Genomic DNA, 57,671 nt, shown 5'->3' with positions numbered 1-57,671 from the left:
GAAAAGAAATACGTTTCTTCATTTGCAGGATATTTTCCAGCAGATAACCCAAAGTATAGTTGCATAGTGGTTATCCATGAGCCGAGTACCAAAAAAGGATATTACGGAGCAGATGTAACTGGTCCTGTTTTTAAAAGAATCGCTCAAAAAATATTTACGGACAGTCCGCTAAGAGCGCAAGTTGCAGACATTGATGCAATCGAAACAACGACCGAGAAAGATTACAACAATTACTATAAAAAAGCACAAACTAGATTTCAAAAATTACCAGATGTACGAGGAATGGCAGGCATGGATGCGGTGTCTATTTTAGAAAATCTAGGATATAAAGTAAAACTCAACGGAAACGGAACTGTAAAATCGCAATCCATTCCCGCAGGTCAATCGTTGCAAAAAGGCGCACAAATAGAACTCAATTTATCGTGATAGTTTTAAAGGACATACTCTATAAAGTTTCCCTCAACAAAGTTGTGGGGAATACGGCTGTGGCCATTCGTGATATCAATTTTGATAGCCGAAAAGTAGGCTTGGATGATGTTTTTGTAGCTATTCGCGGCGTTCAAAGTGATGGTCATGAGTTTATAAAAATGGCTGTTGACAAAGGTGCAATTGCAATTATCTGTGAGAAAATCCCAAACGATAAAGTAAACGGAATCGTTTACGTGGAGGTTACAGATAGCCAGCAAGCCCTTGCGATGATGGCATCAAACTTCTATGATAATCCTTCGGAAAGTTTAAAATTAGTTGGGGTTACTGGAACGAATGGTAAGACAACGATTTCAACATTGCTGTATAATCTTTTTACAGAAGCTGGTTATGAGTGCGGATTACTTTCCACCGTTAAAATTTTAGTTGGAAAAAAGGAATACAAGACCCTGCACACCACGCCAGATAGTTTGACAATCAATCGCTATTTAGCCGAAATGTTACAAGCGGGAGTAGAATTCTGTTTTATGGAAGTGAGCAGTCACGGAATCCACCAAAAAAGAACTGAAGGACTATATTTTGCCGGCGGAATTTTCACAAACCTCTCACACGATCATCTGGATTATCATAAAGATTTTAAAGAATACCGTGATGTTAAAAAATCTTTTTTTGACCAATTGCCAAAACAGGCTTTTGCCTTGGTCAATAGCGACGATAAAAATGGTACTGTCATGTTGCAGAACACCGTAGCAAAACAATATACGTATGCTTTAAAGAGCTTTGCGGACTATCGGGCAAATATTTTAGAAAATCAGTTTTCAGGATTATTACTCAAAATAAACAACAATGATGTTTGGGTGAAGCTCATCGGAAATTTTAATGCCTATAATGTGTTGGCAATATATGCTACTGCCGAATTATTGGGATTAGAGTCTTTAGAGATTTTGCAATTGTTAAGTACGTTAGAAAGTGTAGACGGCAGATTTCAGTATCATATTTCAGCAACGAAAATTACTGCCATTGTTGACTACGCACACACGCCAGATGCGCTTCAAAATGTATTAGAAACCATCAACGTGATCCGTACAGGAAATGAAGAACTCATAACAGTTGTGGGTTGTGGTGGCGACCGCGACACAACAAAGCGCCCTAAAATGGGAGGCATCGCAGCGCAATTGAGTACGAAAGCAATTTTTACGAGCGATAATCCTCGGACGGAAAACCCCGAAAAAATCATCGAGCAAATTGAAGCTGGAGTTTCACCGGTTGATTATAAAAAAACACTATCAATCACAGATAGAAAACAAGCGATTAAAACGGCTTGCCAAATGGCGAATGAAGGAGATATTATTCTAATCGCTGGCAAAGGTCACGAAACATATCAAGAAGTCAACGGAGTGCGAACGGATTTCGATGACTACAAAATTGTAAACCAAACGTTAATCGCACTAAATAAATAATATGTTATACTATTTATTCGATTTTTTAGAGAAGAGTTACCAGGTTCCTGGGGCGAGTTTGTTTGAATTTATCACATTCAGGGCTGCGCTTGCAGTAATTACTTCTTTATTGATTGCTACCGTTTGGGGAAAGAAAATCATCCGCATTTTGCAGCGCAAGCAAATGGGTGAGACGATTAGAGATTTAGGATTAGAAGGGCAGGTGGAAAAAGCAGGAACACCTACAATGGGAGGTTTGATTATAATTCTTGCAACCCTAATACCCGTTCTGTTATTTGCTAAGTTGGATAATATTTATGTCATTATGTTAATCGTGACAACCTTATGGATGGGAGCGATTGGATTTTTAGATGATTATTTAAAAAAGTTTAAAAATGACAAAGCTGGATTGCCCGGAAAATTCAAAGTGGTAGCGCAAGTGGGACTGGGGATTTTTGTCGGTGCCATCATGTTTTTTCATCCTGATGTCACCGTTAAGCGAGAAAAAATTAACCCTGAAAATAATACAGAATTAATAACGCAGAATTCCCCAAGAGAATTTTATCCTGAAGAGAACACGCTGCTCACAACCATTCCTTTTGTAAAAGAAAACGAATTTAATTACGAAAGTTTGATCACTTGGGCAGGTGAAAGCTATAAAGATTATATCTGGTTGATTTTTATTCCAATCGTGATTTTTATCATCACGGCAGTTTCAAATGGAGCAAATTTAACAGACGGAATTGATGGTCTCGCTGCGGGAACTTCTGCAATTATAGCGATTACGCTTGCGCTATTTGCGTGGGTTTCGGGGAACGTTATTTTTTCAGATTATTTGAATGTGATGTACATCCCTAATACCGGAGAAGTTACCATTTTCATTATGGCATTTGTGGGAGCGCTCATTGGATTTTTATGGTATAATGCCTATCCCGCGCAAGTATTTATGGGAGATACGGGAAGTTTAACCATTGGCGGAATCATTGCTGTAATAGCAGTTATTATTCGAAAAGAATTATTAATCCCTCTTCTCTGTGGCATCTTTTTAATGGAAAATTTTTCCGTAGTACTACAAGTGGGATGGTTTAAATACACAAAGAAAAAGACAGGAGAAGGAAAGAGAATTTTCAGGATGAGCCCATTGCATCACCATTATCAAAAAGGTGGATTTCACGAAAGTAAGATTGTAACGAGGTTTTGGATTGTTGGGATTTTCTTAGCGGTGTTAACCGTTGTCACTTTGAAAATTAGATAGGGCGATTTGATGAAAAAAGTAATAGCAATATTAGGTGGAGGAGAAAGTGGTGTTGGTACAGCATTACTTGCAAAGAAGAAGGGGTATGAGGTTTTTGTTTCAGACTTCGGAAATATTAAGGAGAAGTATAAAAAAGTGCTCATTGAAAATTCGATTATCTGGGAAGAGGGTGGTCATTCAGAAGCCGAAATTTTAAAGGCAACTGTAGTAATGAAAAGCCCGGGAATTTCAGAAAAGGCGCCCATAGTAAAGTTGTTGTTGGAAAAAGGGATTCCGGTAATTTCTGAAATTGAGTTCGCATCACAATTTACAGATGCAACGATTGTGGGAGTTACGGGTAGTAACGGAAAAACAACGACAGCTTCATTGACATATTCGCTTTTAAAGCAAGATTTAAATGTAGCACTCGGAGGCAACATAGGAGATAGTTTCGCACAGCAAGTTTCCGAAGAAAAATATGAAAATTTTGTGCTTGAACTGAGCAGTTTTCAGCTCGACGGAATTAAAGATTTTGCGCCGCACATTGCAATATTGACAAACTTGAGTCCAGACCATTTGGATAGATATGATTACAAATATGAAAATTATATCGCTTCAAAATTCAGGATCACGATGAACCAAACGGAAGATGATTATTTTATTTATGATGCCGATGATGTAGCGATTAAAAAATGGTTGGACACCCACCCAATTAAAGCAAAAAAATTGCCTTTTTCATTACAGCACAAAGTGGAAGAAGGCGCATTTATAGAAAACGAGAATATACATATTAATATACATAACACCCATTTTACCATGCCAATAGCAGCACTAGGATTACAAGGACAACACAATACAAAGAACGCCATGGCGGCGTCAACGGTGGCAACATTGTTGAAAATAAGAAAAGCGACCATAAGAGAATGTCTTGAAAATTTTCAAGGGGTGGAACATCGTTTAGAAAAAGTGCTCAAGATTAATAACGTGATGTATATTAACGATAGCAAGGCTACAAATGTGAACGCTACTTTTTATGCTTTAGATAGTATGCAAACACCTACCGTTTGGATTGTTGGTGGCGTGGATAAAGGAAATGATTATACAGAGTTGTTGCGATTGGTAAATGAAAAAGTAAAAGCGATTATCTGTTTGGGTGTAGATAATGAAAAAATCAAAGCGCATTTTGGCAACATCGTAGAAACAATAGTAGAAACTGCCGGTATGGAAGAAGCGGTTAAAGTAGCGTACAAATTAGCAGACAGAAATGACACCGTTTTATTAAGTCCGGCGTGTGCGAGTTTTGATCTCTTCGAAAATTATGAAGACAGAGGAAGACAATTCAAAGAAGCTGTAAGACGTCTATAAAAAAGCATAAACGATTTCCGGTTGAGTGCCGTCGAAACCTATATTCAGAAAACAAATTTTAAATAAACAGATTGCTTAAAAAAATAGATAGCAATCATACATAAAATAAAGTGAACCAGTTTTTCAAAAACATACAAGGAGATAGAACCATTTGGGCAGTCGTTGGGCTGTTGGCACTATTCTCGTTTTTACCTGTTTACAGCGCGAGTAGCAATCTTGCGTATTTGTATGGAGATGGAAGTACGTTTCAGTTTTTGGCCAAACACTTTGCGCATTTGGTGCTTGGTTTTGCCATTTTATATGGGGTTCATAAAATCCCGTATCATTATTTCAGGGGGCTTTCCATTATAGCACTACCGGCGGTAATTATATTATTGCTGATAACGTTAGCTCAAGGAACTACCATTGGTGGGGCTAATGCAAGCAGGTGGATTCGTGTTCCATTGGTTGGGTTTACGTTTCAAACATCAACGCTTGCTGCTGTTGTTTTGATGACGTACGTGGCACGATACTTATCCAGGATTAAAGACAAGGCCATTACATTCAAAGAAACCTTATTGCCATTATGGTTGCCGGTATTTATGGTACTTGCGTTAATATTGCCAGCCAACTTTTCCACCACGGCAATCATTTTTGCAATGGTTGTTTTGTTGGTGTTTATTGGTGGGTATCCATTACGATATTTGGGAATTGTTCTCGGCGCTGGACTTTTAATGCTCACATTATTTGTACTTAGTGCAAAAGCCTTTCCGGGTGTTTTTCCCAACCGTGTGGATACATGGATTAGCAGAATTGAAAACTTCACAGACAAAGAAGATACAGAAGCAGATTATCAAATAGAAAAAGCAAAAATTGCCATCGCCTCAGGAATGGTAACGGGATTGGGCCCAGGAAAAAGTGTTCAGAAAAACTTTTTACCGCAGTCCTCTTCGGATTTTATATATGCAATTATCGTGGAAGAATGGGGGCTCGTGGGAGGACTCGTATTGATGTCCCTATATCTCCTTTTACTATTTCGGTTGGTGATTGTGGCGCATAAATCCGATTCAATGTTCGGAAAATTATTGGTCATTGGAGTAGGGTTGCCCATAGTATTTCAAGCACTCATAAATATGGCGGTTGCAGTGGAATTATTCCCCGTTACAGGCCAAACATTACCATTGATTAGTAGCGGAGGAACAAGTATTTGGATGACGTGCTTGGCTTTAGGAATGGTTTTGAGCGTAGCGGCAAAGAGAGAAATTGAGAAAAAAGACGTAGAAGCGAGTGATAATCCTTTGGATATTTTATCGCAAGCAATGTAAAAACGAAATGTATTTTCTTCGGAAATGCATTGCACCGAATAGTGTCCGGTTGAGCGCAGTCGAAACCTAAATAATTGAAATAAGTTATAAAAAACAAAAAGAGTATCAAAGAAAAGCAACCATATCGATTTATAGTTTCAGGTGGTGGGACTGGCGGACATATTTATCCGGCAATCGCGATTGCAAACGAATTAAAGTCCCGTTTTCCAGACGCGGAGTTTTTATTCGTTGGAGCAAAAGACCGAATGGAAATGGAAAAAGTACCGCAAGCAGGATACAATATCGAAGGTTTGTGGATTTCCGGATTGCAACGAAATCTATCTATTAAAAATTTAAAATTCCCGCTGAAATTAATATCGAGTTTAACACGGTCTCGACGGATCATTAAAAATTTTAAGCCTGATGTTGCTATTGGCACTGGTGGGTATGCAAGTGCGCCATTGTTAAGAGTGGCGTCTATGCGCAAAGTACCGTGTTTAATCCAAGAACAAAATGGACATGCGGGAATTACAAACAAATGGTTGAGTGGCACAGTTCAAAAAATATGTGTAGCCTATGAAGGAATGGAGAAATTTTTCCCAGCCGAAAAATTAATAAACACGGGAAATCCCGTACGCCAAGATTTAATTGATATTTCAGGAAAAAGGGAAGAGGGTTTGTCGTTTTTTAAGTTGGATGCTTCAAAAAAAACACTTTTAGTTTTGGGTGGAAGTTTGGGTGCAAGAAAAATTAATCAATTGATTTCAAATGCATTGGGTGTATTTCAGAAAGAAAACATTCAAGTGATTTGGCAATGTGGGAAGTTGTATGAAGAACAATACAAAGTAGAAAGCAAAGGAACTATTCAGGTGCATGCGTTTTTAAATAGAATGGATTTGGCGTATGCAGCGGCGGATGTTGTAGTGAGTAGGTCTGGAGCGCTTTCAGTTTCTGAGTTATGCCTTGTAGGAAAACCGGTAATATTCATTCCGTCGCCAAATGTCGCTGAGGACCATCAAACTAAAAATGCGTTGGCAATTTCAGAAAAAGACGCTGCCATATTATTGAGAGAAACCGATGCAGACACGCAATTTAATAACACACTGGTAGACTTGTTAAATGATGAAACGCTTCAGAAAACATTGTCTCAAAACATAAAAAAACTTGCAAAACCAAACGCCACAAAAGCGATTGTGGACGAAGTTGTAAAATTGATAAAAAAGTAAAAAAGCAGAATGAGCATATTGAACAATATACAGACTATCTACTTTATCGGCATTGGCGGGATAGGGATGAGTGCGCTTGCTCGTTTTGCAAAGTTAAAAGGATTAAACGTTTGTGGTTATGACAAGACCGAAACCAGCCTAACAAAAACGCTGGTTTCTGAAGGAATTACAGTTGGGTATGTGGATGAAATTTCAGCATTGCCAGAAAGTATTACTAATAAACAGAATACGCTCGTCATTTACACGCCAGCAATACCGAAGGATAATGTGATTTTTAATTGGTTTCTAGCTGAGAATTATACAATGATGAAACGTGCAAAATTACTTGGCGAAATTACCAAAGACACCCTCTGTCTCGCCGTTGCAGGTACGCACGGAAAGACAACAACTTCGGCAATTTTAGGGCATTTGTTAGCAGCATGTAATATGCCGGTAACCGCATTTCTAGGTGGCATAGCCGAAAATTACAAATCAAATTTTATTAGTCGCGGAACCGAAATTACAGTAGTGGAAGCAGACGAATTTGACCGCTCATTCCTTACGCTCAGCCCAGATATCGCCTGCGTTACCTCAATGGACGCAGACCATTTAGATATTTATGGAAGTGCCCAAGAAATAGAAAAATCATTTACAGATTTCGCTTCGTTATTACCAAAAAAAGAAAACCTATTGTACAAAAAAGGACTTCCTTTAAACGGGCAGTCTGTTGCCATTGAAGAAGATGCTGATTTTGAAGCACAGAATGTTCGCATTGAAAATGGCGCGTATATTTTCGACTTAAAAACGCCTAACCAAAAATTAACCGATTTACAATTTTTCCTTCCCGGACACCACAACCTGCACAACGCAATAACAGCTGTAGGGATGGCACTATTGGCAGATGCCCCTATAGCACTTTTGCCAAAAGCTTTGTCAAGTTTTAAAGGAGTTGAACGTAGGTTTAGTTATAAGATTAGGAGAGATAATTTGGTGCTGATTGACGACTATGCGCATCATCCAACGGAAATAAATGCACTCTTTCAGGCAGTGGCCGAAATGTACCCTGGCGATGAAAAATTGATTGTTTTCCAACCACATTTGTTTAGCCGAACTAAAGATTTTGCCGACGGCTTTGCTGAAAGTTTAGCGCAATTTGACCAAATACTATTGTTGGATATCTATCCTGCAAGAGAAAAACCCATGGAAGGCGTTTCATCGGATTGGCTATTATCTAAAATTTTCGATGTAATTAAAGCAAGTCCGGTTGAGCGGAGTAGAAACCTACATGAAATAGCAAAACTTATAAATAAAACCGAGCTCATTTCAGAAATAAAAAAATCAAAATGCCGTGTTAAATTACTCGTAGGTGCTGGAGATATAGGTGCTGAAGTTGAATTTATAACAAAAACACTGAGCGATGAAAATTAATTGGGGTCTAATAAAATTTATCGTTTTGGTAGGTTTGGTTGTGTTTTTATACAGCTTCACAAACAAGCGGAATATTGCACGAAAACTAACCAAAATTGAAATTGAATTTGTTGATGAAAACGACCCATTTATAACACTTACAACGGTTAATAAATTGTTAATACAAAATTATGACAGTGTCACGAGTGTCCTCAAAGAAAGACTAGTTTTGAAAGAAGCCGAAAATCGCTTATTAGAAAACGATATGATACGTGATGCTCAGGTTTTTATGACGGTAGATGGGGTTTTGGGAGCAAAGATTGAACAGCGCAATCCAGTGGGAAGGATTGCTGCAGCCAATGATTTTTATATTGACGCAGATAGTAAAAAAATGCCATTGTCAAAAGTGTATTCGGCAAGGGTCCCTTTAGTCACTGGAAACACAGTTACAGATTTCACTGTATTAACACCACTACTGTTGAAAATTAGAGAAGATAATTTTTTGAATCAAACCATTGTTGGGTTACATATTTCAGAAAAAGGATTTGTGACAATGAAAGTACGAAAGCATGATTTTTTGGTTCGTTTTGGGACACTCACGAATGAAGATAAAAAATTTCAAAATTTTAAAGCATTCTATCAACAGGCATTAAAAAACGGAATGTTAAAAGAGTATAAGAACGTTGATTTGCAGTTTGGAAGTCAAGTAGTGGCAACAAAAAAGTAAGGACATGGAACAAAGAAACATCGCTGTAGGATTAGACATCGGGACCACAAAAATTGTGGCGATGATTGGTGCTAAAAATGATTATGGAAAAGTAGAGATTTTAGGCATAGGAAAGTCTAAAAGTCTCGGCGTACATCGTGGTGTTGTAAATAATATTACGCAAACAATCCAGTCAATCCAGCAGGCAGTGCAGGATGCTGAAACTTCTTCGGGATTAAAGATTAAAGACGTTGTTGTAGGTATTGCAGGGCAGCACATACGTAGTTTACAGCACAGTGATTATATAACCCGAAGCAATAGTGACGAAGTAATAGATGAAGATGATATTGACCGTTTGTGCAATCAAGTGCACAAATTGGTAATGCTTCCGGGCGAAGAAATTATCCACGTATTACCACAGGATTTTAAGGTTGACGGACAAGCCGAAATTAAAGAGCCCATTGGTATGTACGGTGGAAGGTTGGAAGCAAATTTTCATGTGGTTGTTGGGCAAGTAGCTTCGATTAAAAACATAGGGCGTTGCGTAAAAAGTAGCGGTCTTGAGTTGAGTGGGATTACGCTGGAGCCTTTAGCTTCGGCAAATGCCGTGTTGAGTCAAGAAGAAAAAGAAGCTGGTGTCGCGTTGATTGATATAGGTGGCGGAACAACAGATCTTGCCATTTTTAAAGATGGAATTATTAGACATACAGCAGTTATTCCTTTCGGCGGAAATGTAATCACCGAAGACATCAAAGAAGGATGCAGCATTATAGAAAAACAAGCAGAGTTGCTTAAAATTAAGTTTGGTTCTGCGTGGCCTGGGGAAAATAAAGACAACGAGATTGTCTCTATCCCTGGTCTTCGTGGTAGGGAACCAAAAGAGATTACTCTTAAAAACCTATCAAAAATTATTCACGCGAGAGTCGTGGAGATTATTGATCAAGTATATCTCGAAATTAAGAATTATGGTCACGAGGACCAAAAGAAAAAATTAATCGCGGGGATTGTATTAACGGGCGGTGGTGCGCAATTGCAACATCTAAAACAGTTAGTAGAATACATCACGGGGATGGATACGAGAATTGGATATCCCAATGAGCATTTGGCCGGAGACAGTGATAGCGAAACAACGAGTCCGTTATACGCAACTGCGGTTGGATTGTTAATGAACAGTCTTGAGTCAAAGAAGAGAGCAAAGATACTTTCGGAGCAAGAAGAAATCGAAGAAAAACAAAACAGAATTTTAGCTGCCGAAGAAAATAAAAATGAAACAAAAATTTCCGAAGTAGAAGTAAAAGATAATAAAAGCCAAAAACAAGGAAAGCGATTTTTTGATAAATGGGCAGAAAAGTTCAAAGAGTTTTTGGATAACGCCGAATAGATTTTCGTGGATAGAAAAAAAAATTAAAATTTCAGTTGACTGAAAATAGCATAAAAATAAAAATGGAGTTGGAACTTCATTTCAAAGCATAATAAACCTCGCAAAAAGTAATATATATGAGCAGTAACACAGAATTTGAAAACATTGCGTTTGATCTGCCAAAGAATCAATCTAACGTCATAAAAGTAATTGGCGTTGGTGGTGGTGGAAGTAATGCCATTAATCACATGTTTAACCAAGGAATTAAAGGGGTTGACTTTGTCATTTGTAATACAGACGCCCAAGCCCTTGAAAATAGCAGTGTGCCTATTAAAATACAACTTGGGGTTGATTTGACGGAAGGTTTAGGAGCAGGAGCAAACCCTAAAGTGGGCGAGCAGAGTGCTGTTGAGAGCATGGCAGATATAAAAAGTATGTTGACCACAAATACCAAGATGATTTTCATCACTGCTGGTATGGGTGGAGGAACTGGAACTGGAGCTGCACCCATTATTGCAAGAATGGCAAAAGACCTTGATATTTTGACGGTGGGGATTGTAACCATTCCATTTCAATTTGAAGGAAAATTGCGTAATGAGCAAGCACTTGTAGGGGTTGAAAATTTAAGAGCCAATGTAGATTCGCTCGTTGTTATCAACAATAACAAATTGCGAGAGGTCTACGGAAATTTGGGCTTTAAAGCTGGATTTTCAAAAGCCGATGAGGTGTTAGCAACGGCAGCGCGAGGAATTGCCGAAGTAATTACACACCACTACACACAAAACATTGACCTTAGAGATGCCAAGACGGTACTATCTAATAGTGGTACTGCAATTATGGGTAGCGCAACTGCGAGTGGTGCTACAAGAGCGCACGATGCCATTACTAAAGCTTTAGATTCTCCATTATTAAATGATAATAAAATTTTTGGAGCCAAGAATGTCTTGTTGTTGATTGTTTCGGGAGCCGAAGAAATCACCATCGATGAGATTGGAGAAATCAGTGATCACATTCAAAACGAAGCTGGTCACAGTGCAAACATAATTATGGGGGTTGGTGACGATGATACTCTTGAGGGTGCCATCTCGATTACGGTGATTGCCACGGGTTTTGACGCTGAGCAACAACACGAAATTAGCAATACCGAAAGTAAAAAAATCATCCATACGCTTGAAGAAGAGCAAAAGGCAGAACAAGATTTGACGACAAACATAACTGGAAAGCCTGTAGAACTTCCTAAAAACGAAGTTCCCGAAGCGCCGGTAAAACCTGAAGCTGCACCAGTTATTCGTCATACATTGTTTGAAGAAGAAGAAATCGCTACGGTAACTCCAACGCCAAAGCCAAAGGCAGTAGTTGAGACACCGGTTACCCCTACAATTCCTTTTGAAGGATACGTAGCAACTTCAGAGTTTATAAAGAACATTGATGTGGAATCAACACCTGTGGATATTCATATACTTGCTGAGTTTGAACAATTGATTATCAATGAAATTGATGTCAACGATTTCGAAATTATCAAACCACAAGTAGCACAAGAAACGATTAAACCAAAGATAATTTCTTCGGAAATTGAACAGCCTGAAACCGTTGAGTTTACTATAAATAAAATCGAAAAGGAAATTGATAATGAGATAGAAATTTCCGAAGATAAAAAAGAGAGGGAAAGGGATAACTCCATGTTGATGTTTGACATGCCAATCAATGATGAAGTTGATGAAATTGAAGAAGAGGTTTCTGCTGAAGTAATAAAGCATGATTTGCACGTTGACGATATGGAGGTAAATGACCATATTGAAGTGGTGCCGGTAAGTGAGCAGACAAAGGATGGAATTCGTCGTTACAGTCTTGACGATTATCAAGAAAAGGAAGATGAACTTTTAAATGCAAAACCAACAGCTAAAGTTGCTGAGGAAACCATTGTCTTTGAAAAGAAAACCGTACCCGTTAAAGATGCAGATGTGGAAGAGGAGCCTACTGAAATTGACCCGATGAACTCACCAATTTCAAAATTGCTTAAAGACCGCACCGAAGATCGTAAACGGATTTTAAAGGACTTTAATTACAAGTTTAGAAACAGCGGTTCAAAAATTGAAGATATTGAAAAACAACCTGCATACAAACGAGCAGGAATTGAACTTGAAGAAAATAAGGATTTAGGAAGCAACATATCAAGAACATCAGTAAATAGTGATGATGACGATATTGATTTAAGAACGAATAATAGTTTTTTACACGATAATGTGGATTAATTATTAATCGGATTTGAATATACCTTGAAAGAGCATTCTAAGAAAGAATGCTCTTTTTTCTTTTTAGATAGTATCATTTAATATTTTAGAATCTCTTAGATGATTTTAATGTTTAAGTTATAAAAAATAGTTAAACTATTTTATATTAATAGTATTACTATTATTTTTGAAATTAGATTTTAAATTTAAATTGGCTTATGAAAAAAACGATGACGCCTTGGAGCAGGTTTGTGGGTTTACTCGAACTGGATAAGAGAGATGTTAGGCAAATTTTTTACTATGCAATTTTTGCAGGTATTGTATCATTGTCACTTCCGTTAGGGATACAAGCAATTATTAATTTGATTCAAGGAGCACAAATTTCGTCCTCTTGGATAGTGCTTGTTGTTTTAGTTACGTTAGGTGTTGCATTTCAGGGAACTTTACAGATAATGCAGATTCGAATTTTAGAAAATATTCAGCAAAAGATATTTACCCGTTCGTCATTTGAATTCGCTTTCAGATTTCCGAAGATAAAAACAAGCGAGCTCCGCAATTTTTATCCGCCAGAGTTGGCCAATCGTTTTTTTGATACGCTCACCGTACAAAAGGGATTATCAAAAATTTTAATCGATTTTCCGGCAGCAGTACTGCAGATTATATTTGGGATTACGTTGTTGTCTTTCTACCATCCATTCTTTATTATTTATGGAATACTGCTGATTATTTTGATTTATATCGTGTTTAAGTTTACAGCGAAAAGGGGATTAGAAACCAGTTTAGAAGAATCAAAAAGTAAGTATAAAGTAGCGCACTGGATTCAAGAAGTGGCTCGCTCGCTCATTAGTTTTAAGCTTTCGGGAAATACGGAGCTTGCAATGAAGCGCAATGATGCTTACACTACCAAATATCTTGATGCTCGAGAAAGTCATTTTAGGGTATTGCTTATTCAATTTATACAAATGATTGGCTTTAAGGTTTTGGTTACAGCTGGGTTATTAGTAATTGGAGGATTGTTGGTGCTCAATCAACAAATGAATATTGGACAGTTTGTAGCCGCAGAAATCATTATTCTTTTAGTTATTACATCTGTAGAGAAATTGATTACCGGTCTCGATACTTTTTATGATGTACTTACCTCCTTAGAAAAGATAGGACAAGTTGTGGACAAAGAACTTGAAGCGCAAGAGGGTATTGATCCTTTTGAAAGAGAACAACCACTTTCTATTGAAACGGATAGTGTATTCTTTACTACGGCTGATGGGTCAGAAATATTAAAGAACATTACTTTCAATATTGGTTCTAAAGATAGAGTGCTTTTAGAAGGACATTCTGGTTCTGGAAAAACTAGTTTGCTTAAGATATTGGCCGGTGTGCAATTCCCCACCAAAGGGTCTTTATATGTAAATAATACCTCAATCAAAGGAATATGGCCCAATCGCTATCGTCAAAGAGTGGGACAGGTACTTCCAGAACAGCAACCGTTTGAAGGAACTATTTTGGAAAATATAACTTTTGGGGATACTTCCATCCACGAGGAAAGAGTAAACGAAGTACTGCGAAATCTAGGTTTATTACATTTTGTAAAAAGTCAACCTAAAGGGTTGCAAACCATGCTCTATCCACAAGGACGTCAAATGCCGTATTCTATCGCAAAGCGAATAGTTCTTGCCAGAGCGATTGTGCACAATCCAGAGTTGTTATTGCTCAAAGATCCATTGGAAAATTTTGACCCAACTGAAGCAAAATTAATAATCGATTATTTGACTGATGCCAACCAACCTTGGAGCATCATTGTATCATCTGGAAATCCTTTGTGGAGGAGCTATTGCACACGAACATTTAAAATGAATCAAGGAACTTTAAACATAAATAGCAATGCTTAATATTTCACATAACCAACTCAACAAAAAAGTGACACTTGAGGGATATGCTGCTTTTAAAAAAGCATTCAAAATGCAGCATTTTGTTTTATTCAACAGATTTTTGCTCGCCTTTGGAATTATAACCATCATCATCTTGTTTCTCCCGTGGACGCAAAATGTTTCAGGAAGAGGATTTTTAACTACGTTGCAACCGGATCAGCGACCGCAGACCATTCAATCGCCTATTCCTGGGCGTATTGAAGAATGGTATGTCAATGAGGGTGACTTTGTAAAAAAAGGGGATACTATTTTATTTATTTCAGAAATTAAAAACGAATATCAAGACCCGTTGTTAGTAGAACGCACAAAAGCACAGCGCGAGGCGAAGAGTAAATCTGTAGCGTCATATAAAGGAAAGATTGACGCTTTGGGTGGTCAAATTTCGGCATTGAATAGAGAACGTTCACTTAAATTACAGCAAGCTGAAAATAAATTGTTACAAGCCGGTTTTAAAGTAAAAAGTGATAGTATTGATCTTGAAGCGGCAAATACAAATAAAAAAATTGCCCAAACACAATATGACCGTACGGTAACACTACAATCTGAAGGTTTAAAAGCAACAACAGATGTAGAAGAAAAACGCTTAAAACTGCAAGAAACAGAAGCAAAACTTATCTCACAACAAAATAAGCTCCTTGCTGCCAAAAATGAATTGCTAAACGCACAAGTAGAGATTAGCCGCATTGCAGCAGAATATGCAGATAAAATTGCCAAAGCCAGTAGCGACAGGTTTACCGCAGAGTCCAGCCAATTTGAAGCAGAAATAGAAGTAAGCAAACTCGATAATAAGTCAACAAATTATGAAATGAGAAACGCGATGATGTACATCACGGCCCCTCAAAATGGTTATATTAACAAAGCAATAAAAGCTGGAATTGGAGAAACATTTAAAGAAGGTGAAAGGCTCGTGGGCATCATGCCATCCAATTATGACCTTGCCGTGGAGACATTTGTAAACCCAATTGATTTACCGCTTATTCACCTCGATGAGCGCGTGCGCATTCAGTTTGATGGATGGCCTGCGATTATTTTTAGCGGTTGGCCGGGAGCTTCTTTTGGTACCTATTCTGGAAAGGTGGTTGCTATTGAGACATTTATTAGCCAAAATGGAAAATTTAGGGTGCTCATTGCGCCCGACGAAAATGCTGAGCCGTGGCCAGAGAACATACGTGTGGGCTCCGGAGCGTATACTTTGGCATTGTTGGAAGACGTGCCAATATGGTATGAGATATGGCGTCAGCTCAATGGATTCCCTCCCAATTATTATACACCGGCAAATTCACAAACCGAAAAATCAAACAAATAGATGAAAAATCTACTTATAGTTGTTTTCATTTTTATGGCTTCCGCGAAAATTTTAAGGGGGCAAGCAATGAGTGATTCATTAGATAACGTGCTGTCTTTTGAAGAATATCTTGGTTACGTAAAGCAGCATCATCCATTGGTAAAACAAGCCAACTTGAGATTAAATATGGGCGAAGCAACTTTGCTTAAGGCTAGAGGGGGTTTTGATCCTAAAATAGAAGTGGACTACGATAGAAAGAAATTCAAGGATACCGAATATTACGACCAACTTAATGCTACGTTTAAAATTCCCACGTGGTATGGAGTGGAATTCAAAGCCAATTTTGAAGAAAACAAGGGCGAATTTTTAAACCCTAGTAAGATCGTCCCAGATGACGGACTCTATAGTGCTGGCGTTTCGTTTTCCTTAGCACAGGGGTTGCTTACAAATGATAGAATGGCAATGTTAAAACAAGCTCGTTTTTTTATTGATCAAACCGAAGCCGAAAGAAATCTATTGGTAAATGATTTAATTTTTGAAGCGAGTATGGCCTATTTTGAATGGCTGGAGGCGAGTAACGAATTGACCATTTACGAGAGCTTTTTGGCGAATGCCGAAATTAGATATCAAGGAATACTTCGTAGTGTTGAAGAAGGAGACATAGCTGCCATTGACGCTACTGAAGCTAGAATAACATTACAAACTAGAATTTTAAATCTTGAAGCCGCACGGTTAAAAACAAGGAAGGCGTCATTGAAGGCAAGTACGTATTTATGGTTAGACGATATTCCGTTAGAAATTGAAGAAGAAATAAAACCAGTAATGCCAACTGAAACCATATTGTCAAGCTCATTACTTATGGAAGATGAAACCGAAATTCAAGAAGCACTTACTAATCACCCCAAATTGAGAAGTATTGAAGCAAAAGTTAAAGGGCTAGAAGTTGATCGTGGCTTAAAAAGAAATAAACTTTTGCCCAAATTGGATTTACAATATAATTTTCTAACTCAGGATGCAGATCAAATAAACAGCTTTAATACTGCAAATTATAAGGCATTTGTAAATTTTAGCATGCCTATTTTTTTGAGAAAAGAAAGAGGAGATGTAAGATTAGCGAATATAAAATTACAAGATGCAAATTTTGAGAGAGTTTCGACATCGCTCAATATTCAAAATAAAATCATGGCTTCAAAAGCTGAAATTTCTTCTTTAAGACAACAAAATAATTTGATTGAAGATATTGTAGCAGATTATCAAACAATGCTATCGGCTGAAGAAAGAAAATTTGAAGTAGGGGAAAGCTCTGTTTTTTTGATAAACGCTAGGGAACAAAAATTGATTGAAGCAACATTAAAAGCAAACACGGTTGGTATAAAGTATTTGAACGCAAATGCAACGTTATTTAATTCGCTCGGTTTGTTCGAGCCATTTCTTAATGAGTAATTAATATTATTCGATTTTGAATCTGATATTTGTTGGAATGACAAAAGTCATCTTTTTAAAGCATCTAGTATTATAATTTTGGGATAATTAAAATATTCATTTAAAAATCCCATAGTATGAAAAAGATAATTGTACCTGTAGATTTTTCCGAGTTTTCAGAAAATGCTTTAAAAGTAGCAGCGACAATAGCCAAAAAATATAATGCCGAAATTGTAGCAGTTCACATGATGGGGTTAAGTACAGCCGTATTGACAAAAGACAGTTCACAAAGTATGGAGGGAATGTTTTATATGAAACTAACTCAAAAACGATTTGAAGAATTTTTAGATAAGGAGTATTTAAACAATATCACAGTACATCAAACAGTGAAAAACTTTGCAGTATTTAGTGAGATTGATGATGTTGCAAAAGAGTTTGACGCACAACTCATCGTTATGGGATCACATGGAAGCAGTGGGCTAAGTGAAGTATTTGTAGGCTCAAACACCGAGAAAGTAGTGCGCTCCGCAAACACACCTGTGCTAGTAATAAAAGACGATGCTTCCTTTGATGTTAAAACTGCCGTATTCGCTTGTGATTTTAGAGATGAAAGTGTTGTTGTTTTTTCAAAGGCCAAAGCACTTTTTGAAAAGTTGAACATTGAAGTAAAACTAGCTTACATCAATCAACCTGGCGATTCATTTATGAGCACATCACAAATAGAACAACGGATTGTAAATTTTCTAGTTCAGTTAAAAGGAGCACCTATACTGCCCGAAGCTGTCACAATTTATTCAGATTTTACAGTAGAAAAGGGAATTTTTAATTTTGCTAAAAGAGTAAAAGCAGATTTGATAAGCCTTCCAACTCATGGTCGAAGAGGAATTGCGCACTTTTTCTCAGGGAGTATTGGAGAAGATGTGGTAAATCACTCCACATTACCTGTTCTAACTTTTAAAATGTAAATCTTCAAAAATGTAAAAACCTAGAAGCCTTCTATCAGTCTGTAGAGGGCTTTTTTGTCATCAAGTTTAATGCGTTTTCCATCTGTAATTATCCAACCTTCTTTCTTGAACATTGAAAGTGTGCGAATACAAGCTTCTTTTGCAGTTCCTACAACATTTGCAATATCTTCTCGAGTAAGGGTCATTGCGATATAACCATCTTCGTCAATACCAAAATTTTCATCAAGATACATAAGTATTTGGGCAACACGTTGTTTTACCGTTTTCTGTGCCATATCTACTATTACGTTGTCGGCAAATTTTAAATCACTTGCCACGTGTAATAATATTTCCTTTGTAAAGTTGGGATTATTATTTATACTATCTTGCAAATGCTGTTGTGGTATAAAACAGACCTCCATGTTATTAAGTGCAACGGCACTCAGATTAGTGCGTTCTTGAGTGATGACGGAGCGTTGTCCGAGAACGTCTCCTTTTGTAGCAATTTTAACGATAGTGTCGTTACCATTTTCACTAAGCTTAGATAGTTTTGACACACCGCCACGCACGCAAAAAACCCCATTGAGACGCTCACCTTCTTTAAATATAGTTTCTCCTTTCTTGACAGATTTCATAATCTTGCTGTCCGAAATTTTTTTCAATTCATCTTTCTTAAGCGCTTTTAGCGAATTCAACTGTCTTATAATACAGTTTTCACACCTACTTTCTGTATAATTTTCCATTGGATTTTAATGTCTGGTCAAAGATAAAATAAGAACAAGAAGTAACAAGAGTGTCTCATTGAATATTTTAAGATTCTAAATCGGGTCGGTCTTCGTAGAAGTCTTTAAAAGTTTTTTCTGTTGAATAATCATCCGTGAGTACTTTGTAGACTGTAAATACAAGTAATCCTTGTCCAAAAATTGTTAAAAAGAATACCCAAGTGAATGATATGTTTAATCCTGCAAAAATGGTAGTTGTGATTAAAACGAGGGTTGTAAAGCCCAATAATGGCATTGCTTTCATGGTTTTCTCTTAAAGTTAATTAAATATATAGTAAATGGCAAGACTGTTAACTAATCTTTAAGGGTGACAAAAGTCATCTTTTGAGAACCATATAATCTACAACTTTGCTTCAGGTATAATGAGCAAATTATAATAAACTATGGAGACGTGTTTCCATTGCGGTGATGATTGTACGACTACAATTATTGAACATCAAGACAAACATTTTTGCTGTCATGGATGTAAAACCGTTTTCGACATTTTAAATGACAACGATTTATCATATTACTACAAGTTAGAAAATGCTCCAGGCACAAGGATGTCGCGCTTTGAAGGTAAATTTGATTTCTTGGAGAATGAATCCATTGTCAATAAACTCATTGATTTTGACGAACAAGGAACCCAAGTAGTCACATTCTTAATACCTTCCATTCATTGTAGTTCTTGTATTTGGGTTCTCGAAAATTTAAACAAACTTAATCCCGCAGTGAAAACTGCACAAGTTAATTTTCCTAAGAAAACAGTAAGAATAACATACGCTTCGGAAATATTAAAACTCCATTACCTTGTGCTATTGTTATGCAAAATAGGCTACGAACCTTATATTTCGTTGGATGATGCCACAAAAAAATCTTCAAATATAGACCGAAGTTTAATTTACAAACTTGGAGTTGCTGGCTTTGCTTTTGGAAATATTATGTTTCTCTCATTCCCAGAATACTTTGAAGTTTCTGAATTTTGGTTGGATAAATTCAAGTATGTTTTTAGAGGATTGATGTTTGCATTTGCAATGCCTGTTGTGTTTTATTCTGGAAGGGATTATTTGATTTCAGCCTATAAAAGTTTACGCTCAAAAATGCTAAACATTGATGTGCCTATTGCTATTGGTATTCTGGTTCTTTTTATACGTTCTACGGTTGAGGTGGCAATGGATTGGGGAACTGGGTTTTTTGATAGCTTAGCTGGGCTTGTATTTTTCTTATTGCTGGGTAAGTTTTTTCAGCAAAAAACCTATTCCTTTTTATCTTTTGAAAGAGACTACAAATCATACTTCCCCATTGCGGTAACACGAGTATTGAATTATAATGGAAAGAGTAGTCACGGATCTAATATTTCTGAAGAACAAGCACAGATTTATGATTTAATCAAAGGTGACCGAATAATTATTAGAAATGGTGAATTGATTCCAGTAGATGGTATTCTCATCAAAGGAAATGCGTTGATTGATTATAGTTTTGTAACTGGTGAGGCTGTTCCTGTGACAAAAGAATCTGGCGATATCCTTTTTGCGGGAGGCCGTCAACGAGCTGGTGTAATTGAACTAGAGGTAGTAAAGCAGGTTGAGCAAAGTTATTTGACACAACTGTGGTCAAATGAGATCTTTAATAAAAATGGGGCGAGTGTTTTTCAATCTATTACTGATCAAATTAGTAAACGTTTCACGGTTGCTATTTTAAGTATTGCAATTATTGCTACTGTATTTTGGACTTTCTATCAGCCTTCATTGGCTCTCAATGTATTTACGGCAGTGCTCATTGTTGCGTGCCCTTGTGCGATTGCACTTGCAGCTCCATTTACATTGGGAAACTTATTAAGAATCTTTGGAAGACGTAATTTCTATATAAAAAATAGTAGTGTTATTGAGCAACTTGCCACAATTGATACTGTAGTTTTTGATAAAACCGGAACACTTACTACAAATGCTAAAAACGTAATTATGTATGAGGGTATTTTGCTCACAAGCGAAGAAAAGTCTTTGCTAACTTCCACTTTACGTGCGTCAAACCACCCTTTAAGTAGATCATTATACACGATGCTCGCAGACCAAGATATTTGTGTGTTGGATGATTTTAAGGAAGATGTGGGAAGTGGAATTACAGGTATTTCAAAAGGCAATAGCATAAAAGTGGGGTCATTTAAGTTCGTTGTGAATAATAAAATAACAGTGAATGCTTCGGCAAATGAAACTACAGTGCATGTGAGCGCAAACGATGTTTACAAGGGCTGTTATATTTTTTACAACGAATATCGCGATGGAATGGAAGCAATTTTTGAAAAACTTTCGGTTGATTTTTCAGTAGCGGTGTTGTCTGGGGATAATGATGGCGAGAAAGAAAATTTAACTGCTTTATTGCCTGAGAATACGGCATTGGTTTTTAATCAAAAACCAGTAGATAAGCTTCATTATATTAAGGCACTGCAGGAAAAAGGACATCGAGTTTTAATGATTGGTGATGGTCTCAATGATGCCGGAGCAATTGCTCAGAGTGATGTGGGTATTGTGATTTCAGAAAATATAAACGTATTCTCACCTGCGTGTGATGGGATTTTAGATGCCACTCGATTCAAAGATATTACCACTTTTATAACGCTAGCACAAAAGGGTAAAAAGGTGATCGCATATGCCTTTGTTTTTTCGTTGCTGTATAATTTAATAGGGCTAACATTTGCTGTCACTGGAAATTTAGCACCTGTGGTTGCGGCTATTTTAATGCCATTGAGTTCTATAAGTATAGTTGTTTTTACAACGCTGTATACATATAGATTAGGTAAACAATTACAAATAAAATAAAATTTTATACTCAAATACTTAAACAAAAATTGGTAGGTGACAAAAGTCATCTTTTTTATAAGTCACCCTTCTTAATTTTACACACAAATCAAATACAAGGATGAATATTATTTACATGCTACTTACCATAAGTGTTTTTATTGCACTTTTCTTTTTTGTTGCCTTTATATTTTCGGTAAGAAAAGGACAATACGATGACACCTATACCCCATCTGTGCGAATGCTTTTTGAAGATGAAATTATCAAAGAAAAAAAGTCCACAAATAAAAAAATAAACAAATCGATCCTATTGAACAATCAACCAAAGTAACTATGGAATTACAAAAGTTTTATTACGATAATAAAGTGGTAAGTAAGTTTATTATCGCGACAATGTTTTGGGGTATTATTGGTATGAGCGTTGGACTTTTGCTGGCCACGATGTTCTTGTTTCCTAACCTTACAGATGGTATCTCTTGGTTGAGTTTTGGTCGTCTACGTCCTTTGCATACAAATGCAGTAATTTTTGCCTTTGTGGGAAATGCCATTTTTGCGGGTGTTTATTATTCTACACAACGATTATTAAAGGCGAGGATGTGGAAGGATTGGTTGAGTAATCTAAATTTCTGGGGATGGCAGGCTATCATTGTAGGGGCTGCAATAACCCTTCCTTTAGGATTTACTTCATCAAAAGAATATGCCGAGTTGGAGTGGCCATTTGATATTGCTATCGCTATTATATGGGTAGTATTTGGTGCTAACTTAATTGGTACAATTCTTAAAAGGAGACAGCGTCACTTGTATGTTGCAATTTGGTTCTATTTGGGAACTTTCGTGACAGTTGCAGTATTGCATATTGTTAATAGTATGGCAATTCCAGTGGGAGCATTAAAGAGTTATTCAATGTATGCTGGGGTCCAAGATGCTCTAGTGCAATGGTGGTACGGTCATAATGCAGTTGCATTTTTCTTAACAACACCTTTCTTAGGGTTGATGTATTATTTTGTGCCAAAGGCGGCAAATAGACCTATATATTCATACAGACTCTCTATCGTGCACTTTTGGTCTTTGATATTTATTTATATCTGGGCGGGACCTCACCATTTATTATACACATCACTTCCGGACTGGGCTCAAAATTTGGGAGTTGCATTTTCAATCATGTTACTAGCACCGTCTTGGGGGGGAATGATAAATGGGCTGCTTACGCTTCGTGGTGCTTGGGATAAAGTACGAACTGATCCGGTACTTAAATTTATGGTAGTTGCGATTACCGGGTATGGTATGGCAACTTTTGAAGGGCCTATGCTTTCGTTGAAAAATGTTAACGCGATTGCCCACTTTAGCGACTGGATTATAGCACATGTCCACGTAGGCGCATTGGCTTGGAATGGATTCTTGACATTTGGTATGATTTATTGGATGGTTCCTAGACTTTTCAAAACTAAACTTTGGTCTCTTAAATTAGCAAATACCCACTTTTGGGTGGGTACATTAGGGATTATTCTATATGCATTACCTATGTATGTTGCGGGATTTCAACAAGCTTTGATGTGGAAAGAATTTAATCCAGACGGAACCCTTAAGTATGGTAACTTTTTGGAAACGGTAATAGAAATCATGCCGATGTACTGGATGCGTGCCATAGGTGGAACAATGTATATTATTGGAGCATTAATTGGGGTATATAATATAATAAAGACTGCGAGAGCAGGTTCAAAAGTTAAAGATGAGCTTGCCGAAGCTGCTCCCCTTGAAAAAGTAACAAAAAAACGTACAAGCAAAGAAGGATACCATACTTGGTTAGAAAGAAGACCTGTAAAACTTACTATTTATGCTACCATAGCAATCTTAATAGGAGGGATGGTACAGATTATTCCTTCGCTAATGGTGGATGATTATATTCCAGTGATTTCTAGTGTAAAACCATATACACCACTTGAACTAGAGGGACGTGATTTATACATACGTGAAGGATGTGTGAGCTGTCATTCTCAAATGGTGCGACCTTTCCGTAGTGAAGTAGAGCGTTATGGGGAGTATGCCAAGGCCGGAGAGTTTGTATATGACCATCCTTTTTTATGGGGTAGTAAACGTACCGGCCCAGATTTATTACGTGTGGGAGGAAAGTACAGTGATAACTGGCATATAAATCATTTTTATGACCCTCAGAGTACTTCTTCAGGTTCGATTATGCCATCTTATAAATGGTTGATTCAAAATAAGCTTGATAAAGATAATACTGAAACCAAAATGGAAGCAATGGTAACACTTGGTGTGCCATATACGCAAGAGGAAATTGACCGAGCACAACTATGGATGGAAGAGCAAGGAAAAACCATTGAGAAAAACCTCTATAATGATCCAGATTTTGCAAAAGCTTATGAAGCAGATAAAAAATATGCACAGGAAAATGGGGAGGATTTTGTAGATATGAAGGATCGCGAAATTGTAGCGATTATTGCCTATCTCCAACGATTAGGGACAGATATTAAAGTAAAAAATGGGGATGCATCAACCATTAACATAAACGAATAAACCATGTTGAAATTTATTAAAGGAAATTTAGAAAATATTGACGGTGTAGCTATCTACCCTATGATATCGCTACTCATCTTTTTTGTCTTTTTTGTTGTACTATTCTGGTGGGTCTTTACAGCAACAAAAGAACACATTAGTGAAGTAAGTAGCATACCGTTAAATGAAGATACCATTCACGATAACGAGCCATCCTTATGAGAAGTACTGCATCATTTATACGAATTTTTGGCCTTGCTGTCTTAGGATATTTTTTCTTGGATAAGATAGGAGCCTCTGGAAAAACTGGAGCATTTGAAGAGCAACCATGGTTGTGGGCTGTTTATGGGGTAATTTTTCTATTCTACATTGCCGGAGAGATTAGTATTGCCTCGGTACAAAGTGTGCTTTATAAAACTTTAAAGCCCGAAGCAAAAGCCAAATATGATAGTGAAGCTGCAATGGCAAAAGAGGACGAATTTAAATGGATCAAAGAAAAATATAAAGCAGCTTTAGGTAGTAAAGACATAGAAGAAGAGCGTGACATAATATTAGATCATAATTATGACGGTATTAAGGAATTAGACAATAATTTACCTCCGTGGTGGGTATATATGTTTTATGCTACAATTGTTTTTGCTGTAGTTTATCTGGTGCGTTTTGAAGTCTTTAACGACTATAATCAAGTTGAAGAGTATGAGTTGGCTGTGGCAGAGGCGAACATTGAAATTGAAGCTTGGAAAAAGACAGCTAAAGATTTAGTAGACGTAAATACAGTAACATTACTTTCAGATGAAGGAGACTTAAAAGCTGGTCAAACTATTTTTACAAATAATTGTATCGCTTGTCACAAGGCTGATGGAGGAGGAGGAATTGGACCCAACCTTACTGATGAATATTGGATTTTAGGTGGTGGTATTAAAAATGTTTTTAATACCATCTCAGAAGGTGGCCGTTCAGGTAAAGGGATGATTTCATGGAAAACAGATCTAAAACCTCTTGAAATGGCTCAAGTTGCTAGTTACGTTTTAGGTTTCCAAGGCACAACTCCAGCAGAACCCAAAGAAGCAGAAGGTGATTTATGGGTTGATGAAAACGTACCTGCCGTCGAAATAAAAGAGGTAGTTGTTGATAGTACGCAAGTATTAATGTTGATTGAGAACGACTCAGTAACTAATAATGTTATAGAGAACTAAATCAAATAATTATGGAAAATATATTAAACCAGATATCAAATGCGATACCCCATAGTAATTCGCCCATAATAAAACCCATTTATGACAAAGGTGATAAAAAATTACTAGCAATAGGGTTGTGCAAAGGTGTTACATTTCCAGAACACATGGCGCTATCAAAAGCAAAAATACTTGTTGTCCAAGGTGAAATTGATTTCAATACAGCAACGCATAGTTATCGCTTACAAAGGTTTGACACCTTTGAGGTTCCCGTGAAACTAAAGCATTCGGTATTAGGTGTTTTTGATGCCATTTTCCTGTTGATGCTATTTAAATAATTTTAAAATAAAGATTCCCTTTGGAAATTTGTGCGATGGACATAAATGGGACACAATTAACTATACAGAGGGAAATGAGCTCAAAATTTCCGAAGTAAAACAAACAGAGAATAAAATTTCTCAAAACTTAAAATGGCTGAACAAGGGAAGGATAATTTTAGAGATACAATGGGCACGCTAGACTCTGAGGGAAAGCGCGCGTGGGTATTTCCTAAAAAACCTAGTGGTAAATGGTATCAATATCGTAAATATGTGAGTTACTTTCTGCTGGTAATTTTGTTTGCTTCACCTTTCGTTAAAATAGGGGGCAACCAGTTTATGATGTTCAACGTACTGGAACGCAGGTTTAATATTTTTGGATTCCCTTTTTGGCCGCAAGACTTTTATCTATTTGTCATTATGATGTTGATAGGAGTGGTCTTTGTAATATTGTTCACAGTGGCATTTGGAAGAATATTTTGCGGCTGGATTTGCCCACAGACCATATTTATGGAGATGGTTTTTAGACGTATTGAATATTGGATTGATGGTGACAGAGGTAAACAGATTAGGCTTAGTAAAATGCCTTGGAACGCTGAGAAGATAAAAAAGCGCATCTTAAAATGGACAGTGTTTTTTATCATTTCGTTTTTGATTGCCAATGTCTTTTTGGCATACTTAATAGGGAGTGATGAACTGTTGCGATATATTTTTGACGGTCCTTCAAATCATGTAAGTACGCTTATTTCGTTGCTTATTTTCACAGGTGTTTTCTATTTTGTTTTTGCATGGTTTAGAGAACAGGTATGTATCATCGTATGTCCTTATGGGCGTTTGCAGGGAGTTTTGCTTGATAATAAATCTATCATTGTAGCTTATGATTACAAACGTGGAGAAAAAGAAGAAGGTCGTGCAAAATTCAAGAAAAATGAAGATAGGCCATCCACGGGAAAGGGAGATTGTATTGACTGTTTTGCATGTGTTCAAGTCTGCCCAACAGGAATAGACATTCGTAACGGTACACAACTAGAATGTGTTAATTGTACAGCATGCATTGATGCCTGTGATCAAATAATGGAAGCGGTTGATTTACCAAAGGGCCTCATTAGGTATGCTAGTGAAGATAATATCGAGAAAAAGAAAAAATTTGAATTCACACCCCGCCTCAAAGGATATGTGGTTGTATTGGGAATTTTAATTGCAGTACTCATTGGACTACTGTTTTTACGTAATGATATCGAAGCCCAGATTTTAAGATTACCGGGACAGTTATATGAACACAAGAAGGATAATATTATTAGTAACGTATACACCTATAAGCTTATAAATAAAACTGTTGAAGATATTGAGGATGTTCGCTTTAGGCTTAAGTCGCATAAAGGAACTATCAAATTAGTCACAAGTGAGATGTTGAATATTGACGAAGAAGGCCTGGCAGAAGGCACCCTTTTTATTGAGATTAATGCAAGTGCACTTACTGGAGATAAAGACCGCGTCACTATCGAAATATTGAGTGGAGATGATGTAATAGAAACAACTACGACCGCATTTTTAGGACCAAGGAGTTATAACTAGAATAGTGATTCGTTTTACTTCGGAAATGTGACCAGCATTATTAAGATAACCAGTTGTTCAAGATGAGGTGACGCGAGACTAAAAGTTAGCCGAAACTGCGTAAAGGATAGAAGTGGAAATCCCGCAGGTTGAGGTACGAAAATCGAGGAATTGAAACAAATAGCCTGACCTGAGGTCACGCCCAAAAAAGATAGTATGAGTACTGAAAAAAATAAATGTTGCCTAGGATTTAAAAATGGGCAGCCAGGACAGAATATAAATTGTCAAAAAAAGCTGATGATGGAGAATCTTGAAGAACAAAGAGAGACCTCAAAAGAGGAAACAAAACATGTTTAATTAATAAGTTATCCGCCTAACGGGTAAAAGATATGAAATGGAATTGGGGAACAGGAATCGTAGTAGGGATGGCATGTTTTATTTGCTTTATCATGTATATGGTTATCACCATGAGTACAGATAAGAATTATAGCCATGATTTAGTGACTGAAGAGTACTACGCTAAGGAAATGGTATATCAAAACGAGATTGATGCAGAAACAAATATGAACAATCTTAAAGAAAAAATCATCAGCAAAAAAGTTCCTAATGGTTGGGAAATTGTTTTCCCAGCTGCCATGGAACCTTCAAAAATTAAGGGAACATTGTTTCTATATAGACCATCTAATGAGAAACTCGATAGCGAAATTAAACTTTCGCTAACCGAATCTAATTTGCTCATACCTGACAATAACTTGTTAGATGGTCGATGGAACATCACGATAGACTGGACCTATAATGGGACTTTTTATATGTACAAAGAAGAAATTTTATACTAATGCTTTGGTCTGCCCTCATATTAGGTCTTTTGGGTAGTTTTCACTGCGTGGGCATGTGTGGGCCAATTGCTTTTTTATTACCTCTAGACCGCAAAAGTAATAGCAAACGAATCTTTCAAATACTGAGTTATCATACTGGAAGATTGTTCACGTATGGAGTGATTGGATTTGTTTTTGGTCTCGTAGGAAAGAGTTTGCATTTGTTTGGAATACAACAACAGTTATCTATAATTGTTGGTGTTGGAATGATTATTACGATAGTGATTCCGTCAAAGGTTTTTAATAAATATAATTTTTCGAGGCCTATTTATAAAGCCGTTTCTAAAGTAAAATCGGCAATGGGGGCAGAGCTTAAAAAGAAAGATCCAAGTACCTTTTTTACAATTGGTTTTTTAAATGGTTTCCTTCCCTGCGGACTTGTTTATATGGCTGTTTTTGGAGCTTTGGCTAGTGGTGGTGCTGCTTATGGTGCATTGTATTTAGCGGTTTTTGGACTTGGTACAATACCGCTAATGACAACAGCAATTTATCTTGGAAATTTCTTAAAGGGACAAGCAAAGCAACGTATTGTAAAGGTAATTCCTGTATTTGTTGTAGTGATAGGAGTGTTATTTATAGTTCGTGGATTAGGACTGGGTATTAAATATATTTCGCCGTCAAATTCCGTATTTGTAGAGCAGGTAAACTCAAAACATAGTTGTCATTAATTTAAAATATATAGATATGAATTCACTTTTTTTGCCATTAGTCAATTGGGGAATAGGAACTGTAATTATTGGTGTTTTTGCCGTTGTGTGTATTGTAATTGTATTAGTAGTATATAGTTTAGCTAACGGTGATAAGAAAAAGGATGGAGATTCTGAGAGTAATTTGGAAGATTAGTGAGATTTCGCTTATTGATTTATTTAAAATCATGAAAGGATTAAATATTTCTAATTCTCTAAATTTTACAAATGAAAAAGCCGATACTAAAGTATCGACTTTTTGGTTTTCGTGACCGCGAAGGGATTCAAACCCCCAACCCTCAGAGCCGAAATCTGATGCGCTATTCAGTTGCGCCACGCGGCCAATTCATTCCGTCGAAAGACAGAATCTCTTTAATACTTTCTAAACTTTAATTGCTCAATCTCGCTTTAACAATAGTACTTATTGTCTTGCCATCTGCTCTTCCGGCAGCTTTGCCGTTGACTATTCCCATTACTTTCCCCATATCTGCCATAGAGTTTGCTCCAGATTGCGCAATAGCTTCATCTACTAATTTTGTAACTTCTTCTTCGCTCAATTGTTCAGGTAAGAATTTTTCAATAACAGCTGCTTCTGCTATTTCTGGATTGGCCAAATCTTCTCTTCCTTGTTCCTTGTAAATAGCAGCGCTGTCTTTACGTTGTTTTACGAGTTTCTGTAAAATTTTTATTTCTTCATCTTCTGTCAATTCTTCTTTTGCACCACTTTCAGTTTGCGCTAAGAGTATTGCGCTTTTTACAGACCTTAATGCCTGTAATGTTTGACTATCTTTTGCCTTCATTGCTATTTTCATAGCGTCCATTATTTCCGAAGATAAACCCATTTTTATGCTTTTTTTATGATAGTGCGAATATACTAAAATTAGATAGTTGCGTTATAAACAATACAGTAAATAGAAGTAAACTTTACACATTTTGCCATCATAACAAAATATTAACTAAAATTCGTTTAAATATTTATCAAGCAGTAAATCACATATCGATTTTTAACATACATTTGTTCACTTTTGTGAAAATATTTTTGACTAGAACAATTTAAAACCTTATATTATTTCTATGAGATATAGCTTAAATTTTTTATTGACCTTAGGATTATTTTTTTCTATTACTTTGAATGTTTTCTCTCAAGATTTACCATTGGTAAATGATTGCGATGTTGATCCTATTTCAGATTTAGCAGACCCTACTTTAGAGCGAATGCTTCATAATGAACTGTATAAAAATAAGGCATGGAAAGCATTGTTGCAAAATCAAAAAATGGCTATTGGGATTGTTGATTTGTCAGATTTGGATCATATTCAGTATGCTGGTATTAATGATGATAACATGATGTATGCGGCTAGCCTGCCAAAAATTGCTGTTTTATTGGCTGCTATGGATGCGATTGATAAAGGCCAATTAAAAGATTCAAAAGAGATTCAGAATGATATGCACTTGATGATTAGTAAATCTAATAATCAAGCTACCACACGTATGATTGATCGTGTAGGTTATGAAAAAATTGAAGAAGTTTTAAGAATGCCCAAGCATAAATTATATGATGAAGAAGTGGGCGGAGGTCTTTGGGTTGGAAAAAGATATGCTGCAGGAGGTAGAAGATACCCAGAGCCTATGAAAGGGCTTAGTCACGCTGCAACTGCAAGGCAGGTTTGTAGTTTTTACTATCAACTCGCAATGGGTAATTTGATTAGTGAAGAAAGATCTGAGCAAATGTTAGAAATTATGCGGGATCCAGCTTTGCACCATAAATTTGTAAATACCCTCGATAAAATAGCACCAAACGCTAAGCTTTATAGAAAATCTGGTTCGTGGAAAAACTATCACGCAGATTCAGTTCTCGTATGGGGACCTGACAGAAAATATATAATGGTAGCTCTAATAGATAACGATTATGGTGAACAAATTATAAGAGATTTAGTAATTCCTTTAGAAAAAGTAATGAAAAAATCACGTTCTTTATAGAAATACCTAGTGTAGTTTTATAATGTTAAAAAATCTTTTTAAGAAAACGTTTGATATAAGAGATGGGGAAATCCGCATCTCTTTTTTTATGCAGTTATATATCTTTCTGCTAATCACTGTTTTATTGATGGTAAAACCTACCATTAATGCATTATTTCTTTCAAAATTAGGGGCAAATCATCTTCCGTACGCATATCTTTTAGTAGCATTGATTGCAGTTATTACTTCTTATTTTTACAATAGAGCCGTAAAAAAATATTCCCTTAAAAGAACTACAACAAGCACATTACTCTTTTTTAGTGCCAGTTTTATGCTTTTGAGTTTTTTGATGTACAGCGGTATAAGCAATGACTTCATTTTATATGCTTACTATTTAAGCGTTTCCCTTTTTGCGGTATTGGTTACATCACAATTTTGGATTCTGGCAAACATGGTTTTTAATGCCAGAGAAGCAAAACGGCTGTTTGGTTTTATTGGTGCTGGAGCAATCGCCGGAGGTATTTTTGGAGGATATATTACCTCTATTATTGCGCCGCTCTTCGGAAATCGTGTGGTCATACTAATTGCAGCATTGTTGATACTTGGTTGTATCCCAATATTAAATGGTGTTTGGAAAATGAGAATACGTAAATTAAGTACTTACATCATAAACCAAAGAAAGACCAAAGAAACCGAATTCACTCCAGCCTATAAATTAATCATCCGGTCAAAGCATTTAACGTACCTCGCTGCCATCGTGGGAGTAGGGGTGATAATGGCAAAGTTGGTCGATTTTCAATTTAGTGATTTTGCCAATAGAGCCATTCCTGATAGTGATGAGCTTGCGTCTTTTTTTGGTTTTTGGTTTTCTTCTTTTAATGTAATTGCATTATTGATACAATTGTTTTTGACCAACCGATTATTAGCTTGGTTGGGAGTTACAAGTAACCTTTTGATTTTACCTTTAGGGATTGCAATGGGATGTTTATTGTTTTTGACTTTTCCAGAACTTTGGGTTTTGATTATCATCAAAGGAATGGACGGAAGCTTCAAACAATCTATAAATAAAGCAGGTATTGAACTTTCAATTTTACCCATTCCGTCGCATGTTAAAAACCAGGCTAAATCTTATATCGATGTGGTTGTAGATAGTATAGCAACAGGTTTTGCTGGATTGTTGCTGATTTTTGTCATCAAGAGATTAGAACTCAGCACAAGTTATATTACAGTCATTATTTTACTGGTGCTTTTTGTTTGGATGGTACTCGTGTATAAACTTAGAGAGGCTTATTTTGAATCGTTTAGAACTAATATCCATCGTTCGCTAGAGAATAATCAACTTCCACAGCACAAATTTCAGAAATCTAATATTTCAGAAAATATTAAAATTTTGAAGAGTGGTAGTGAGTCACAAATTTTGGCTTTGTTGGAAAGGCTACATGATGTGAAATATAATGTTTTTGAAAGTCATATTGTTAATTTACTTGACCACCCATCTCATAAAGTGAAAATTGAAGCAATTGAAAGATTATATGATTATCGAAAAGGTACCGCGATAGAAAAAGTGAAAAGATTGACTGAGGAAGAGGACGATGCGTTGGTCTATAAAGCCATTGAGTATCTAATTGTCCATACAAATATTGATGATGCAAAACTCTTTGAGACGTATTTAGAAAATCCATCTACCTACAAGGCGAATGCAGCATTGCTGTGTTTGGCAAAAGCGGCGTCACAAAATGAAAAGTTAGCTACAAAATTTAGGCTCAACGAACGGATTGACCAAAAGATTAGAACGTTTTCAGCTGCGGGCGATGGTATAAGAAAAGAAGAAGTTGCAGAGTTGATGATGACCATTGCTTACGCTCGTGAATTAAAGTTTTATTCCTTTATCTCCGTTAATTTTAACAACAAGTCCAGTTACATTGTTAAACATGCCATTAAAGCTGCGGGAATTACTAATCACCCACCATTTATTGAACCCCTCATTGCATTTTTAGCGAGTAAAAAATACAATGTTAGAGCTAAAAAGGCTTTAAGAAATTATGGGGAATCCATTGCAAAAACAATATTGGAAATGGATACCAATCAATATTTAAAAGATAATGTGCGCCGCCATATTCCTGGGGTTATTGAACTCTTCAAGAATAGAAATGCCATCAAAATTTTAATGCGACTTTTGCGCAGTAAGGATTTTGTGATTAGACTTGAAGCTGCGAAATCTTTGAATACAATACGGTCTCAATTTCCACAGGCTTCTTTGGATCAACGATTGCTCACAAAGATTATTCTTAGGGAAGGAGCATACTATAAAAATTCTATCAATACCCTTTCCAGCATAAAATCTTCGCTAGCGAAGTCAATGAATTCTGAAACCGAAATGACCAACGATTTGCAGGTAGATTTACAGATAGCTCGCGAAAGTTTGATCGATATTTTGGAACTTCAGTTGGAGCAAAGTTTAGAATGTGTTTTCAAATTGTTGAGTTTGAAGTATGATTACTCAGATATTCAGACGGCATATTTCGGCTTAAAAAGTGAAGAGAAAGAGACGAAGATCAATGCCATTGAGTTTCTTGATAATTTACTGAAATCGAGATTAAAAAGTACCATGTTACCCATGATTGAATATCATATTATTGATAGCGATACATACAACCCTTCGTCATTTGAAGTGAACGCTTTGACTGAAACACGAGCACTCTCGTTATTATTAAAAAACAGAGGTTCAAAAATGAAACTCGCCGTTTTAAATGTAATGATGCATACGTCTGAAATGAGATATATCAAACTTATAATGCCTTTGTTAAAACATAGGAACAAAAAAGTGCGCCTTTTTGCAAAGCACGCACTTGATGATATTAGGTCTAATAAAAAAGCGACTACTCTTCGGTAATAACTTTATCTATCGCAGTGGCAAGATACATGTGCGCTCCAGCACTATTTTTACTTAAAACATTACTCATTAAACAAACGATGTAATTTTTTCCTTCAGGGTGTTCTACTGTAATAACTGAATTCATATAATTGAACCTATTCCCAGCATAATCCCCACAAGGTGTAGATTTTGTTTTATCGCAACTATAAAAGCTACCAGATTTAAAATATACTCTGGCGCTGTCCAATCTATTTGATTGTGCGTATCTTATACGTCTGTCAGTTATATAAAGTAACCGTTTCATTTCTAAACTTGAAGCCTCGTCAACTACTTTACCTTGTTCTAACTGTGCTAAATACTTCATTAATCCTTTAGGAGTTCCTATACTTCCACCCATACGTCCCACGTATTTTCCAGGGGTATCTGTAAAAAAACCACCCAATCTCCAATCGTCTTCGGTAATTCCTAAAGTGCGCAATGGGTCGTTTACAACTCTGTTCGCATAAACTGTTAGTGAGTCTCTATCTGTGTCTTCAAAATATTTGGTCGCTTCTTCCTCTGTTAGTCTTGGATAGTCTTTTCCAAAAGCACTCATCAACATTGCCTCTCTATACATCACACTTGCAGCACCGTTATTGCTCACACTTACCATGTGATCCAACCATTCAAATAAAGTGAATTCATCACTAGCGACAACCTGTCTTTTTTGTTGCGTTTTCTTTTCAGCATTATAAATAGGAATGGTGTGGTGATCGCCCAATCCCCAGATTCCTGAAGTCACTCTCTTATTACATAATAGAGCAATACGCGCTTCAAAATCATCTGGATATATTTTTGACATTTCATAAAAAACCGCATTTAGTACTGCGATTTTCCCCACGCTTCCTGGCTGATAACCCACATCTTCTCTATGCGATGCATACTTTATATTGTTTGGGTCTGTGATGTCCATAACAGCTAAGGAGTAGGCTCCTCCCGGTGTTATGCGTGCGATTTTCTTTGAGAATTCTGGGTCTTCTTTTAGAAGATCATCAATAGGGGTATCGCTTATACTTGTAAGATTAAGCTTAATATCTTTTATAGAAGCGTAGGCTCCTGCTTCAATTCTTGTATACTTTGCTCCGCTGTCTATTTGGTCTTGAATATAGAGAAGCCTTTCAATTCTAGAACGTTCATATCCATCAATGGGATAAAAACCAAACGATGCTACTACGGCCAAACCTAATGCAATAAATGCTAATTTCTTCATTTTAAATGCCCACAAGAGTGGGTAACTTTTAATTAATATATTTTTAAATTTTTTCTTTTACCCATACCAATTGATTGTAATCAACTTGAGGTGTAATCGATGTTAGATATTCCGAACTTTTTGCACGCTTATTTTCTACAAAAGGGCGAATTTGAAACAACCACAGTTTGTCATTTTCAAATCCAAGTTCTACATCCCAAGCGCCTTTGTAGTCGGTATCTGTTTCCTGCGGAATCTTCACTCGAATCTCCTCTGCAATTTTTCTTATTTCTGAAATGTTATTTTCATTTAAAATTTCCTCTTCAAACGTCGTGATGTTTTTTGTCGTTCCACCCGTTTTCGGAAGTCTCAAATAACCATCTTCGCGCGCAGGCGCTAATAAGTAATCTGACGATTTTGTAATGAGTCTAGTTTCGGCACTTTGCCCGTCAACCGCGCCACCAGCGCCTCTGCTAAAGGCAACCGTAAGGTCGTCATCGTTACCGCTATTGATTCCTTTAGTAATCATCACACCACTGTAATCAACATCTACACTTGGTATGATCAAAATGGATGGGAATACATTTTCAGGATTGTTCAAATATTTTTGCCTCCATTTAAAACTACGTTCTGTATAAGGAGAAGCCCACACTTTTTTAATTCCCTGTGTGATATTTTCTTCTGAAAGTATGTTGAACAACGTTAAATTTAACCCCGCTCCAGTGAACTCTTTTAAGTCTTCCATATTGGTGTCACTTCGCAAGAATACAGGAACATTGCCAATACTATTTCCGAAGGCATCTTTAAAACCACTTTTTAATTCTGAAACGAAACTGGCATCGAGCGGCATTTTTTCAATCGCGATTCTTAGTTTTTCAAGTCGAAGTAACTGGAAATTTTCAACCTCTTTTTCTGAGATTTTAGAATCCCTCATCTTATCAGCATCTGCAAATGTTGTGCTCAGGTATTGCCAGTATGAAACACCTTCCGTTGGCATCATTTGATCCATGTGCTTTCTGAAAATTCCGAAAGGAATTATCAATCCTTCCACCACATTCTCAGGAAACATTTTTTTCAATTGCCCAAGGTTTGCTGCCTTAGGCCCACACAATTTTCCGGAGTCATTTGCATCTACATCACGCATTTTTAATACTTTTTGAACATCCAATCGTATTTGTTCTACGGGCACTGCAATCTTTTTTTGGCTACGCTCTTTTTTGCTGAACAGTTCCTTTTCCGAAGCACTCATGTCATCTTCTACTTTGATAATTACGTTGCCTTTTTCTGAAACAGCGTAAAATACTTTTTTCCCATTATACTTTGTTAACGCTTTCAAGTTGTCTCCCGAAAGCGCTGCATTTGGAATCCCTAAATTACGCGCCAATAATTGCACATGCGATACGAGGTTTCCTTCGCTCACCGTCATAATTCCTGCAACTGGTTTTAGGTCGCTTGGTGGTTTTTGAAAAATGTAAATTTTATCGGTATCAATAGGTACATTTTCTGGGCTTTCTTCAATCACAACGAGCTCGCCAAAGGCATAACCAGGATTCAAACCACGAATATTGCTTTGCGATTTAATGTCCAATACATTATTTGCAATATTTGATTTTTTTGCAATCATTGCTCCCAATTTGCTCACACTTTCCCCCAAGTCCAACGCAACCGATGAGCGAATTCTGTCATCAATAAAGCCATATGCCATAGGCTCAAACGTGCTGTACAATTCCACGACATCGCTATAATTAGCTTTTACCATCGAGGCGCTCCACTCAACAATACCTCGAGAGGTATTTAAAAATTCGTTGAGTTGCTCTAGCGTCACATCTTCTTTGCCTAAATGTACCTCGAGTTGTGGTTTTACTTTTTCCCACTCCCATAATTCAATGAGTCCTGTGCCAGCAGCAGCAAGGCTGAGGTGTCTAATTTTTTCAAGAAGTCCTAAAACATCATCTGGTTGCCATTCTTGGCTCTTTTTTAGCAGAACATCTTCAATGGCGTTTGATAAATCAAGCAATAACAATCTATCGTTACCTGATTTTGCATCTGTGATATCAGTTCGAATTACACAGAGAATATCAGCTAATTGAGGTACTAACATTTCTGGTTTGTCCGTGTCTTTATAGGTATCTAAAAATTGAAGCAGTCTCGCACGTGTTTCATTATTTTTCGAAATTTGAAGCACTTGATTTCTAAGTGTTGTTAAATCTAACGGCGCGTAAAACTCTGCCATTGTTTTTTGAAGATTGATCAATTCTTCTTTCGTTTTTGGCTTTAAGTCGTTTTCATATTTTGATTGAAAATTGCGTACCATCTCAATATCCTCGATGGTGGGTTTTCCATGAATTTTGATTCTGGCATCCATAAATTTCGGAAACTCATCTGCAACATTCTTAGATTGGCTACGCATGTCTTGTGCTAGGTTACTATCGCCGTCGTGGGGAATATCCCGTAATGATTGGCGCAATAAAAAGTAGTTATTGACAACGCGAGTGTCGCGTGGCAAAAATTTCTGAAAAAATTCAATTCCCCATGCTTTTTCGTCCTCACTCTGTACGGCGCCTCGATAAAATTGCGACTTGCGTTGTATCCAACCGTCGTCAACACTACCCAAATATTTATTGAGTTGGTATTGCTTCAATCTACTTTGATTGTTAGATTCATCCCAAAAAGCGGTGCGATCTGTACTGGCTAAAATTTCGCCTAAATAAATATTGTATTTTTTTGCGATTTCCTTGGTGTCATCTCGGTAGGCAGCGTGTTGTCTGGCATCGTCTTTGTTGTCTGTACAAGGGTCGCGCGCATCACGTATTTCACCATTTTTACAAAACCAATTTATAGATTTATAAGGTCCTCGATCATTTGTTTTATAAAAGCCGACTTTTTCCTTGATATACGAAGTTGGAATATCTTGTGCCTTTGAGAAAAATGAAGTGAGAAATACAAAGATAAAAAGTAACACAGTTGTCTTTAATTCCTTAGTTTTTAAATGCATGCGCTTTGAATTGTTGTTAGATTAACGTTATGACAAATGTATTTTATTAACATTACTTTAAATGTTAATATGCGTTAGAGAATACTTAAATTTTTAACAATTTAATCAGGGTTAGTTCAATTGAGTTAATGATTGTGCGATTTCCGCAACACGTACTTTTAAATATGCAGTACTTTCACAAAATGGAATTCTTTCTGAGCAATTGAATTTTATAATTCTGGTAACAATGCGATTTATTTATTTGAATAAGCCATTGTTTCATTGGTTGTTAGTGGCTCCACCCAAATCTTTGAGTGGAGCTTTTTTTATTACCTAGTGTGATTCTTTTTTCTGAAATCTGAAGGAGGAATGCCATAACGTTCTTTAAAGACTTTGGAGAAATAGCTTTTGCTAGAGAGTCCAATTTTTTCTACAATTTCTGAAATATTATAATCGGTTTTATTCAAAAGTTTTTTTGCCAAATCCAGTCGGCAATTTTGAATATACTCATTGACCGTACTGTTGTGCAGATATTTAAAACCTTGTTGTAATTTATTTATATTGAGACCTACACGTTCAGCAATCTGTTCAATATTATCGAGGTCGTTTATTTCTTCTTCTATTATTGTCGTGGCTTTATTTACTTGGTTTACTTCAGATTTCCGAAGTAATGTTCTGTTACCGTCATCTTGAATATCATCGTGAAACTGGATGATTTGGTGCGTTAATATTTGATACGCTTTTCCTTCTAGATAGATGCGTCTTATAAAATCGTTGCTATCAAAACTCTCGCTGTTTCTAAATAGATCGGCAATTTGCAAACTAAAATATCCATTGTGGTAAAATTGTTTTGAAGCTTCCTTATCTCTAAAAAGATTTTTCAATTCGGGCGTCAAGTTTTTAAGCTCACAATCCATTTTGACCTTGAATTTTTCGCGATCAATTTCTAGGCTCCCTATTTCAATATTAGTGTTTGCTTTGAAGTGCAAAATATGACCATTTCGATTTTTACTTGCCACGATTGAACTTTGATATTGTTCAATAGTGTTGTTCTCTTTTCCATCTTGAAACCTATGGTCCAGTTGGCCCGCTAAACAATATAAAAATTTTAATGGGTGCACATCATCTACCACAAAATGAAATTCAACATCCTCGTTAAAAGTGCATTTATACATAATGATTCCGAAGCCTCCATCAAAGTTAATCCCTTTGATATAGCCGGTTCCGAGGTCCGGTGGCAGGTCAAGATGATACTCGCCGCAGTTTTCGTGATAGGGCACATCTAGGGCTTGTGCGATGTCTGTAATTACTTCAAAAAGGGGTAGAGATTGTACTGCAATTTTTTTCATGAGGTGGATTAAGTTGAAACATACAATATACTATTTATAAAGATTTGTTTCGGCAGAAATAATAAAAAATCGTACTTTCAATTTATTGATTAAGTTTAAGAAAAATAAAAAAAGATGAAAAGAATATTAGGAATAGGTTCAAGAATTAACCATCCCGAACATGGAAAAGGAGTAGTAACAAATGTGTCTCCCACCCAATATTGGGTGACATTTATAGACAATGGTCTTGAAACCATAGACGTAGATACAGATTTTGAAGTCATTGAATCTGCAGATGATGATGTGGACACCGTAAGTTTTTATGAAGTTGAAAATTCGCTCCGGGAAATTTTAAAAAAGTGGAGTGATGTAAGTGAAGTTGTGCCATTGGCAGATAAGTACAAAGGAGGAACGATGATTTTGCAACCTAAGGACGTGAGTCTTTCCAATAAAGAAATCCCTATCAACACCTTTTTCCATAAAATTGTAATGTTGCGCGATAGATTACGAGTGATGGAACAAAAAATAAATAGTAGTAAAACTATGGACGACCAAGACAAAGTAGATTTGCAACAATATATCACGCGCTGTTATGGCAGTTTGACTACATTTAATGTGCTTTTTAAAAGTAGTGCCCAGCATTTTAAAGGCGATAGTAGTAAAAAATAGAAATTCAATTTTTTAAATAACTTCGGAAATATAAAAGGGGAGAAGCGTTCTTGTTTCATTGCGTATAACGCTACAATCAAAGTTTTCAGAGATTATCAAATTTTATAAATTTTAAAGGTAATTTGAAATAAAATAGCACAGTATTTGATTATATTTAATTTCAGAATTTAAAAAAATTAACACTAAATTTTCCGCAAGAGCGGACAAGTACCATGGAAGAAATACAACAACCGCAATCACAACTTTTTATTCAAGACTTGACTTCAGAAAAAAGAGTTGCATTTTATAGAAAAACATACACTCACTTGGCATTGGCAGTTTTGCTTTTTGTGCTCGTAGAAATGGTGTTTTTTCAAATTGAACCTTTAGTAAATTTTGCACTTTCATTAACTCAAGGTTGGACTTGGTTATTAATGTTGGGTGGGTTTATGTTAGTAACGAGCTATGCAGAGAAAATGGCTATCGAAAATCATGATACCACAAAACAATACTTGGCTTTATTGATTTACGTAATCGCCGAAGCCTTTATTTTTATCCCGCTTATTTTTATGGCAATGTACACCGCGGGCGACGGAGGTTCTCATATTTTAAGTCAAGCTGCGATTATGACCTTGTCTTTATTTACAGGACTTTCTGCTATTGTTTTATTGACTAAAAAAGATTTTTCATTCTTGAAATCAATACTCGCTATTGGTTTTTTCATCGCATTAGGATTGATAATCGCTGGAACGTTGTTCGGTTTCAATTTAGGCCTTTGGTTCAGTGTGGGAATGATTGCATTGGCTTCTGGATCAATTTTGTACCAAACCTCAAACATGGTGCATAAATACAGCGAGGACCAATATGTAGGTGCAGCCTTAGGATTGTTCGCATCATTAATGTTATTATTTTGGTACATTTTGAGTATTTTAAACCGAAATTAGTCAACCTCAAAATATACTTTAAAGCACAAAATGCCGTTTAAATTATGAGCATTTTGTGCTTTTTATTTCAAAATATGGCAATACAATTTGTTAGTAGCAATTATGAATGGCTCGCACCTTACGCGTTGTCAATTGTGCTAATAGGTCTTTTGTTTTTCTTTTTTCGGATTTATGAAAATTGGTATGCTGACAACAAAGACAGGCCTTTGTACACAAATTTGTTTGTTTTTAGAAAGCTCACTCATTCACAAATAAAGATTTTAGAACTTCATTTTTCTTTCTACGGAAAATTGACCGTCAAACAAAAAAAGCAATTTCAACATAGGGTTTCAACTTTCATTTCAGAAAAGAATTTCGTAGGTCGCGAGGGACTCCATGTTACTGAAAAAATGAAAACGCTCATTGCGGCAGTAGGAGTGATGCTTAGTTTCGGGAGAAAAAATTATACCTATTCTCTCATTGATAACATCTTGATTTTCCCCAACGAATTTTATAGCAATAACAACGAGGCTTTTCATAAAGGAGAATTTAATCCCAAGGAAAAAACGCTCGTTTTTTCATGGAAAGATTTTGAAGACGGCTACTCCATTGAAGATGATAATATCAACTTAGGTATTCATGAATTTATGCACGCCATGCATATTGAAGCAAAGGTTTCAAACGATATTGATGCTTCTAGATTTTTAAAACAATTCAACGAAATCTTAAAAAGGTTGAGTAATGAAGAGCTTAAAAAATTATTGGATGAAACCCGATTTTTTAGAGACTACGCCTTCACAAATCAGTACGAATTTATGGCTGTCTTGGCTGAGTATTTTATGGAATCTCCCGCAGAGTTAAAAAGCACATTCCCTAAAGTGTATAATTTAGTGAGGACTTCATTAAACATGCGAGTGGCGGGGTATTGAATAGTCAATATTCTTTTAGTCGGTAGTTGGTAGTGAAAAAGCTGGTAGCGGGTAGGACGCCTTTGGCTGGTAGATGTAGTGAAAAAAGATGGAAATGTTCCCCTCGTTTTTTTAAGAAGGGGTGGTTCAGCTTTGCTGAATCGGGGTGGTTCTTAACATTCAGTATTCAATCTTTATTTTTCACTTCTTTAAGTCCTCAATAATCATTTTAGCATGTATCCTTGAATTCTCGATAAACCATTTATGCGTTTCGGTACCGCCACAAATAACACCGGCGAGGTAAAGACCACTTACGTTACTTTCCATAGTTTGCGGATTGTACTTCGGAATTTTATTTTCTTCGGAAATTTCAATTCCTGAAGATTTTAAGAAATCAAAATTAGGGCGATATCCCGTCAAAGCTACCACAGCATCATTCTTTATTTTTTTAATACCATCTGGAGTTTTAATGGTAATCTGTAAAGGTTCAATCTTTAAAATTTCCGAAGAGAAAAAGGCCTTGATGCTTCCTTCTTCAATACGATTGATGATGTCTGGGCGCACCCAATATTTTACACGTTCGCCTATTTCTTTTCCACGTACAATCATGGTAACGTCGCCACCTTTGCGGTAGATTTCAAGGGCAGCGTCAACGGCACTATTGCTTGCGCCAACGACGGCTACTTTTTGCATGACGTAGGGATGCGCTTCTTTGTAGTAGTGGGTTACTTTGGGCAATTCTTCGCCTGGTACTTTGAGTAGGGCGGGGATGTCGTAAAACCCTGTGGCGATGATTACATGACTCGAAATGTAGGACGCTTTGTTGGTTTTTACCGAAAAATTTTCGGCTTCCTTTTGAATATCTATTACAGTTTCAAATAAGTTGATTTCTAGCTCATTTGAGGTCGCAACCCTACGGTAATATTCGAGTGCTTCGTTTCTATCGGGCTTAGGGTTTTTACTTATAAATGGAATATTATCGAGTTCTAATTTTTCCGAAGTCGAAAAAAAATGCATGTTCAATGGATAGTTGAAAATTGAATTTGTCAACGCTCCTTTTTCTATCACTAAATAATCAATATTATTTTTTCTGCATTCAAGCGCACAAGCAATCCCAATGGGTCCCGCGCCAATAATAATGGTATTTTTTGAAATTTTATTTGAAGCCATAGTATCAAGTATGGTGCAAAAATAAAGGTTAAATATCAATCGAAATTCTGATTAACATTTAACCTTAAGGTTTTAACTATAATAAATTTTATTTCAGCAAATCTTTTAATCCGGCGATGGTTTGCGTTGGGTTTTCAGATTTGAATACATAGCTTCCGGCAACGAGTACATCTGCGCCAGCTTCGGCAAGTTGTTTTGCATTATTATTGGTAACGCCACCGTCGATTTCAATTTTAGTGGATGCTCCGTGATCATCAATCATTTCTTTTAGAGCTTCTACTTTATTGTATGTGTTTTCAATAAAACTCTGCCCTCCAAAACCTGGGTTGACACTCATCAAACAAACGAGGTCAATATCATTGATTACATCTTCTAAAAGGGCAATATTTGTATGTGGGTTCAATGCCACACCAGCTTGCATTCCTGCAGCTTTTATTGCTTGTAAGGTGCGGTGTAAATGCGTGCAGGCTTCGTAGTGAACAGTAAGTATGTTTGCGCCAAGGTCTGCAAATGTTTGAATATACCTGTCCGGGTCTACAATCATTAAATGCACATCAATGGTTTTTTTTGCGTGTTGTGTAATAGCTTTTAAAACAGGCATTCCAAAAGAGATATTTGGGACAAAAACACCATCCATGATGTCTATGTGAAACCAATCTGCTTCGCTATTGTTCACCATTTCAATATCGCGTTGTAGATTTGCAAAGTCTGCTGCGAGTATTGATGGTGCTATAAAAGTTTTGCTCATAACTTAAAGGATAAATGGACTTAACAAGCGTTGAAGCTTATCTGTCGTTGTATTTATATCATGCTCGCGAAGATACTTCTTTACATCCTCAAGTTGTTCATTTGTTCTTATAATATTAAAATGTGAGCGGTAATTGGCAAAGATGGCAACATCTTTGGGTTTGCTTATCACTTCAAAAATATCTGCATGTCGCGCGTCTTTCTTTATGATATCTTCAAACAGGGGAAGGATTTCATTTTTTTCTCCTTCGAGAATTTGAAAAAAGTTCCCCATCCCGTGAATCAAAATTCCGGTAATCGATTTTAGCGAATTTTTTGTGTATGTTTTGTTGAAGATGTCCTCAATTTCTTGAGGGGTCAAGCCCTCTTTGGCCTTGCTTATATAGCATATAGTATATCCCATACCCAAATGTACATTTTACTAAAATCTGAGATTAATGGAAAACAGTATTTATTTAACACAAAAAATAAAATTCTTTTTGAATTTTAAATGATAAATGTGTTCAACAAACGCTGAAACTTATTTGAAGTGCTACTTATGTTATTTAGTGAAAGATATTCTTGAAGATTAATTAGCTCTTCACTCGATTTAATAATCTTAAAGAGCGAATTATATTCTGAAAAAACGGCTGGGGCATTTTTGCTTGTAATTTCAAAAACGTCTTTATGTCTTGGGTCAACTTTAATATGCTCATCATAAAGTTCTTTTACCGTCTTTTCATCCCCTTCGAGTACTTGGAAAAAATTCCCTAAACTGTAAAGTAAAATTCCCGTAATATTTTTTGCCACATTATTTTCCTGTGTAATCAAGAAAATAAGTTCCACCGAAGCTTCATTTAGGCCTTCCATGGCCTTACTGGTATAACAAATAGTATAATTCATAGATCAAAAAATCACTTTACAAAAGTCATAAAAATAGTTGAGATAAAAAAAACCTCCGGTAATCAGCCGGAGGCATTCATCAATCAAAAAACGAACAGTTTAATTTGAGCTTTCGCACAAAAATACTGTCGTTAGGGTTTATGGGTTCAATATTTATGTTTTTTTAAAATTACAGATTTGGCTTATACAAATAACGTAAAATAGGTCTAATATATATAATACGAAAATTGGATTTAAAAGGTTACAAAATACTAATAATCATAAATAATTAGAATTTTTGGGGGAGAAGTTTTCTAAATTATTTTGTTGCTTTCAGCCTCATAATTTTTCGTTTTATAGTATTTTTGTAACATTAAATTTTACTTCTCTGAAATTTTTTTTCGTCATAACATTGTTCATTAGTATCGCCTCAAGGCCTATGTATCATGTTGGGTACTTTGCGTACTTCCAACTCAATATTGATTATATTATTGAAAAGTATTGTGTGAATAAAGATGTTCCAGAGATGTCGTGTAATGGTAAGTGTCATTTGTCAAAACAATTGCTTTCCAGTTCTTCGAATGATGGAGATTCAAATAATTCTACATTGCATATTGTAGAGTCTTTTTTCCCTTTGTATTTCCACTTTCAAAATGAAATAGAGTTTTCTAAGATATTTGTTTCGAAAAAGGAAGTTTCTTCTAAAATTGAAGAATTTTACACGTTTGATTATAGTTATTTTCATTTCAAACCTCCCATAGTTTAGATTTTATTTTTTATGCATTGCCTTTATTTTATTGGGGCAATGGTGTTGGCGTTATTTTGGTTTTATTTCCGAAGAGATATCTTATGGCTCAATTTTTAAAACGAGACCCTAATTTAAAGTCGCTTTAGGATAAGACTGTTTATGGCTAGCATTCGTATTCCATTAATTTGGGATTAAAATAAATTTTGGAAAAAAAAATAAACAAAACAATTTATAAAAATGAAAATATTAAAATATACACTTGCCATACTATCGTGTGCGATTATCATATCATGTTCAAGTGATGACGACGGTTCGGGAGAAGTTTTAACCGGGCAAACAGGAAATCTAATTATAAAATTTGATAATGGAGTAGCAGACCAAGATTTTATTTTTGGAACTACCTACAACAAATCTAATGGGGAATCCTATAAATTAGATAACCTTAAATATATAGTAAGTAACATACGGTTTACAGATATAGAAGGAAATATCTTTGAGTATCCTACTGCAGATAATGTATTTATTGTAGATGAAATGGATGGTAACAACGCTGGAGAAATATTTATTACATTAAGCAACGTTGATGCGGCAGATTATGTATCTATAACATTTGGTGTAGGAATTGATCAAGAACGATTTTTACTTGGAGCAGATGGACAGGGAGAGTTTTTAGAGCATGCCGCTGAGGAAGGTATGATGTGGAGTTGGGCATCTGGTTATAAGTTTATTAGACTTGATGGAACTTACTCAAGCGCAACAATAGATAATGAAGCATTAAATGTTCATATGGGGAGTGTAGGTACATCTCTTGACAACTATAAAGAAGTAACGCTTGCACTAGGTAATAATGCTCGAGTAAGGACTGATAAAACTCCAGAAATACATATTAAGAGTGATATTTCAAGGGTGTTTGATGGTGCTACCTCGGTTAACTTTATGGATGGTTACGATCAAGTTCATACAGATGCTATTGAAACTGCAGTAATAGCTACAAACATTCAAGGTATGTTTGCTGTAGATCACGTACATAACGAATAATGAATAAAGAGCTACTGAGGTTTAAAAAACTTCGGTAGCTCTTTTTAAAACAAATCGTATGAAAAATATATTTTTTTTAGGGTTAGGGCTGTTTTTTCTCTTTTCGTGTTCAAATGATGCAGATGTGCCCGTTTATGAGGCAGTACCTGTACAATTTGAGATTCCGTCAAATTTTCCTGAGTTGGCTTACAATATAGACAATAACTTAGTTACTGAAGCAGGTTTTGAGTTAGGGAAAAAGCTATTTTACGAGGGTAAACTGTCGTCAAACAATGCTATTGCATGTGCTTTTTGTCATGAACAAGCATTTGCATTTACACATCATGGCCATACCTTAAGTCATGGAGTAAACGGTGGAGTAGGTTTTAGAAATGCACAGCCCATTCAAAATCTAGGCTTTCAAAGTTTGTTTATGTGGGATGGTGCGGCATCACATTTGGACCTCCAGCCCATAATTCCTATTACGAGTGAACTAGAAATGGGAGAGACGCTCAGCAATGTTATTTCTAAACTTAAGGAAGATACTTATTACCAAGACCAATTTGTTAGAGCATTTGAAGATGGTGAAATCAACACCGAAAACATGTTAAAGGCATTATCACAATTTATGGTAATGATGATTTCTTCAAATTCTAATTATGATAAATTTATTAGAAACGAAGAGGGGGTGACATTGTCACCACTTGAAATGGATGGATTGCAAACATTTGATAACAAATGTAGTTCCTGCCATGCTACCGATTTGTTTACAGACCAAACCTTTAGAAACAATGGATTACATGTTAATCCATTATTAGAAGATAAAGGTCGTTTCAATGTTTTAGAAGATCCAAATGACCTTTATAAATTTAAAGTTCCCAGCCTTAGAAATATTGAATTTACATATCCATATATGCATGACGGTAGATTTTCAACATTAGAGGCTGTACTCAATTTTTATGATACAGGTATGGTGGATAATGGAAATGTTGACCCATCATTATTGAGAGACAACAATACGTACGGGATTTCCCTTACATCTTATGAAAAGGAAAGTTTAATTGCTTTTCTAAAAACATTGACAGACACTAAATTTTTAGAAGATGAACGTTTTTCAGAATTTTAAACAAATAGCAATAATTTTTTTGTTGCTAATTGGGAGCGTCAATTCTTCAGATGCATGTGATATCCTTACAGAACATAGTGATTTTGAACCGCAAAAAGTTTTTTGTGACCTCTGTGGATGTGCTACAAGTAGTGGAAGTTTTGGTTATGGTACACTAGGTAATTCAAACTTTATTGGAGTGCGTTATATGTATCAAAATTATGAATCTAAAAATGGGATATTTGAAAATTCACCAATTAGCAAAGAAACATTCAATACATACCAAATATGGGCACAAGTGCCTATTAAAGATTCTTTTTTTGTCAACGCGACAATACCATATCAATATCTTAACAGGTCTTTTAATGGAATCGATGAAAACTTAAATGGATTGGGAGACATAAGCGTTATTGGTTGGTATAAGTATGTTTTTTATAAGGATAAAAAATCAGATAATATAGATTTTTCAGTAGAGAAAGAAAACTCTGGTCACTCTGTTCAAATAGGATTAGGAGCTAAACTCCCTACGGGTAAATTCGAAGAACGATTGGCAGATAATATAAACCCAGGATTTCAAGTTGGAACGGGTAGTTTAGATGTTATACTTTCGGCTGGTTATAATTATGCTGGTAACAAAATAGGCTTAAATACTTTGATAAGCTACTATGCAAAAAGTGAGAACAAGAATGAATATAAGTTTGGTGATCAGTTTAGTTACGCTACAAACCTATACACATTGATGGCTCGAGAGAAGATGAAGATTACGCCGTTTATTGGGGTTTCTGGAGATGTTTACGGAAGTATAGAACAGTATGGACAAACTTTAAATGCTACTAATGGTTCAATATTAAATGCTACTTTAGGTACAGAGCTAACTGTAAAAACTTTCATCTTTGGTGCCAGTTATACGTTGCCTCTATACCAGAATTTGTTTGATGATAATGTACAGTCAAAACAGAGAATATCCCTTTACTTTAACGTTGTGCTCTAATTGAGCTAACACGTATCTTTTATTAAAACAAGATGATAAAAAATGCCCGCATTATTGCGGGCATTTAAAATTTACAAAGAGTCTTTCTTTTTCTCCATTTTTGAATTTAACTCGGTAATCGAGTCTAGACTTTTTTGCAGTTGGATGTTTTTTTGAACCACACTATCCATCAATTTTTTGTTTTCGGTAATGATGTCCTCTTTCGTTTTGCTATTGTAATAGCGGTAATTTTTTGTCACATCATAATCTTCATCTATTACTCTTTCTTTAGTTTTTTTAAGTTTGGGAGTAGATTGGGTTGCTTTTTCTTCTGAAATTTCAATCTCATTATCATCTTTAGATACCATTTGCCCATCGGTTTTAGTAGTGGTTCCTTCCGAAATTTCTCCCTCAATATATTTTTTATTTAATTTTTCACCTGGATTGATTTCTTCGTTGTTATCTATTTCCGAAGGTGTTGTTGGGCTGTTTTTATCATTACTGTTATTTGTTTTTTGCGTATCGACAATGTTAATTGGGTTATCATTTAAGTCTGTTATTATGTAAATACCTAGAAGGCCAATGAGCAAAATGCCTGCTCCCCAAATCCAGAATGCTCTCTTTCGACGACGATCTCTATGGTCCAGCGATTCGTTGATTTTTTCCCAAATAGCTGGTGGTGCCTGCTTTGTTGCACCTTCTAACTTTTTTTCAAAAGCGTTTCCTATTTCTTTTTCATTTTTCATACACCTTGGTATTTGGAATATTTCTATATATGTTTATTTTATCTCTCAATTGGAGCTTAGCACGATGGTAATTTGATTTGGACGTACTTTCAGTAATTCCTAACATGGTACTTATCTCTTTGTGACTAAAACCGTCCAATTGATACAAGTTAAAAACCAGTCTATATTGATCAGGCAATTCTTGAATACAGGTTAATAATGTATCCAGCGAAATGTATTCTAACTCCTCCTCAATATTCACGTTGTCTTCTAGAATGTCATCATTTATTTCAATGGCGACTGGTTTTTTAGTTTTGTATTTGTCAATCGCTTTAAAAATAGTGATGCGTTTCATCCATCCTTCAAAAGAACCACCGTGCCTATACGTTTTAATCCTATCAAAAATGGTCATAAAGCTATCGTGCAGATTATCCTCGGCGTCTGCTTGATTGCGACAGTACTTTAATGAAAGAAAATACAGCGTGTCTTTATACTCTGCATACAGGGAGCTCTGTGCGTTTCTATCATTTTTTATGCATTGTTTAATAAGGTGGTTTAAATCCAATATTTTTAGGTTTGTTGAATTTTTAAACAATTTTATCCTTCAGGACAGGGTGCTACTTCTAGCGTAATTTCTTTGATTTGTAAAAGCTCTTGGGTTTCAATATACGCAGTTCTCACAAAAATAGTCTGTGGATTTGTGGTGTTTGTATATTCGGTATTTGAAATCGGGTTGATGGCTTCAAGGGCATCCATTTCGGTTTCATAAAAATTATGTGTTATAGCTTCAAGTGCATTGTGCCCAAAAGGTATTTCAAAGCAAGAAGTATAACTTAAAAAATTAAATACAGCTTGTCCCGGTGTGTCGTCTGCTTCGCAAGCTCTCAATGTTGAGCTGTTACAATCTAATGAACAATCTTTTTTGAGCGCAACATTTGTTCCGTCGTTTTCAAGATAAATATCATTAAGGGTACGAAGTTCGATTGTCCAATTTGCATCCCAGAATGTTTCAATATCTTCGTCATCGTTGAGGTCGATATTCAAGTATAGCACATCTCCAATATATAAGGTAACCCAAGTTCCAAAATAAACATTGCTTTGATGATGGAATTCAACTTTCCCACTACTTTTTAGTGAATAGACACTACCTTCATAATCGTTTGGTTCGTCGTCAACGGGGACTACTTTCCAGTTACAATCTTTAAGTGTGTTATTACAACGAATTTGATATTCCTCTTTGGCACACCGTTGTATGGCTTCCTTAAGTTGCTCATTTGTTTCTATATTGACTACCTCTCCATTTTCAAGTGTTCCTGCGATAGGGTAGTTGATGCTAATAGTGTTGTTTTCTGGTACATTATCTAAAAACTGCACAAATTGAAAATCATCAAAAATTGCAGTAGCTCTTACAATCTCGCCAGCCGTGTCAAATTCAAAAACCGTAAATGAATAATTAAACTTTATACAATCAATGCTAAGGTCATCACTACCGGCAGTGCTCTGTAAGAAGTTGAACAGTTCTTCATCAACCATATTTCGGTTTATGATATCTTCTGCCACAGGTTCATCTTGGCACGAAATGATTACTGCAGCAAAGACGAATAACAATATTTTAAAAATCTTTTTCATAGCAATTTTTTAAGTGTTCTTTTCTTATAGTCTACGGGTGTCGTAAAAAGTTGCGTGTTTTTTTACTCTTTTATCAATTTGATGGTTTGGCTGGTATTTCCAACCGAAATATTACAGAGATAAAGTCCATTGGCTTCAGGTAATTTGAAAAGTACATTTTCTTCCTGCTGAAATTTCTGCTCAAAAACCACTTGATCGAGCATGTTGCAAATAGTCACTTTGATTGCGCTGTTTGTATTGGGAACTCTTAAATTAACAATGCCAGTAGTAGGGTTTGGGTAGGCTACAATTTCCGAAGCGCTAATTGTATTGTCTCCAATACTTAATGTGAGATTGTTCAGCTTGATAACAAAAGCGTCTGCATTTCCATTTGATGTAATATTGTTAACGCCAATTCCAGGTTGTAAATCTGCAGTGTCTCTAAAAGTTCCACCAATTATAATTGCGTCATTGGCGTCTATTGCTGCTGCAGCACCAGTATCTCTATCTGGGCCTCCCATGCTATAAGCTGCTTTAAATTCGCCTTCGTTATTTAATTGTAAAACAAATATTTCTTTACCGCCATTAGAAGTTAGTTCGTAGATTCCAGCTCCTGGGTCAAAATCGACTGTTTTTAAAAACTTACCTGAAACAATTACGTCATCTTGACTGTTTGTAGTAATTGAAAAGCCTTCGTCAGGATCAAAATCGTCACTCCCAATTGCTTTCGCCCAACTTAGACCACCAGCTTCAGTAAGTTTGACTATGAATATATCAGAATTTCCTTGTGATGTTATTTCAAAAATACCTGCATTAGGATTTACATCCATAGTCCCGCCAAAACCACCGGTAAGCAATATATTGTTGTTGGAATCTAAACTTGATTCTCTAAGACGTTGGTCAACATCACCATTGCCAAAACCCTTTGCCCAAACCAATTGTTGTGCATTTGTATATTTTGCTACAAAGTAGTTAGTTCCTCCTGTACTTGTTAATTCTTCAACACCGTTGGTTGGGTCAAAATCTACAGTGCCACTAAATGTACCCGTTATAATTATGTTATTATTAGTGTCCTCTAAAACGTTTAATGGTATCACTGAACCTGCGCCGGAACCTCCATATGAAAATACATGTACAAATTGTAAACTAGGCGTTACGGTAAGTACAAATGCGTTTCCATTTGCTGAATTTAAATTCACAACCCCTGTGCCTGGGTCAAAATCTACCAATCCAAAAAACGATCCAGTCAAAATTACGTTTCCATTTTGAGCAATTTCAACTCCATTTAAATAGTCAAAACTCTCACCTCCAAAACTAAAACCATTACTGAAACTACCGTTATCGTTTAAGGCGATTATAAACCCATCTTCTTGTCCTTCAGTTTCTACAATAAATTCATCTGTTCCAGGGTCTAGGTCTAAAGTGTCGCTAAATTCGCCCACAATATATATTTTACCTTCATCAGTAACTGCAAAATCTCTCGCATAATCTAAATCTGTTTCAGCACCTATAGCTATTGCCCAAACAAGAGCCCCTTCGCTATCTAGTTTTTGAACATATATGTCATTAAAACCATTTGATGTAAGATTAAAAACGTCGTTTCCAGGATCAAAGTCAACCGTTCCATTAAACTCACCCAAAACATATACATTATTTTCGCTGTCTGTTTTTATAACCCTAACGGTCTCATAATCTTCTGAGCCAATTGTATTTAGCCAAGCAACATCTTGCGCATTAACAAATGAGGTAATTATTAAACAGATACATAATATTTTAAACTTTTTCATAACAATTTTTTAAGGATTCTTTTCTTGTAGTCTACGGGTATCGTAAAAAGTTGCGTGACTTTTTACTCTTTTATCAGTTTTAGGGTCATCAAGTGTTTTCTGAAATTAAAATGAAATCAAAAATCTGTTATGATTTTAAATTTTAAGTAGGGTGTTTTTATTTGCTGAAATTTCTGCTAAAACCATTTGGAAGAGCACGCTAGCAAGAATACCGGAGGCTGCTCCGGAAATGTTTCGATGGAGAATGAAAGTAGAGAGGTTTGGAAAGATTAAAATTTCCGAGGTATTTTTAGAGGAAAGACTTGTGAAAAATTATTATAATTCAAATAATAAAAAATTTGAATCCGTTTCAGCTTTTAAGCTAAACTCTTCAATATCCCATATAAAAAAAGTGTCCAATTCATTTAATTGTGTTTGATTAACTTGAAGATTTCCTTTTTGATTTATAATGATACAACCGTTCTTATTATTTTTGAGCGTATATGTAGAAGTGTGTGAAGTATTAAAATTTCCGTAGTGCATATAAAAATCCTGTGGAATTGAAATCGAATTTTTTTCAGCGTTATTTGGAGTTATGAGTGTTTCTAAAACATTTTTATTGTTTGAAATCGTGATGAGCTTGCTTTTATCTTTTATATCATTTTTTTTAGCTGTAATTCCCATACTGATACATTCTAGATAATTTGTACTACTTTGATTATATTCAAAATGTTTGATTCCATAAACAGGATTTAACCATAAAATTTGATTTGGTTTTAGCTCATTTGTTTCACCATCATTTGTTTTTTGAATTAATGTGCCAGAAAGTTGAATGGTGATTAATTCTTCATTTCCATGGTCATGGGGAAGTATTCCCATATTGGGGTTGATGAAACAATGTTTTAGATGTCCAATTTTCTTAAAAGGATTTTTTTTGAATTTTTCGAAATAGATAGCATTGTAAAAATTATAAACAGTAAATGATATTTGTTTTTCAACCTTTCTTTCATTTGCTTTAAGCAGTAGCGATTCCATAACCATTTGGATAATTGATTTTACTTCATGGGATTGAAGAAAAATATTCATAATAACAGAGTTGGGGAACTATGTTAAATATAAACAAAAAAAGATTATTTGTAAAATGTTTCAGATGAATAGCATATTATTTTTTTATAATTATAAAATCAGATCTTCTGTTTATGTCATATTCTTCATCACTACAGCGAACTCCATCCACACATTTGTTGAGAGGTCTACTTTCTCCAAAACCATTAGCGCTTTCAATTCTTTCTATGGCAATCCCTTGTTCATAAAGGTAAGTCTGCGTCGCTTTTGCTCTTCGGTCAGAAAGGTCAAGATTGTATTTTGATGCTCCTCTTGAATCTGTGTGCGCTTCAATTTTGATAACCATATTTGGGATTTCTTTCATTACTTCCGCAGCTTTATTTAAAACTAAAGCAGCTTCTGGTGTAACTTCTGCTTTATTATATTCAAAAAATATGGGATCCATTTTTATCTTTTCAACCCCTTTTTCATCCTTGATAATTATGTCTTCTATTTTATTGAGTTCAAAATTTACTTCTGGTGTAGCTTGTTCATTAATATCTCCAGTTGTTATGGTGTCAAATTTTTCAAGATATTTTTCTTTCGTAGCCAGTATAGTAATCTTGTTTTTACACGGTATTTTAACTTGATACCTACCTGCAACATCTGTTAGTACGGTTTGCATTATAGAGTCGAGTGAGTCTGTAACGGTCACAAGAACGCCTTCAAGTTTTTTCTTTGATAATTTGTCAATTATGGTTCCTGAAATGTATTGATCACAAGGTAATGGAGCACGTTCAAAATAATAAATATCATCATCTCCTTTGCCACCTTCGCGATTAGAGGAGAAGTAGCCAGTATTTTCGTTTTTGTTAAAAATTAGATGAAAATCATCATACGAAGTATTGACAGTTTTTCCTAAATTTTCAGGAATTGAAAAGGTTTTGTTCTCTTCAAATTTAGCTTCATAAATATCGATACCGCCAAAACCCACATGACCATTTGATGAAAAGTATAATATGTTTTCTTTAAAAACGGGGAAGAAATCATTCCCTGCTGTATTAATTTTAGCGCCAGCATTTACTGGCGAAGAGAGTTTTCCGTCATCATAAATTTTACAATAATAAATATCGGCTTCACCAAAACCTCCAGGCATGTCTGAAGCAAAAAACAAATATTTTCCGTCATCACTTACTGAGGGATGTCCCGTACAATAATCTTTGGTGTCAAAAAATAGAATTTCTTTGCCCGTGATTTTTCCGTCTTCTATCTTTCCTTTATAAAGGCTAAAATTATTATTGTTTGAATCATCTAAGACCAATTTATTTTTTTTCAATGTATTAGATGTATAATAAACATCATTAGATTCTGGCACAATTGCTAAGGTTGAATCATGAAATTTTGAACCTGCCTGCGAGGCAAAAAGTTTGGGCTCTCCAAGACTGCCGTCCTCATTTTGATTTGAAACAAACTGACTCAAATAGGGTTGTTCGTTCCATGCATAGAGTTCTTTGGCGGCTCCAGGTCTAGAGGAAGAAAAAATAAGCTGATTTTTATAAATGATATTTGCAAAATCTGAGTATTTTGAGTTTATCTCAACATTAGTCAATGAATATCTTGACGGTTGAGTGTCTGCTTCCAGTACTCTAAAAGCTTTAATCTCTTCGTTATAAAGTGATAATGCTTCGGTATTGCCATTTTTTGCAAGATGTTTGGTAAAAATAGCATCAGCTTTATCATATTCTCTAATGCTTCTTAAACTATGAACATATCTTTTTAAATAAGGTTCAGAAAGCAGCTTGTCTTCAGAAGAAGCCTTTTCATAATATGTTACAGCCTTACGCATTTCATTTATATTGTAATTTGCATCTGCAGCTTTTAAATATATTTCTGCTGAAATATTATTTTCATCTTCAATATAGCTATTGTATTCTTCGGCTGCAGCTGTAAATGCGTTTGAATCAAATAGCTTGTCTGCTTTTCTTATTTGTGATTGTGAAAAGCAAGAAATAGTAAAAAAAACGAATATATAGCGTACGTGTGTTTTCATAAGTATTGTCTTTCAGGTTTAAAAAAATCTTGGCGAGTTTATTCTTCGGTTCTTTTTTGGTAAGGTGTAGCGTAATACAATTTCATGCGTACCAGAATTATAATTGGTAAGATCTGTAAATGTGTAGTCATAGGAATAGCCTATAAAAATACCGTTGGTTATTTCAATTCCAGCGAGTGCACTAATGGCATCTTCGTATCTGTAAGCAACTCCTATAGAAAATTTTTCTTTTATTAGAAAGTTTGCAGATACATCTACCACAAATGGAAAACCCTCAAGGTATTTTGCTAAAAAAGTGGGTTTAAATTTTAAGTCTGGGTTCACTTCAAATACATATCCACCAATTAAAAAATATTGAATTTCTTCTTCACCAATAGCCTGTTCAACGTCATCAAAATACCTGTTGGTAATAAAATCGGGTACAGAAAAACCCAAATACCAATTATCTGTATATAAATATCCACCAGCTCCTAAAATCGTTGATGTCATATTGTTTACATTCATGTTTGCTGGGTCATTTTCATTTTGAAATTCTCCCCTCGAAAAATCTACGTTAAATATTTTAGCTCCGGCCTTAAGACCAAGCCCCAATTTTAAAGTTGAATTTAATTTAAGGGTATATGAAAAGTTACCATCCACGTAAAACTGATTTGCAGGCCCTATTTTATCATTTTCAATATTGAGTCCTATTCCAATTTTGTCATTTCGTAACGGAGTGTGTATCCCAAAATTTTGAGTGATGGGAGCTCCATCAATACCCATCCATTGATTTCTGTAAGAGGCTACAATATCTAGCGTTTCTAATGATCCAGTATATCCCGGATTGATACTCATCGTATTATAAAGGTATTGACTGTATTGCGGGTTTTGTTGTGCAAACACAACCGTAGATGCAAGCATCAATGCTGGCAATACTATTTTTCTATTTAACAATATATATAAGTTCATAGCGTAGTATTTTATGTTGAAACTTTTTTTGAAGAAAACTTTGATTATTTCACAATAAAAATCCAACCAACGAGTGGGTCTTTATTATCTTTTAAATCAAGTACATAATAGTATGTGTCAGAAGGAAGAACTTCATCTTTATTGGCAACACCATTTACATTGGCACATCCATCCCAAGAATTATCATAACGGTTCTTTTTATAAACCAAGCTTCCATAACGATTGAATATTTGCAGCGTGTTATTTGGAAATTTCTCGATACAAGAGACTACAAATAAATCGTTAATGCCGTCTGAATTTGGGGAAAATTCATTGTAAACCTTTAAACAACTTGGAAAAACAGTTACTTCGGAGCTATTGTTGGAAGGGTCAGAATCAAAAGGAGTTGAAGATATAATGAAGGCGGTATTTAGATAATCGCCAGTTCCCAAAACTTCAGCTTTTAAAGTAAGAATAGCAGTTTCATTTGCGGCAAGAACATCTATACTCCAAATTCCAGTAGTTGGATCATAAATTCCTATGGATGTTTCAAATTCTGAAATAGTATAACCTGAAGGTATCTGTTCGCTAATTTCTAAATCGAAAAAGTCACTTGGCCCAAGGTTTTCAACCGAAATAGTAAATGTTACAATTTCACCTACATTTGGTTCATCTTCATTAACAACTTTTGAAATAATAATATCTGCACAAACTTCCACTATTTCATTAAAGGTAGTTGTAGCTCCAGAACCACATCCAGAAACTGAATCATAAGACACACTTACCGAAGTATTGTTCAGTTCTGTCCATTCTATTTCAATAAAATTATCGTTTGTTCCTCCACCATTTATAATTTCACCACCTGTAAAACTCCAGATGTAATTCGTGTTGCCTGTTTCCGTGGTATATTCAATTATAGTATTAAGACATATAGCATCACCTCCATTTGAGCTTATTGTTGGATCACTCGATGAGAAAATTTCCACCATAACCATTAATCTCACTGAACTTTCACATCCTGCGATTGTCTGCGAGGCATAATAGTTCTGTCCATCCATCAATGGGTCTGATGGCGCATATGCGTTTCCACCGTTGGGCGCGTCGTACCAAGTTATGTTCGGTTCGTTTGTCTGTAAATCTGCGATGGTTGGATTGTCGATTGCGCAGAATTCCTGCGT

The 57,671-nt window shown here is 35.8% G+C and carries 51 protein-coding genes and 1 tRNA gene (1 of these 52 running past the window's edge); 33 read left to right on the top strand and 19 right to left on the bottom strand.

The genetic code is table 11. The features are described from left to right. The 14 genes from ACSHW7_RS13065 to ACSHW7_RS13000 all read left to right on the top strand — a co-directional run. On the top strand, positions 1-426 hold the 3' end of the coding sequence (locus ACSHW7_RS13065; protein ID WP_435679810.1) for a penicillin-binding protein. It extends 1,578 nt beyond the left edge of the window; 426 of the gene's 2,004 nt are visible here — the last part of the coding sequence; its start codon lies beyond the left edge, outside the window; its stop codon occupies positions 424-426. Then, the gene (locus ACSHW7_RS13060) at positions 423-1,886 is read left to right on the top strand and encodes a UDP-N-acetylmuramoyl-L-alanyl-D-glutamate--2,6-diaminopimelate ligase (protein WP_435679809.1); all 1,464 of its coding nucleotides are present in this window, start codon (positions 423-425) and stop codon (positions 1,884-1,886) included. Before ACSHW7_RS13065 ends, ACSHW7_RS13060 begins: the two co-directional genes overlap by 4 nt. Before the next feature lies 1 nt (position 1,887). After that, complete coding sequence (gene mraY, locus ACSHW7_RS13055; protein WP_435679808.1) at positions 1,888-3,120, top strand: phospho-N-acetylmuramoyl-pentapeptide-transferase; 1,233 nt, start codon at positions 1,888-1,890, stop codon at positions 3,118-3,120. A 9-nt stretch (positions 3,121-3,129) separates the two neighbouring features. Continuing rightward, complete coding sequence (gene murD / locus ACSHW7_RS13050; RefSeq protein WP_435679807.1) at positions 3,130-4,464, top strand: UDP-N-acetylmuramoyl-L-alanine--D-glutamate ligase; 1,335 nt, start codon at positions 3,130-3,132, stop codon at positions 4,462-4,464. A gap of 110 nt (positions 4,465-4,574) precedes the next feature. Next, entirely contained in the window at positions 4,575-5,768 is a 1,194-nt protein-coding gene (locus ACSHW7_RS13045; protein ID WP_435679806.1) for an FtsW/RodA/SpoVE family cell cycle protein, read from the top strand. A gap of 104 nt (positions 5,769-5,872) precedes the next feature. After that, complete coding sequence (gene murG / locus ACSHW7_RS13040; RefSeq protein WP_435679919.1) at positions 5,873-6,973, top strand: undecaprenyldiphospho-muramoylpentapeptide beta-N-acetylglucosaminyltransferase; 1,101 nt, start codon at positions 5,873-5,875, stop codon at positions 6,971-6,973. 9 nt (positions 6,974-6,982) lie between these two features. Continuing rightward, on the top strand, positions 6,983-8,380 hold the full coding sequence (locus tag ACSHW7_RS13035; protein ID WP_435679805.1) for a UDP-N-acetylmuramate--L-alanine ligase: 1,398 nt from the start codon (positions 6,983-6,985) through the stop codon (positions 8,378-8,380). Then, positions 8,370-9,086: a cell division protein FtsQ/DivIB gene (locus ACSHW7_RS13030; protein WP_435679804.1), complete on the top strand. Its 717-nt coding sequence runs from the start codon at positions 8,370-8,372 to the stop codon at positions 9,084-9,086. Before ACSHW7_RS13035 ends, ACSHW7_RS13030 begins: the two co-directional genes overlap by 11 nt. 4 nt (positions 9,087-9,090) lie before the next feature. Then, complete coding sequence (gene ftsA, locus ACSHW7_RS13025) at positions 9,091-10,446, top strand: cell division protein FtsA (RefSeq protein WP_435679803.1); 1,356 nt, start codon at positions 9,091-9,093, stop codon at positions 10,444-10,446. A gap of 116 nt (positions 10,447-10,562) precedes the next feature. After that, the gene (gene ftsZ, locus ACSHW7_RS13020; protein ID WP_435679802.1) at positions 10,563-12,677 is read left to right on the top strand and encodes a cell division protein FtsZ; all 2,115 of its coding nucleotides are present in this window, start codon (positions 10,563-10,565) and stop codon (positions 12,675-12,677) included. Positions 12,678-12,874: 197 nt separating this feature from the next. Then, the gene (locus ACSHW7_RS13015; RefSeq protein ID WP_435679801.1) at positions 12,875-14,542 is read left to right on the top strand and encodes a peptidase domain-containing ABC transporter; all 1,668 of its coding nucleotides are present in this window, start codon (positions 12,875-12,877) and stop codon (positions 14,540-14,542) included. Further along, positions 14,535-15,887 carry an HlyD family secretion protein gene (locus ACSHW7_RS13010; protein ID WP_435679800.1) on the top strand — a complete coding sequence of 451 codons (1,353 nt, stop codon included), beginning with the start codon at positions 14,535-14,537 and terminating at the stop codon, positions 15,885-15,887. The genes ACSHW7_RS13015 and ACSHW7_RS13010 overlap by 8 nt, the downstream gene beginning before the upstream one ends. Then, positions 15,888-17,309, top strand: coding sequence for a TolC family protein (locus ACSHW7_RS13005; RefSeq protein ID WP_435679799.1), 1,422 nt, complete (start codon positions 15,888-15,890; stop codon positions 17,307-17,309). It abuts the gene before it with no gap. Positions 17,310-17,425: 116 nt separating this feature from the next. Beyond that, positions 17,426-18,253, top strand: coding sequence for a universal stress protein (locus tag ACSHW7_RS13000; RefSeq protein ID WP_435679798.1), 828 nt, complete (start codon positions 17,426-17,428; stop codon positions 18,251-18,253). Between the two features lie 20 nt (positions 18,254-18,273). On the opposite strand, the gene ACSHW7_RS12995 is transcribed toward ACSHW7_RS13000, so the two are convergent. Together ACSHW7_RS12995 and ACSHW7_RS12990 are read right to left on the bottom strand one after the other, a co-directional pair. Beyond that, positions 18,274-18,975, bottom strand: coding sequence for a Crp/Fnr family transcriptional regulator (locus ACSHW7_RS12995; RefSeq protein WP_435679797.1), 702 nt, complete (start codon positions 18,973-18,975; stop codon positions 18,274-18,276). A 67-nt stretch (positions 18,976-19,042) separates the two neighbouring features. Next, positions 19,043-19,258, bottom strand: coding sequence for a hypothetical protein (locus ACSHW7_RS12990; RefSeq protein ID WP_435679796.1), 216 nt, complete (start codon positions 19,256-19,258; stop codon positions 19,043-19,045). A 139-nt stretch (positions 19,259-19,397) separates the two neighbouring features. Here ACSHW7_RS12990 and ACSHW7_RS12985 point away from each other — a divergent pair, with 139 nt between their 5' ends. The 11 genes from ACSHW7_RS12985 (at position 19,398) to ACSHW7_RS12935 (ending at position 29,069) form a co-directional block, all read left to right on the top strand. Beyond that, positions 19,398-21,809, top strand: a complete 2,412-nt coding sequence (locus tag ACSHW7_RS12985) for a heavy metal translocating P-type ATPase (RefSeq protein WP_435679795.1) — start codon at positions 19,398-19,400, stop codon at positions 21,807-21,809. A gap of 100 nt (positions 21,810-21,909) precedes the next feature. After that, positions 21,910-22,119, top strand: a complete 210-nt coding sequence (gene ccoS, locus ACSHW7_RS12980; RefSeq protein ID WP_435679794.1) for a cbb3-type cytochrome oxidase assembly protein CcoS — start codon at positions 21,910-21,912, stop codon at positions 22,117-22,119. A 2-nt stretch (positions 22,120-22,121) separates the two neighbouring features. Continuing rightward, positions 22,122-24,326: a cytochrome-c oxidase, cbb3-type subunit I gene (ccoN, locus tag ACSHW7_RS12975; protein WP_435679793.1), complete on the top strand. Its 2,205-nt coding sequence runs from the start codon at positions 22,122-22,124 to the stop codon at positions 24,324-24,326. A gap of 3 nt (positions 24,327-24,329) precedes the next feature. Continuing rightward, positions 24,330-24,527 carry a CcoQ/FixQ family Cbb3-type cytochrome c oxidase assembly chaperone gene (locus tag ACSHW7_RS12970; protein WP_435679792.1) on the top strand — a complete coding sequence of 66 codons (198 nt, stop codon included), beginning with the start codon at positions 24,330-24,332 and terminating at the stop codon, positions 24,525-24,527. Next, the gene (locus tag ACSHW7_RS12965) at positions 24,524-25,501 is read left to right on the top strand and encodes a cbb3-type cytochrome c oxidase N-terminal domain-containing protein (protein WP_435679791.1); all 978 of its coding nucleotides are present in this window, start codon (positions 24,524-24,526) and stop codon (positions 25,499-25,501) included. Before ACSHW7_RS12970 ends, ACSHW7_RS12965 begins: the two co-directional genes overlap by 4 nt. An 11-nt stretch (positions 25,502-25,512) precedes the next feature. Continuing rightward, on the top strand, positions 25,513-25,818 hold the full coding sequence (locus ACSHW7_RS12960; RefSeq protein ID WP_435679790.1) for a hypothetical protein: 306 nt from the start codon (positions 25,513-25,515) through the stop codon (positions 25,816-25,818). Positions 25,819-25,950: 132 nt separating this feature from the next. Beyond that, positions 25,951-27,372 (top strand): cytochrome c oxidase accessory protein CcoG, encoded by a 1,422-nt coding sequence (gene ccoG, locus ACSHW7_RS12955; RefSeq protein ID WP_435679789.1) that lies wholly within the window; start codon positions 25,951-25,953, stop codon positions 27,370-27,372. Positions 27,373-27,567: 195 nt separating this feature from the next. Beyond that, on the top strand, positions 27,568-27,708 hold the full coding sequence (locus ACSHW7_RS12950) for a hypothetical protein (RefSeq protein WP_435679788.1): 141 nt from the start codon (positions 27,568-27,570) through the stop codon (positions 27,706-27,708). Between the two features lie 32 nt (positions 27,709-27,740). Beyond that, positions 27,741-28,187, top strand: a complete 447-nt coding sequence (locus ACSHW7_RS12945; protein ID WP_435679787.1) for a FixH family protein — start codon at positions 27,741-27,743, stop codon at positions 28,185-28,187. Beyond that, positions 28,187-28,894: a sulfite exporter TauE/SafE family protein gene (locus ACSHW7_RS12940; protein WP_435679786.1), complete on the top strand. Its 708-nt coding sequence runs from the start codon at positions 28,187-28,189 to the stop codon at positions 28,892-28,894. Before ACSHW7_RS12945 ends, ACSHW7_RS12940 begins: the two co-directional genes overlap by 1 nt. 16 nt (positions 28,895-28,910) lie before the next feature. Further along, on the top strand, positions 28,911-29,069 hold the full coding sequence (locus ACSHW7_RS12935) for a hypothetical protein (protein ID WP_435679785.1): 159 nt from the start codon (positions 28,911-28,913) through the stop codon (positions 29,067-29,069). Positions 29,070-29,181: 112 nt separating this feature from the next. Here ACSHW7_RS12935 and ACSHW7_RS12930 read toward each other — a convergent pair. Next, positions 29,182-29,255: transfer RNA gene (locus tag ACSHW7_RS12930), tRNA-Arg, on the bottom strand. Between the two features lie 46 nt (positions 29,256-29,301). Then, the gene (locus ACSHW7_RS12925; RefSeq protein WP_435679784.1) at positions 29,302-29,754 is read right to left on the bottom strand and encodes a GatB/YqeY domain-containing protein; all 453 of its coding nucleotides are present in this window, start codon (positions 29,752-29,754) and stop codon (positions 29,302-29,304) included. 232 nt (positions 29,755-29,986) lie between these two features. Here ACSHW7_RS12925 and ACSHW7_RS12920 point away from each other — a divergent pair, with 232 nt between their 5' ends. Together ACSHW7_RS12920 and ACSHW7_RS12915 are read left to right on the top strand one after the other, a co-directional pair. Then, positions 29,987-30,892: a serine hydrolase gene (locus ACSHW7_RS12920; protein ID WP_435679783.1), complete on the top strand. Its 906-nt coding sequence runs from the start codon at positions 29,987-29,989 to the stop codon at positions 30,890-30,892. Between the two features lie 88 nt (positions 30,893-30,980). Then, on the top strand, positions 30,981-33,764 hold the full coding sequence (locus tag ACSHW7_RS12915) for an Npt1/Npt2 family nucleotide transporter (protein WP_435679782.1): 2,784 nt from the start codon (positions 30,981-30,983) through the stop codon (positions 33,762-33,764). Here ACSHW7_RS12915 and ACSHW7_RS12910 read toward each other — a convergent pair. From ACSHW7_RS12910 to ACSHW7_RS12900, 3 genes are all read right to left on the bottom strand, one after another. Then, entirely contained in the window at positions 33,751-34,995 is a 1,245-nt protein-coding gene (locus ACSHW7_RS12910) for a serine hydrolase (protein WP_435679781.1), read from the bottom strand. The genes ACSHW7_RS12915 and ACSHW7_RS12910 overlap by 14 nt on opposite strands. Before the next feature lie 43 nt (positions 34,996-35,038). After that, positions 35,039-37,969, bottom strand: a complete 2,931-nt coding sequence (locus ACSHW7_RS12905; RefSeq protein WP_435679780.1) for a PEP/pyruvate-binding domain-containing protein — start codon at positions 37,967-37,969, stop codon at positions 35,039-35,041. 308 nt (positions 37,970-38,277) lie between these two features. Then, positions 38,278-39,297, bottom strand: a complete 1,020-nt coding sequence (locus ACSHW7_RS12900) for a helix-turn-helix domain-containing protein (protein WP_435679779.1) — start codon at positions 39,295-39,297, stop codon at positions 38,278-38,280. Between the two features lie 114 nt (positions 39,298-39,411). Between ACSHW7_RS12900 and ACSHW7_RS12895 the strand changes: the two genes are divergently transcribed. From ACSHW7_RS12895 to ACSHW7_RS12885, 3 genes are all read left to right on the top strand, one after another. Then, positions 39,412-39,945, top strand: a complete 534-nt coding sequence (locus ACSHW7_RS12895) for a hypothetical protein (RefSeq protein WP_435679778.1) — start codon at positions 39,412-39,414, stop codon at positions 39,943-39,945. 212 nt (positions 39,946-40,157) lie between these two features. Then, positions 40,158-40,868: a Bax inhibitor-1/YccA family protein gene (locus ACSHW7_RS12890; RefSeq protein WP_435679777.1), complete on the top strand. Its 711-nt coding sequence runs from the start codon at positions 40,158-40,160 to the stop codon at positions 40,866-40,868. A gap of 74 nt (positions 40,869-40,942) precedes the next feature. Next, positions 40,943-41,776 carry a zinc-dependent peptidase gene (locus ACSHW7_RS12885; RefSeq protein ID WP_435679776.1) on the top strand — a complete coding sequence of 278 codons (834 nt, stop codon included), beginning with the start codon at positions 40,943-40,945 and terminating at the stop codon, positions 41,774-41,776. Between the two features lie 180 nt (positions 41,777-41,956). Here the strand turns inward: ACSHW7_RS12885 and ACSHW7_RS12880 are convergent, their stop codons facing one another. The 4 genes from ACSHW7_RS12880 to ACSHW7_RS12865 all read right to left on the bottom strand — a co-directional run bounded on the left by ACSHW7_RS12880 (position 41,957) and on the right by ACSHW7_RS12865 (position 44,554). Then, positions 41,957-42,925 carry a YpdA family putative bacillithiol disulfide reductase gene (locus tag ACSHW7_RS12880; RefSeq protein ID WP_435679775.1) on the bottom strand — a complete coding sequence of 323 codons (969 nt, stop codon included), beginning with the start codon at positions 42,923-42,925 and terminating at the stop codon, positions 41,957-41,959. Positions 42,926-43,013: 88 nt separating this feature from the next. Next, on the bottom strand, positions 43,014-43,673 hold the full coding sequence (gene rpe, locus ACSHW7_RS12875; protein ID WP_435679774.1) for a ribulose-phosphate 3-epimerase: 660 nt from the start codon (positions 43,671-43,673) through the stop codon (positions 43,014-43,016). 3 nt (positions 43,674-43,676) lie between these two features. Further along, positions 43,677-44,075, bottom strand: a complete 399-nt coding sequence (locus tag ACSHW7_RS12870) for a BLUF domain-containing protein (protein ID WP_435679773.1) — start codon at positions 44,073-44,075, stop codon at positions 43,677-43,679. Positions 44,076-44,158: 83 nt separating this feature from the next. Then, entirely contained in the window at positions 44,159-44,554 is a 396-nt protein-coding gene (locus tag ACSHW7_RS12865; RefSeq protein ID WP_435679772.1) for a BLUF domain-containing protein, read from the bottom strand. Between the two features lie 964 nt (positions 44,555-45,518). Between ACSHW7_RS12865 and ACSHW7_RS12860 the strand changes: the two genes are divergently transcribed. Genes ACSHW7_RS12860 through ACSHW7_RS12850 form a run of 3 tightly spaced genes read left to right on the top strand, consistent with a single transcriptional unit; the run spans position 45,519 to position 48,394 of the window. Then, positions 45,519-46,319 (top strand): MbnP family protein, encoded by an 801-nt coding sequence (locus ACSHW7_RS12860; RefSeq protein ID WP_435679771.1) that lies wholly within the window; start codon positions 45,519-45,521, stop codon positions 46,317-46,319. A 58-nt stretch (positions 46,320-46,377) separates the two neighbouring features. Further along, the gene (locus tag ACSHW7_RS12855; protein ID WP_435679770.1) at positions 46,378-47,424 is read left to right on the top strand and encodes a cytochrome-c peroxidase; all 1,047 of its coding nucleotides are present in this window, start codon (positions 46,378-46,380) and stop codon (positions 47,422-47,424) included. Continuing rightward, positions 47,402-48,394: a hypothetical protein gene (locus ACSHW7_RS12850; RefSeq protein ID WP_435679769.1), complete on the top strand. Its 993-nt coding sequence runs from the start codon at positions 47,402-47,404 to the stop codon at positions 48,392-48,394. The genes ACSHW7_RS12855 and ACSHW7_RS12850 overlap by 23 nt, the downstream gene beginning before the upstream one ends. Before the next feature lie 71 nt (positions 48,395-48,465). Here ACSHW7_RS12850 and ACSHW7_RS12845 read toward each other — a convergent pair whose 3' ends face one another. The 8 genes from ACSHW7_RS12845 to ACSHW7_RS12810 form a co-directional block, all read right to left on the bottom strand. Next, positions 48,466-49,119, bottom strand: a complete 654-nt coding sequence (locus ACSHW7_RS12845) for a hypothetical protein (protein ID WP_435679768.1) — start codon at positions 49,117-49,119, stop codon at positions 48,466-48,468. Beyond that, positions 49,109-49,663 (bottom strand): RNA polymerase sigma factor, encoded by a 555-nt coding sequence (locus tag ACSHW7_RS12840; protein WP_435679767.1) that lies wholly within the window; start codon positions 49,661-49,663, stop codon positions 49,109-49,111. The genes ACSHW7_RS12845 and ACSHW7_RS12840 overlap by 11 nt, the downstream gene beginning before the upstream one ends. A gap of 32 nt (positions 49,664-49,695) precedes the next feature. Next, positions 49,696-50,727: a hypothetical protein gene (locus ACSHW7_RS12835; protein WP_435679766.1), complete on the bottom strand. Its 1,032-nt coding sequence runs from the start codon at positions 50,725-50,727 to the stop codon at positions 49,696-49,698. A gap of 62 nt (positions 50,728-50,789) precedes the next feature. Then, positions 50,790-52,493: a T9SS type A sorting domain-containing protein gene (locus tag ACSHW7_RS12830; protein WP_435679765.1), complete on the bottom strand. Its 1,704-nt coding sequence runs from the start codon at positions 52,491-52,493 to the stop codon at positions 50,790-50,792. Between the two features lie 315 nt (positions 52,494-52,808). Continuing rightward, positions 52,809-53,507, bottom strand: a complete 699-nt coding sequence (locus ACSHW7_RS12825; protein ID WP_435679764.1) for a pirin family protein — start codon at positions 53,505-53,507, stop codon at positions 52,809-52,811. Between the two features lie 127 nt (positions 53,508-53,634). Then, positions 53,635-55,566: an OmpA family protein gene (locus ACSHW7_RS12820; protein WP_435679763.1), complete on the bottom strand. Its 1,932-nt coding sequence runs from the start codon at positions 55,564-55,566 to the stop codon at positions 53,635-53,637. Between the two features lie 18 nt (positions 55,567-55,584). After that, positions 55,585-56,514 (bottom strand): PorP/SprF family type IX secretion system membrane protein, encoded by a 930-nt coding sequence (locus ACSHW7_RS12815; RefSeq protein ID WP_435679762.1) that lies wholly within the window; start codon positions 56,512-56,514, stop codon positions 55,585-55,587. Positions 56,515-56,558: 44 nt separating this feature from the next. Then, on the bottom strand, positions 56,559-57,671 hold a 1,113-nt coding region (locus ACSHW7_RS12810), incomplete at its 5' end, for a gliding motility-associated C-terminal domain-containing protein (RefSeq protein WP_435679761.1).

The organism is Patiriisocius sp., assembly GCF_051252435.1.
Lineage (GTDB): Bacteria > Bacteroidota > Bacteroidia > Flavobacteriales > Flavobacteriaceae > Patiriisocius.
This window is presented reverse-complemented; position numbering and strand designations above follow the sequence as displayed.

What these genes read in the sequence shown, in the direction of transcription:
- ACSHW7_RS12915 (WP_435679782.1), top strand. Translation starts at nt 30,981, where the DNA reads ATGCAGTTATATATCTTTCTGCTAATCACTGTTTTATTGATGGTAAAA.
- ACSHW7_RS12870 (WP_435679773.1), bottom strand. Translation starts at nt 44,075, where the DNA reads ATGGGATATACTATATGCTATATAAGCAAGGCCAAAGAGGGCTTGACC.
- ccoN (WP_435679793.1), top strand. Translation starts at nt 22,122, where the DNA reads ATGGAATTACAAAAGTTTTATTACGATAATAAAGTGGTAAGTAAGTTT.
- ACSHW7_RS13035 (WP_435679805.1), top strand. Translation starts at nt 6,983, where the DNA reads ATGAGCATATTGAACAATATACAGACTATCTACTTTATCGGCATTGGC.
- ACSHW7_RS12925 (WP_435679784.1), bottom strand. Translation starts at nt 29,754, where the DNA reads ATGGGTTTATCTTCGGAAATAATGGACGCTATGAAAATAGCAATGAAG.
- ccoG (WP_435679789.1), top strand. Translation starts at nt 25,951, where the DNA reads ATGGCTGAACAAGGGAAGGATAATTTTAGAGATACAATGGGCACGCTA.
- ACSHW7_RS13005 (WP_435679799.1), top strand. Translation starts at nt 15,888, where the DNA reads ATGAAAAATCTACTTATAGTTGTTTTCATTTTTATGGCTTCCGCGAAA.
- ACSHW7_RS12830 (WP_435679765.1), bottom strand. Translation starts at nt 52,493, where the DNA reads ATGAAAAAGTTTAAAATATTATGTATCTGTTTAATAATTACCTCATTT.
- ACSHW7_RS12825 (WP_435679764.1), bottom strand. Translation starts at nt 53,507, where the DNA reads ATGGAATCGCTACTGCTTAAAGCAAATGAAAGAAAGGTTGAAAAACAA.
- ACSHW7_RS12885 (WP_435679776.1), top strand. Translation starts at nt 40,943, where the DNA reads ATGGCAATACAATTTGTTAGTAGCAATTATGAATGGCTCGCACCTTAC.
- ACSHW7_RS12965 (WP_435679791.1), top strand. Translation starts at nt 24,524, where the DNA reads ATGAGAAGTACTGCATCATTTATACGAATTTTTGGCCTTGCTGTCTTA.
- ftsZ (WP_435679802.1), top strand. Translation starts at nt 10,563, where the DNA reads ATGAGCAGTAACACAGAATTTGAAAACATTGCGTTTGATCTGCCAAAG.
- ACSHW7_RS13000 (WP_435679798.1), top strand. Translation starts at nt 17,426, where the DNA reads ATGAAAAAGATAATTGTACCTGTAGATTTTTCCGAGTTTTCAGAAAAT.
- ACSHW7_RS13010 (WP_435679800.1), top strand. Translation starts at nt 14,535, where the DNA reads ATGCTTAATATTTCACATAACCAACTCAACAAAAAAGTGACACTTGAG.
- ACSHW7_RS12865 (WP_435679772.1), bottom strand. Translation starts at nt 44,554, where the DNA reads ATGAATTATACTATTTGTTATACCAGTAAGGCCATGGAAGGCCTAAAT.
- ACSHW7_RS13015 (WP_435679801.1), top strand. Translation starts at nt 12,875, where the DNA reads ATGAAAAAAACGATGACGCCTTGGAGCAGGTTTGTGGGTTTACTCGAA.
- ACSHW7_RS12850 (WP_435679769.1), top strand. Translation starts at nt 47,402, where the DNA reads ATGAACGTTTTTCAGAATTTTAAACAAATAGCAATAATTTTTTTGTTG.
- ACSHW7_RS12845 (WP_435679768.1), bottom strand. Translation starts at nt 49,119, where the DNA reads ATGAAAAATGAAAAAGAAATAGGAAACGCTTTTGAAAAAAAGTTAGAA.
- ftsA (WP_435679803.1), top strand. Translation starts at nt 9,091, where the DNA reads ATGGAACAAAGAAACATCGCTGTAGGATTAGACATCGGGACCACAAAA.
- mraY (WP_435679808.1), top strand. Translation starts at nt 1,888, where the DNA reads ATGTTATACTATTTATTCGATTTTTTAGAGAAGAGTTACCAGGTTCCT.
- ACSHW7_RS12990 (WP_435679796.1), bottom strand. Translation starts at nt 19,258, where the DNA reads ATGAAAGCAATGCCATTATTGGGCTTTACAACCCTCGTTTTAATCACA.
- ACSHW7_RS12945 (WP_435679787.1), top strand. Translation starts at nt 27,741, where the DNA reads ATGAAATGGAATTGGGGAACAGGAATCGTAGTAGGGATGGCATGTTTT.
- ACSHW7_RS13030 (WP_435679804.1), top strand. Translation starts at nt 8,370, where the DNA reads ATGAAAATTAATTGGGGTCTAATAAAATTTATCGTTTTGGTAGGTTTG.
- ACSHW7_RS12950 (WP_435679788.1), top strand. Translation starts at nt 27,568, where the DNA reads ATGAGTACTGAAAAAAATAAATGTTGCCTAGGATTTAAAAATGGGCAG.
- ACSHW7_RS12835 (WP_435679766.1), bottom strand. Translation starts at nt 50,727, where the DNA reads ATGAAAAAGATTTTTAAAATATTGTTATTCGTCTTTGCTGCAGTAATC.
- murD (WP_435679807.1), top strand. Translation starts at nt 3,130, where the DNA reads ATGAAAAAAGTAATAGCAATATTAGGTGGAGGAGAAAGTGGTGTTGGT.
- ACSHW7_RS12900 (WP_435679779.1), bottom strand. Translation starts at nt 39,297, where the DNA reads ATGAAAAAAATTGCAGTACAATCTCTACCCCTTTTTGAAGTAATTACA.
- ACSHW7_RS12820 (WP_435679763.1), bottom strand. Translation starts at nt 55,566, where the DNA reads ATGAAAACACACGTACGCTATATATTCGTTTTTTTTACTATTTCTTGC.
- ACSHW7_RS12905 (WP_435679780.1), bottom strand. Translation starts at nt 37,969, where the DNA reads ATGCATTTAAAAACTAAGGAATTAAAGACAACTGTGTTACTTTTTATC.
- ACSHW7_RS12860 (WP_435679771.1), top strand. Translation starts at nt 45,519, where the DNA reads ATGAAAATATTAAAATATACACTTGCCATACTATCGTGTGCGATTATC.
- ccoS (WP_435679794.1), top strand. Translation starts at nt 21,910, where the DNA reads ATGAATATTATTTACATGCTACTTACCATAAGTGTTTTTATTGCACTT.
- ACSHW7_RS12815 (WP_435679762.1), bottom strand. Translation starts at nt 56,514, where the DNA reads ATGAACTTATATATATTGTTAAATAGAAAAATAGTATTGCCAGCATTG.
- ACSHW7_RS12920 (WP_435679783.1), top strand. Translation starts at nt 29,987, where the DNA reads ATGAGATATAGCTTAAATTTTTTATTGACCTTAGGATTATTTTTTTCT.
- ACSHW7_RS12910 (WP_435679781.1), bottom strand. Translation starts at nt 34,995, where the DNA reads ATGAAGAAATTAGCATTTATTGCATTAGGTTTGGCCGTAGTAGCATCG.
- ACSHW7_RS12960 (WP_435679790.1), top strand. Translation starts at nt 25,513, where the DNA reads ATGGAAAATATATTAAACCAGATATCAAATGCGATACCCCATAGTAAT.
- rpe (WP_435679774.1), bottom strand. Translation starts at nt 43,673, where the DNA reads ATGAGCAAAACTTTTATAGCACCATCAATACTCGCAGCAGACTTTGCA.
- ACSHW7_RS12895 (WP_435679778.1), top strand. Translation starts at nt 39,412, where the DNA reads ATGAAAAGAATATTAGGAATAGGTTCAAGAATTAACCATCCCGAACAT.
- ACSHW7_RS12995 (WP_435679797.1), bottom strand. Translation starts at nt 18,975, where the DNA reads ATGGAAAATTATACAGAAAGTAGGTGTGAAAACTGTATTATAAGACAG.
- ACSHW7_RS12890 (WP_435679777.1), top strand. Translation starts at nt 40,158, where the DNA reads ATGGAAGAAATACAACAACCGCAATCACAACTTTTTATTCAAGACTTG.
- ACSHW7_RS12880 (WP_435679775.1), bottom strand. Translation starts at nt 42,925, where the DNA reads ATGGCTTCAAATAAAATTTCAAAAAATACCATTATTATTGGCGCGGGA.
- ACSHW7_RS12855 (WP_435679770.1), top strand. Translation starts at nt 46,378, where the DNA reads ATGAAAAATATATTTTTTTTAGGGTTAGGGCTGTTTTTTCTCTTTTCG.
- ACSHW7_RS12935 (WP_435679785.1), top strand. Translation starts at nt 28,911, where the DNA reads ATGAATTCACTTTTTTTGCCATTAGTCAATTGGGGAATAGGAACTGTA.
- ACSHW7_RS12970 (WP_435679792.1), top strand. Translation starts at nt 24,330, where the DNA reads ATGTTGAAATTTATTAAAGGAAATTTAGAAAATATTGACGGTGTAGCT.
- ACSHW7_RS12985 (WP_435679795.1), top strand. Translation starts at nt 19,398, where the DNA reads ATGGAGACGTGTTTCCATTGCGGTGATGATTGTACGACTACAATTATT.
- ACSHW7_RS12940 (WP_435679786.1), top strand. Translation starts at nt 28,187, where the DNA reads ATGCTTTGGTCTGCCCTCATATTAGGTCTTTTGGGTAGTTTTCACTGC.